Origin of the sequence: Bradyrhizobium sp. BTAi1 (assembly GCF_000015165.1) — a bacterium.
Lineage (GTDB): Bacteria > Pseudomonadota > Alphaproteobacteria > Rhizobiales > Xanthobacteraceae > Bradyrhizobium > Bradyrhizobium denitrificans.
Genome location: NC_009485.1, coordinates 1,139,978 through 1,197,648, shown reverse-complemented (window position 1 = coordinate 1,197,648; position 57,671 = coordinate 1,139,978). Strand labels below are relative to the sequence as shown.

37 protein-coding genes and 1 tRNA gene (2 of these 38 running past the window's edge) are annotated in these 57,671 nt (G+C 66.2%); 19 read left to right on the top strand and 19 right to left on the bottom strand.

Features of this window, described 5'->3' with window-relative positions; translation table 11 throughout:
* Together prfH and BBTA_RS05300 are read left to right on the top strand one after the other, a co-directional pair.
* Window positions 1-208, top strand: partial view of a peptide chain release factor H gene (gene prfH, locus BBTA_RS05305; protein ID WP_012041420.1) — the 3' end only. 416 nt of this gene lie to the left of the window's left edge; 208 of the gene's 624 nt are visible here — the last part of the coding sequence; the start codon falls outside the window, past its left edge; its stop codon occupies window positions 206-208.
* A 171-nt stretch (window positions 209-379) separates the two neighbouring features.
* Complete coding sequence (locus BBTA_RS05300; protein ID WP_012041419.1) at window positions 380-1,639, top strand: Hsp70 family protein; 1,260 nt, start codon at window positions 380-382, stop codon at window positions 1,637-1,639.
* Window positions 1,640-1,646: 7 nt separating this feature from the next.
* On the opposite strand, the gene BBTA_RS05295 is transcribed toward BBTA_RS05300, so the two are convergent.
* Both BBTA_RS05295 and BBTA_RS05290 read right to left on the bottom strand, forming a co-directional pair.
* Window positions 1,647-3,164, bottom strand: a complete 1,518-nt coding sequence (locus BBTA_RS05295) for a hypothetical protein (RefSeq protein WP_049795314.1) — start codon at window positions 3,162-3,164, stop codon at window positions 1,647-1,649.
* A gap of 86 nt (window positions 3,165-3,250) precedes the next feature.
* Window positions 3,251-4,585, bottom strand: a complete 1,335-nt coding sequence (locus tag BBTA_RS05290) for a hypothetical protein (protein WP_244424358.1) — start codon at window positions 4,583-4,585, stop codon at window positions 3,251-3,253.
* 482 nt (window positions 4,586-5,067) lie between these two features.
* Here BBTA_RS05290 and BBTA_RS05285 point away from each other — a divergent pair, with 482 nt between their 5' ends.
* Complete coding sequence (locus BBTA_RS05285; protein WP_041751254.1) at window positions 5,068-5,625, top strand: GNAT family N-acetyltransferase; 558 nt, start codon at window positions 5,068-5,070, stop codon at window positions 5,623-5,625.
* A 27-nt stretch (window positions 5,626-5,652) separates the two neighbouring features.
* On the opposite strand, the gene BBTA_RS05280 is transcribed toward BBTA_RS05285, so the two are convergent.
* Window positions 5,653-6,699 (bottom strand): alpha/beta fold hydrolase, encoded by a 1,047-nt coding sequence (locus tag BBTA_RS05280; protein WP_012041415.1) that lies wholly within the window; start codon window positions 6,697-6,699, stop codon window positions 5,653-5,655.
* A gap of 142 nt (window positions 6,700-6,841) precedes the next feature.
* Between BBTA_RS05280 and BBTA_RS05275 the strand changes: the two genes are divergently transcribed.
* Together BBTA_RS05275 and BBTA_RS05270 are read left to right on the top strand one after the other, a co-directional pair.
* On the top strand, window positions 6,842-8,398 hold the full coding sequence (locus BBTA_RS05275) for a winged helix-turn-helix domain-containing tetratricopeptide repeat protein (RefSeq protein ID WP_012041414.1): 1,557 nt from the start codon (window positions 6,842-6,844) through the stop codon (window positions 8,396-8,398).
* Between the two features lie 160 nt (window positions 8,399-8,558).
* Complete coding sequence (locus BBTA_RS05270) at window positions 8,559-8,729, top strand: Flp family type IVb pilin (protein WP_012041413.1); 171 nt, start codon at window positions 8,559-8,561, stop codon at window positions 8,727-8,729.
* Between the two features lie 244 nt (window positions 8,730-8,973).
* Here BBTA_RS05270 and BBTA_RS05265 read toward each other — a convergent pair whose 3' ends face one another.
* Window positions 8,974-9,216 (bottom strand): hypothetical protein, encoded by a 243-nt coding sequence (locus BBTA_RS05265; RefSeq protein WP_041750351.1) that lies wholly within the window; start codon window positions 9,214-9,216, stop codon window positions 8,974-8,976.
* A 13-nt stretch (window positions 9,217-9,229) separates the two neighbouring features.
* The gene (locus tag BBTA_RS05260; protein ID WP_012041412.1) at window positions 9,230-11,242 is read right to left on the bottom strand and encodes a primary-amine oxidase; all 2,013 of its coding nucleotides are present in this window, start codon (window positions 11,240-11,242) and stop codon (window positions 9,230-9,232) included.
* A 260-nt stretch (window positions 11,243-11,502) separates the two neighbouring features.
* On the opposite strand from BBTA_RS05260, the gene BBTA_RS05255 reads away from it, so the two are divergent.
* The 11 genes from BBTA_RS05255 (at window position 11,503) to BBTA_RS05205 (ending at window position 22,554) form a co-directional block, all read left to right on the top strand.
* Window positions 11,503-12,525, top strand: coding sequence for a helix-turn-helix domain-containing protein (locus BBTA_RS05255; protein WP_049795471.1), 1,023 nt, complete (start codon window positions 11,503-11,505; stop codon window positions 12,523-12,525).
* A 70-nt stretch (window positions 12,526-12,595) separates the two neighbouring features.
* Window positions 12,596-14,110 (top strand): AMP-binding protein, encoded by a 1,515-nt coding sequence (locus tag BBTA_RS05250; RefSeq protein ID WP_012041409.1) that lies wholly within the window; start codon window positions 12,596-12,598, stop codon window positions 14,108-14,110.
* Between the two features lie 68 nt (window positions 14,111-14,178).
* The gene (locus BBTA_RS05245; protein WP_012041408.1) at window positions 14,179-15,624 is read left to right on the top strand and encodes an FAD-binding protein; all 1,446 of its coding nucleotides are present in this window, start codon (window positions 14,179-14,181) and stop codon (window positions 15,622-15,624) included.
* Window positions 15,621-16,061: a DUF4383 domain-containing protein gene (locus BBTA_RS05240; protein ID WP_012041407.1), complete on the top strand. Its 441-nt coding sequence runs from the start codon at window positions 15,621-15,623 to the stop codon at window positions 16,059-16,061. Before BBTA_RS05245 ends, BBTA_RS05240 begins: the two co-directional genes overlap by 4 nt.
* Window positions 16,058-17,161, top strand: a complete 1,104-nt coding sequence (locus BBTA_RS05235) for a hypothetical protein (protein ID WP_012041406.1) — start codon at window positions 16,058-16,060, stop codon at window positions 17,159-17,161. Before BBTA_RS05240 ends, BBTA_RS05235 begins: the two co-directional genes overlap by 4 nt.
* A gap of 46 nt (window positions 17,162-17,207) precedes the next feature.
* Window positions 17,208-17,450: a hypothetical protein gene (locus tag BBTA_RS05230; RefSeq protein WP_244424356.1), complete on the top strand. Its 243-nt coding sequence runs from the start codon at window positions 17,208-17,210 to the stop codon at window positions 17,448-17,450.
* A gap of 158 nt (window positions 17,451-17,608) precedes the next feature.
* Complete coding sequence (locus tag BBTA_RS05225) at window positions 17,609-18,580, top strand: S1C family serine protease (protein ID WP_012041404.1); 972 nt, start codon at window positions 17,609-17,611, stop codon at window positions 18,578-18,580.
* 289 nt (window positions 18,581-18,869) lie between these two features.
* On the top strand, window positions 18,870-19,937 hold the full coding sequence (locus BBTA_RS05220) for a phospholipase (protein ID WP_012041403.1): 1,068 nt from the start codon (window positions 18,870-18,872) through the stop codon (window positions 19,935-19,937).
* Window positions 19,938-20,090: 153 nt separating this feature from the next.
* Window positions 20,091-21,446: a hypothetical protein gene (locus BBTA_RS05215; RefSeq protein ID WP_012041402.1), complete on the top strand. Its 1,356-nt coding sequence runs from the start codon at window positions 20,091-20,093 to the stop codon at window positions 21,444-21,446.
* Window positions 21,447-21,450: 4 nt separating this feature from the next.
* Window positions 21,451-22,257: a hypothetical protein gene (locus BBTA_RS05210; protein ID WP_012041401.1), complete on the top strand. Its 807-nt coding sequence runs from the start codon at window positions 21,451-21,453 to the stop codon at window positions 22,255-22,257.
* Window positions 22,258-22,347: 90 nt separating this feature from the next.
* Complete coding sequence (locus BBTA_RS05205; protein ID WP_012041400.1) at window positions 22,348-22,554, top strand: hypothetical protein; 207 nt, start codon at window positions 22,348-22,350, stop codon at window positions 22,552-22,554.
* A 106-nt stretch (window positions 22,555-22,660) separates the two neighbouring features.
* Here the strand turns inward: BBTA_RS05205 and BBTA_RS05200 are convergent, their stop codons facing one another.
* The 5 genes from BBTA_RS05200 to BBTA_RS05180 form a co-directional block, all read right to left on the bottom strand.
* Window positions 22,661-23,296: a DsbA family protein gene (locus BBTA_RS05200; RefSeq protein ID WP_012041399.1), complete on the bottom strand. Its 636-nt coding sequence runs from the start codon at window positions 23,294-23,296 to the stop codon at window positions 22,661-22,663.
* Window positions 23,297-23,328: 32 nt separating this feature from the next.
* Complete coding sequence (locus tag BBTA_RS05195) at window positions 23,329-24,114, bottom strand: sulfite exporter TauE/SafE family protein (RefSeq protein WP_012041398.1); 786 nt, start codon at window positions 24,112-24,114, stop codon at window positions 23,329-23,331.
* Window positions 24,115-24,159: 45 nt separating this feature from the next.
* Entirely contained in the window at window positions 24,160-24,882 is a 723-nt protein-coding gene (locus BBTA_RS05190; RefSeq protein WP_012041397.1) for an LrgB family protein, read from the bottom strand.
* Window positions 24,879-25,277: a CidA/LrgA family protein gene (locus BBTA_RS05185; RefSeq protein WP_012041396.1), complete on the bottom strand. Its 399-nt coding sequence runs from the start codon at window positions 25,275-25,277 to the stop codon at window positions 24,879-24,881. Before BBTA_RS05185 ends, BBTA_RS05190 begins: the two co-directional genes overlap by 4 nt.
* 114 nt (window positions 25,278-25,391) lie before the next feature.
* Window positions 25,392-25,883: a hypothetical protein gene (locus BBTA_RS05180; protein WP_012041395.1), complete on the bottom strand. Its 492-nt coding sequence runs from the start codon at window positions 25,881-25,883 to the stop codon at window positions 25,392-25,394.
* A gap of 190 nt (window positions 25,884-26,073) precedes the next feature.
* Here BBTA_RS05180 and BBTA_RS05175 point away from each other — a divergent pair, with 190 nt between their 5' ends.
* The gene (locus tag BBTA_RS05175; RefSeq protein ID WP_012041394.1) at window positions 26,074-26,364 is read left to right on the top strand and encodes a hypothetical protein; all 291 of its coding nucleotides are present in this window, start codon (window positions 26,074-26,076) and stop codon (window positions 26,362-26,364) included.
* A 92-nt stretch (window positions 26,365-26,456) separates the two neighbouring features.
* Window positions 26,457-27,542 carry an AbrB family transcriptional regulator gene (locus BBTA_RS05170; RefSeq protein WP_012041393.1) on the top strand — a complete coding sequence of 362 codons (1,086 nt, stop codon included), beginning with the start codon at window positions 26,457-26,459 and terminating at the stop codon, window positions 27,540-27,542.
* A 92-nt stretch (window positions 27,543-27,634) separates the two neighbouring features.
* On the opposite strand, the gene BBTA_RS05165 is transcribed toward BBTA_RS05170, so the two are convergent.
* A complete protein-coding gene (locus tag BBTA_RS05165; RefSeq protein ID WP_049795313.1) occupies window positions 27,635-28,174 on the bottom strand; it encodes a disulfide bond formation protein B in 540 nt (179 codons plus the stop codon).
* Window positions 28,175-28,350: 176 nt separating this feature from the next.
* Between BBTA_RS05165 and BBTA_RS05160 the strand changes: the two genes are divergently transcribed.
* Window positions 28,351-28,435 (top strand) — tRNA-Leu (locus tag BBTA_RS05160).
* Window positions 28,436-28,792: 357 nt separating this feature from the next.
* Here the strand turns inward: BBTA_RS05160 and BBTA_RS05155 are convergent.
* The 8 genes from BBTA_RS05155 to BBTA_RS05120 all read right to left on the bottom strand — a co-directional run.
* Complete coding sequence (locus BBTA_RS05155) at window positions 28,793-29,137, bottom strand: hypothetical protein (protein WP_049795312.1); 345 nt, start codon at window positions 29,135-29,137, stop codon at window positions 28,793-28,795.
* 161 nt (window positions 29,138-29,298) lie between these two features.
* Window positions 29,299-30,630, bottom strand: a complete 1,332-nt coding sequence (locus BBTA_RS05150; protein ID WP_012041390.1) for a lysine N(6)-hydroxylase/L-ornithine N(5)-oxygenase family protein — start codon at window positions 30,628-30,630, stop codon at window positions 29,299-29,301.
* Window positions 30,631-30,643: 13 nt separating this feature from the next.
* Window positions 30,644-31,744, bottom strand: a complete 1,101-nt coding sequence (locus tag BBTA_RS05145; protein WP_012041389.1) for a GNAT family N-acetyltransferase — start codon at window positions 31,742-31,744, stop codon at window positions 30,644-30,646.
* 74 nt (window positions 31,745-31,818) lie between these two features.
* Complete coding sequence (locus BBTA_RS05140; protein WP_041750349.1) at window positions 31,819-33,540, bottom strand: cyclic peptide export ABC transporter; 1,722 nt, start codon at window positions 33,538-33,540, stop codon at window positions 31,819-31,821.
* On the bottom strand, window positions 33,540-34,520 hold the full coding sequence (locus tag BBTA_RS05135) for an alpha/beta hydrolase (protein WP_041751250.1): 981 nt from the start codon (window positions 34,518-34,520) through the stop codon (window positions 33,540-33,542). The genes BBTA_RS05140 and BBTA_RS05135 overlap by 1 nt, the downstream gene beginning before the upstream one ends.
* Before the next feature lie 7 nt (window positions 34,521-34,527).
* A complete protein-coding gene (locus BBTA_RS05130) occupies window positions 34,528-50,931 on the bottom strand; it encodes a non-ribosomal peptide synthase/polyketide synthase (protein ID WP_012041386.1) in 16,404 nt (5,467 codons plus the stop codon).
* Entirely contained in the window at window positions 50,924-57,487 is a 6,564-nt protein-coding gene (locus BBTA_RS05125) for a non-ribosomal peptide synthetase (protein WP_012041385.1), read from the bottom strand. Before BBTA_RS05125 ends, BBTA_RS05130 begins: the two co-directional genes overlap by 8 nt.
* A gap of 2 nt (window positions 57,488-57,489) precedes the next feature.
* On the bottom strand, window positions 57,490-57,671 hold the end of the coding sequence (locus BBTA_RS05120; protein WP_012041384.1) for a non-ribosomal peptide synthetase. The gene runs 9,526 nt beyond the window's last position; only the last 182 of its 9,708 coding nucleotides appear in the window; its start codon lies beyond the right edge, outside the window; its stop codon occupies window positions 57,490-57,492.

The window sequence follows — 57,671 nt, the reverse complement described above, 5'->3', positions numbered from 1 at the left end:
GACCGGGCTCACCGCAATCGCGCGCGACGGCCGCTCCCAGCATCGCAACCGAGCGCTGGCGCTCACGCGCCTTGCCGCGTTGCTGGACGGCCGCGCGCGCCTGGCCGAGGCCGGCGAAGCGCGGCTGGTCCACGCCGCGCATGATCGCGTCCAGCGCGGCGCCGCGGGCCTGCGCTTCGAAGGTCCGGCGTTCAGAGCGGTTGAATGAGGATTGGGCAGCCAGGCGGCGAAACGCTCCTGGCTGCTCCTTCATGGAGCAATCGTGCCCAGTCATCCCACCCCAGCACGCTGCCATGCGCGTCGGTCTGCAGATTCGCGGATGACACGGCGTCGCCGAACGGCTAAGCGGACCGCCCCCCGGACTGGAAACGAGACGAGCATGGCGGCAGCGGCCTATTGCGGCATCGACTTCGGCACTTCGAACACCACGGTCGGCCTCAGCGATCACGCCTCCGCACAACTGATCCCGCTGGAGGGGGAGCATCGCACCCTGCCGAGCGCGATGTTCTTCGATTTCGAGGATCACGGCGTGCAGTTCGGGCGCGGCGCGATCGAGCGCTACCTGACCGGCCATGACGGCCGCTTCATGCGCGCGCTGAAGAGCATTCTCGGCACCGCGCTGATCCACGAGAAGACCTACATCCGCCAGAAAGCGGTGCCGTTCGCCGGCATTCTCGGCTTCTTCTTCGCGCATCTGAAAACGCAGATCGAAACCCGGCTCGGCCAGGAGATCGATCAGGTCGTGCTCGGCCGCCCGGTGCGCTTCGTCGACAAGGACGACGCGGCCGATGCCGAGGCGCAGGCCGCACTGGAGCAGATCGCGCGCGAGCAGGGCTTCAGGCACATCGCGTTCCAATACGAGCCGATTGCAGCGGCGCTCGATTATGAGCAGCAGGTGACGCGCGAGGAGCTGGTGCTGATCGTCGACATCGGTGGCGGCACCTCGGACTTCTCGATCGTGCGCGTGTCGCCGGAGCGGCGCAGCGAGGCTGACCGCGAGGGCGACATCCTCGCCAATGGCGGCATTCATATCGGCGGTACCGATTTCGACCGGTTGCTCAGCCTCAAGAGCGTCATGCCGCATCTCGGCTATGGCAGCCTGACCGCCGACGGCAAGCGCAATCTGCCGACGCTGTACTATCACGAGCTCGCCACCTGGCACCGCATCAACCAGCTCTACAAGAAGGGCGTCATCAACGAGCTGCGCCAGATCCGCTATGAGGCCGACCGGCGGGACCTCGTCGACCGTTTCATCAAGGTCGTGGAGGACCATCGCGGCCATACGCTCGCGATCGGCGTCGAGCAGGCCAAGATCGCGCTGACCGCGGCAAAGTCGACGACCGCGGTACTGTCGGAGAAGGACGACTGGGCGCGCATCAAGTTCACCCGCAAGGATTTCGATCGTGCCATCGCCGATTCCGTCGAGCGGGTCGTGAGAACGGTGACGACGCTGCTCGATGATGCGGACGTCGAAGCGGCTGCCATCAACACCATCTTTCTCACCGGCGGTTCGAGCATGGTCCCGACCTTGCGGGAGGCCATCCTCGCGCTGTTTCCGCATGCCCGCGTCGCCGAGACCGACCTGCTCGGCAGCGTCGGCCTCGGGCTGGCGCTCGATGCCCGGCGCAAGTTCGGCTGAGCCCGCGTCAGCGCGGCATGTCCGCGGCGGACGGTGCCGGCCTCGACGACAGTGACACGGCATTGGCGGGGCGCGGCGCCGGGCTGCGCTTGGCGGCAGCTGGTCGAGGAGCCGCCACGCGTGCCGGCCGCTCCGGCGCTCCGGTCCGAATGATGCTCCAGGGCTCGGAGCCGGCCGGCACGCGCGTGAGAACGGTCGCGGGCGGCCGGGTGCGGCGCGGACGCGGCAACTCGCCGCGCGGCGGCGGAATCACGGGCGCCACAACGTCCGGCTTCGCCTCAACAGGCGGCACCGGATCGGCGGATGCGGTGACCTGCGCCACCAGCGCGGACGTCTCCACGGCCGGCTGCTCTGGCGCAGGAACCGGCGCGGCGGCCGGCGCCGCGACAGCGGTCTCCGCAGACATGATGATCGCTCCGGTGTCTTCGCGAGCCTGCTGAGTCTGAAGCACGTCGCCGGGGAGCAGTACGCCCATGGCCGTGAGCCCGCACGCCAGGGCCCTGGCGCGCAAGACCACAGTCGAATGATCCGGCGAGACGATCAGGCCGCGGAACAACCGGCTGACCATGTCGACGCCGGCCACCGAGAGAAAGGCCGCCAAGCCCAGGCTGCCGCCGACACTCGGCAAGATTGCTGAGGCCTTCACCAGAAGGGCAGTCAAGGTCGCCGCGGCCAGCAGCGGCTGCAGCACGCCGCGCAGCCGGTGCGGCGATGACATGCCCAGGAAGCAGCCGGCATAATAGGCATCCGCGACTGGGAGATCGTCGGGACGCATCAGCTGCAGCGCGAACAGGCCGATGAAGGCTACGGTCGCCGAGACGAAGATCCGCGCTGCGCGCGCTGCCGTGACCATGCCCGGCAGTCTCTGCATGATCATGGTTGCGATCATGCCGGTGACACAGAGCTCGAAGATGACGAAGGTCCCGCCGAGCCCCTGGTCAAACCCGTCCATCCCGATCAGACGGACCGGCTCGCCGCCATTGCCGAGCATCGGTGCCAGACTGAGCAGGACGAACGACGCCACCGCTGCGAGCGCGCCGAAACGGCCGCCATAGCCGCGCAGCAGCACGATCCGCAGCCGGATTTCGATTGTACAGAAGGCGAGGAACATCACCCCGCAAAATGCAGACAACACGAGGAAAGAGGTTTCCGCGGACAGGCCGAAAGGGGCCACGCTGTCGCTGAGCATCGCCACCGGCGTCATGCCGGCAAAGCTGCCGCCATAGGCCGACGAGGCGAAAGTCGCCGGGACAAGCTTCCGGCTGGGCGCAGCGATCAAGACAATGCAGATCAGCAGCGTGGCCGTGGCAGACGCAAGCGCCGCAGGCACGCCGAACTGGCTCAGATACAGCGTCGCCAGGCAGCCGAGGAATGCGCCGGCGAAAGATGCGAGCGGCACGAGATATAAAGGAGGCAGAGGCAGCGCCTGTGCGCTCCGCGAAAACGACCAAAACAGCTCCGCCGACCATGCCCTGAGATCAAGGGCCTTGGGCACTTCCAGACCGCGTACATGGAGGTCGGTCATTCCCGCTCCTGTCCCTCGGACGATGGACCGCACACGCGACTGCAGGTCGCCTGCGCGGGATCAGTTGTGCACGCCGCGCCTCACCATCATGGCCCCGCCGCTGTCGACGGATCCGGCCGCCATGCTTGCAGCAGCGACGCGTCCTGCCGGGCCACGACCCGCGGCCGGGCTGTCGCTGGCGGCACGACGCGTAGCTGGTTGCGCTTCACGACCGCCGGATGGATCGGCTGGACCGCCGCCTGGCCGTGCCGGGTGACGTGCTGCGGCTCAGGCTGACGCTCGCCGGGGAGGACCGGGGCGGGCTCAGCAGCATCCTCGGCCTGAAGGTTCGACGGCTCGCGCCGCTCGGGCTGCAAAATCAGCATCGGGAGATCGTAGCTCGCTTCCGCCGCCGAAGACGCATCACTGAGGGTGCGGCCCGCATCGGGTTGCAGCGGCCGGGGTCCTGGCGGCCGATTCGGCACCGGCGCCGCGGCGGCGTGGCCCGCCGCCACACCGGCTTGCTGCTCGATCAGCAGTTCGCTCGGCAGCATCACCGCGAGAATCGCGAGCGCCGCGATCAAGCCCCGCGTCGCTGCCACCAACGTGTGGCGCGGCGTTTCTCCGGCCTCGACGAACAGCAGGAAAGCCGCATCCACGAAAATGACCGAGACGAAGGCGATATAGCCAAGGCTGCCGCCGACGACAGGCAGAATCGGACAGGTCATCATCAGCATGACCGTCAGCACCGCCGCCACCGCCATCGCCTGAACGATGCCACGCAGACGCCGCGGCGAAGACATGCCGACGAAGCAACCCGCATAATAGGCTTCGAGATCGCAGGTGCCGCTGCCGACGATGTGCTGCAAGGCCAGCAGGCCGACGAACGCGACAGCGGCGGCGACGGCAATGCGTACCGCGCGCGCCGATCCCGCCACGGGAGCCCAGCGCAGGGCCGCCATCGTCGCCATGATGCCTGCAGCGCACTGGACGAAGGTGAGCGCAGCCGCACCGCTCCCCTGCTCCAGCAGGCCCTTGCCCGCCATCGGAAACAGATGGATGTCGGTGCCGAACGATGGCGCCAAGCCGATGAACAGGAAGGAGGCTAATGCCGCCAAGGCGCCCAATCGTCCGCCATAGCCGCGGGCCAGCCCGCCGCGCAGCCACATGTCCAGCGCGCAGGCCAGACAGAACACGGATCCGCAAAACAGCGACAGGAGGATGAAGGTCGAGTCGAGCGACAGGCCTGTGCGGAGGATGCTCGCGTTCAACAACGCCGCCGGCGTCATGCCGACGAAGCTCCCGCCATAGGCGGACGAGAAGAATGTGCTCGGCACCAGACTCGCCGTCCGGGTCACGATCAGCGACGCGCTCAACAGAAGCGCGGCCGCTGCGGATGCAATCGGCGGAGCAAGACCGGTCGCACCCAGATGCAGCGTCATCAGGCAGCCCAGGAAGGCCGCAATGAAGGAGGCCAATGGCGGGCAGCCGAGCTGGAAGAGCTCAGAGCCGTAAAACGGCACAGCTCGTCCGAGCTGACGATCACGCCAAATGCGTGGATCGGAGGTCTGTTCAGTATAATGCGAGTGATGACTGGCCGTAACGCGACGCATACACAACACCCCAAGTCGAAATCCCACCCAAGATCAGCAATTGATCCCGCCGGCCGTCGATCATGGACGTTCGGGCACAACACCGGGCCCGAACGGTCGCAGTTTCCCCGCGGCCGCTGCACACACCCTGCAAACGCAGTCACGTGTGTGTTCGACTAATGCACGGGAATGTTGCAGCACGGAAGTGTAGAGTTCCGTGCATGGAACACAAGTTCCCGGCAACCTTAATACCGATACAATGCATTAACAACGGTAGGATAGGATGATGAGGGGCGGTTTTTGCAACCTCAAGCTGCTTAATGACCCGTCCGATGCTCACACCCGCGTTACAGACCGCTCGGCTGATCCTGCGACCGCTGGGGCTCGTGGATGCGCCGGCCATCCAGCGCCATTTCGACAATTGGCACATCATCCGCAATCTCTCAGTCGCCGTCCCCTGGCCCTATCCGGCCGACGGCGCTGAAAGCTTCGTCAGGCTGCAGCTCGACAGGATCGCCGCCGGCGAGGAGATCTATCAATGGGTCCTGGTGCTGCGTGACGGTGACGGCGAGGCGATCGGCAACATTCATTTCAGGCCACGGATGCAATCATCCAAGGGCCATCGCGGCTTCTGGCTCGCCGAGCCCTATTGGAACCGCGGCCTGATGAGCGAGGCGATCGCCGCCGTGAACGATTTCGCCTTCGGTCCGCTCGGGCTCGATCAGTTCGACGTCTGCAACGTCGCGACGAATGCCGCATCGCGCCGGGTCAAGCAGAAGACCGGCGCCGAGTTCGTCGGCTTTGTCGAGCTCCCGCACCACAATGGCGAAACCCGATCCGAGAAATGGGTCGTGCGCCGGGAGACGTGGCTGCGGCGCAGCCAGCCATGACGTGGCGAGGCGCGATACAGGACCGCGCTATGCCCCCGCCGTGACGTCAATCACCGCCTGCGCAAAGGCCTGTGGCGCCTCCTGGGGCAGGTTGTGGCCGATGCCGCCGCTGACCAGGCGATGCTCATAGCGGCCGGTGAACTTCTTGGCATAGGTCTCCGGCGCAGGATGCGGCGCGCCGTTGGCGTCGCCTTCCATCGTGATGGTCGGCACGGCGATCTCAGGAAATGCCCCCAGCCTCGCTTCGAGCGCATCATACTTCGCCTCTCCCTGCGCGAGGCCGAGCCGCCAGCGATAATTGTGTACCACGATATCGACGTGATCGGGATTGTCGAAGGCCGCGGCGCTGCGGGCGAAGGTCGCCTCGTCGAACGCCCATTTCGGCGAAGCCGTCTGCCAGATCAGCCTGGCAAAGTCGCGACGATTCCTGTCATAGCCCTCGCGGCCGCGTTCGGTCGCGAAGTAGAACTGATACCACCATTGCAGCTCGGCGGCCGGCGGCAGCGGCATGCGGCCGGCCTGCTGGCTGCCGATGAGATAGCCACTGACCGAGACCATGGCCTTGCACCGCTCGGGCCACAGCGCCGCGACGATGTTCGCGGTGCGCGCGCCCCAATCAAAGCCGGCCAGCGTCGCCGTCCTGATATTGAGCGCATCCATCAAAGCGACGATGTCGGCGGCGACCGCCACCGGCTGGCCGCTGCGCAAGGCGGCCGCCCCCAGCAGCCGCGTCGAGCCGTAGCCGCGCAGATAAGGAACAATCACGCGCTGGCCGGCGGCGGCCAGCGCCGGCGCGACGTCGGCGAAGCTGTGGATGTCATACGGCCAGCCGTGCAGCAGGATCACGACGGCGCCATCGGACGGACCAGCTTCCGCATAGCCGATGCTGATCTCGCTTGCAGTGACTTGCTTGATCGGGCCCAGCGTCGTCGCCCCGGGCCTGATCGCCGGCAGCGACGGCGCGTTCTTGACGCGCTCCGCGGCCACCGCGCCGGATCCAAGTTGAGCGGCCGCAACGGCGGTTCCTGCCAAGGTCAGAAAATGGCGTCGGCTCTGGTGAAAGGGTGTTGGCATGACGTCGGCTCCTGGTTCCATCTGGCTGTCTTGTGCGCCATGCGACCGTGATCCGCTTGCAGACGGCTTTGATTTTTCCTTGAGGCGCGCTTGATTTTGTGGAGCCTGTCACCTGAAGGTCGGCCGGTTTCTGCGACATCCGATGGCGGCGCCCGTGCTGTATCGCTTCGACGACTTCCTGCTGGACCTCGATCGCCGTGAGCTGCGCCGCGGCGACGGCCTGATCGCGCTGGAACCACAAGTGTTCGATCTGCTCGCCTACCTGATCAGGACACGCGACCGGGTGGTGAGCCGCGACGACATCCTGGCGGAGGTGTGGAGCGGCCGCATCGTCTCCGAAGCAACGCTCGCAAGCCGTATCAGCGCGGCACGGAGCGCGATCGGCGACAGCGGCGAGACGCAGCGCCTGATCCGCACCATTCCGCGCAAGGGCATCCGCTTCGTCGGTGAGGTCCGCGAGCAGGCCGCAATGGTCAGAACGCCGGTTGCGGCTGCGCCAGCCTTCGACGGACCCGCCATCGCCGTGCTGCCCTTCACCAATATCGGCGACGACCCCGAGCAGGAGTATTTCGCCGACGGCATCGTCGAGGACATCATCACAGCGCTGTCGCGCTGCAGCGGCCTGGCCGTGATCGCCCGCAACTCCTCCTTCATCTATAAGGGCAAGGCGGTCGACATCCGCGAGGTCGGCCGCGAGCTGGGCGCCGGCTACGTTCTCGAGGGCAGCGTGCGACGTGCGGGCTCACGCCTGCGCATCACCGGTCAGCTGATCGATGCGTCGTCCGGCGTGCATCTCTGGGCCGAACGCTTCGATGGACAGATCGACGACGTCTTCGCGCTCCAGGACCGCATCAGCGAAAGCATCGTGGCGGCAATCGAGCCGACGCTCGAGCTCGTGGAGGGCGAACGCCGCCGCGCGATGCGCCCGCTGCATCCCGACGCCTACGACCTGTTGCTGCGCGCGGCAAGCCTGCGCGATGCCTTCACGCCGGACAGCCTGGCGGCAGCGATCACCTGCCTCGATCAGGCGCTGGCGATCGATCCCGCCTGCGCGCCGGCGATGGCCGCCCGGGCCTATTGCCAGGCGCTGCGCCACTTCCAGGGCTGGCGCGCACCGGATGAGGACTACCAAGCCTCCGCGGTCGCATTGGCGTGGCGAGCCAGCGAATGCGCGCCCAACGATGCGCAGGTGCTGTGGATGGCTGCCTTCGCGATCTGGAACATGGCGGACGACACCGCCCCTGCACGCGAGCTGTTCAGGCGCTCGCTCGCGATCAACTCCAACTCGGCGATGGCGCTGACCTTGAGCGGCTGGATCGAGATCATGGCGGGGGAGACGGCCGCTGGCCGTGCCCTGATTGAACGCGCGCAGCGGCTCAATCCGCGCGATCCACGCGGCTGGTTCGCAGCCGCCGCCATGGCGATCCACGCGGTCGCGGAGGACGACTTCGCCGCAGCCATCCAATGGGCCGAGACGGCCCTCGCACAGAACCGCCGCTTTGCGGTCGCGCTTCGCGTCCTGATCGTCGCTTTGGTCAGAAGCGGACATCTCGCACGCGCGACCTCGGTCGCGCGCCAGCTGCTCGAGATCGAGCCCGATCTCACCGTGTCCGAATTCCTGGCACGGATCCCGTTCCCGGTGCGCAAAATGGCCGCAACCTATGCGGAAGCTCTGCAGGCCGCAGGCGTGCCGGCCTAAGGCCGTTCACGTGCAAGGCTGATCTTTTCAACTGTCATTTCTGACATATTCAGCCAAGTTGGGAAACTTGGCGAGACACTGTTCATACTACCTTAGGTTCCTTCCCGTATTTTCGCGGGCACCGTCTGGCGACCGAAGCGGCAGACGGTGGAGGGCTGCGATGAAACAATTATTGCTCAAATTTTACGAAGATGAATCAGGCGCAACGGCGATTGAATACGGGCTGATCGCCGCCGGCATCGCACTCGCGATCATTGCCATACTGAACAAGCTCGGATTGACCCTGGTGGGGATCTTCACAACGCTTACGACCAAGCTGAACGGCGGCTGATCAGTCGAATTGTCCCAATGGCGTTCTCAGGGCTGGAGCAATCCGGTCGCCATGGTCGGACGGGCCGGGCCTTCGTGCCCGGCCTAAGCTTTTCATGGAACGATCCTTCCGCTGCAAGCCGGGGCTCAATGCGCCATGCTGCGGCCGGCTTCGCACGCCACCATGCAGCGTCGGCAGGCGTTGCGAGGCACGACATATCGGTACGCGCCGACGCGTGACCTATTGCCGGCCTGCATCCGTCTGGTCAGCGCGGCAACAGCGCGCTGCAGATCGGCGCGATCAGCGATGACGACACGGTGGACGCGGCCGCGACATCGACCGCGATGGCCGCGCCGAGCGACACCCCCGCCAGCGCCGTCATCGCGAGACGCCGGCGGCCGCCGGATGAGACCTTCTCCCCCCTGCAGCAATGGCCTGCGGAGAGCGCAGGCCGCCGCCCGAGCCGCCAGCACCAGCCGGAGATCAACAGGGCGATCAGGCAGCACATCCGGCTGTGTCCCTCAGCCCTTGTGGCAACACGTGTCGCCGGCCGGTGCTGCCGGCGGCGTGTGGGCACTCCGCACGCTCCTGGCGTTACGATCAACCGGGACATCGAAGCCGGCATTGGCCGAGAAGAAGCCGACCGGCTTCAGCATGAAGCCCGCATACTCCACCGGCATGACCGGAAAATCCTCCGGCTTGCACACATGGGTGTGCCCGAACGAATGCCATACCACGATGTCCGTGTTCTCGATCGGACGGTTCTGCGCCGCATAGCGCGGCAGGCCGTCGCCGCCGGCGTGCACGTTCGGATAGTCTCCGCTGGCATATTTCTCGGCCGGGTCAAAGGCGGTGACCCAGACATGCTTGGTCGCGAACCCGCCACGGCTGCGCACGAAGCTGCCCTCCTGCGCCAGCATCAGTGGACTCGGATTGACCACGAGCTTGTAGCCTGGCGCGCCGCCGACCGAATTTGTCAGGTTCGGATTGGCGATCTTCCAGTAGCGTCCGGTCTCGCCATTGGCGACGCGCGCAGCATCGCGCTCGCGCGACAACACACGGCTGGTGGTGTCGAACACATTGCCGTGCGGATTGTCGCGGCCCCACGGCCGCGGCACGAATTCGTGCTCGGTCACCGTGTTGCCGCCGCCGTCGATATCCATGTGGAGGCGTGCATTGAAGAAATGCTGGTGGGTGGGGCCGCCGAGATTGTCGTCGACCATGCCACCCCAGGGATAGGTCGCGCCCGGCGCGACCGCCGCGGTCTGGATGATTCCGGTCAGCTTGCATTCAAGCTGGATCGTACCGTCCTGGTAAAGGTACCAGTAGAAACCGTAGTCGTAATTGCCGACGGTGGCGAAGAAGCTGACGACCAGACGGCGCGAGCGCCGCACCTCGAACAGGCCGTTGCGGACCTCATAATGCTTCCAGAGGATGCCGTAATCCTCCTCATGCATGCAGATCGCGTTCTTCATCACGAACGGCTCGCCCTTGCTGTTCGCGGCCGGCACGTCGAAATAATGGATGTTGCCGAGACAGTCGCAACCGAGCTCGAGCGCATTGGCGAGCGCGCCCAGGCCATATTCGCCGGCGTCGAACGCCGACTTCCAGAAATGATTGGCGGTCGGATCGGCGTAGGGCACGACCATCTCGGTGACGCTGGCGCGATGAATGATGGAGCGCTTGCGCCCGCCATCCTGATAGCCGAGCTGATGCAGCACGAGCCCTTCGCGCGGCGTGAACCCGACGCGAAAGCTCCATTTCTGCCATTCGACGTTCCAGCCGTTGACCGTGAAGCTCGGCCCCTCCGGCTGTTCGATGTTGAGCGGCTTGATGTCGGTGCGCGGCGATGCCACCTCATGGGCGCCGTAATTGCGCTTCTTGCGCGGGATCGGGATCACCGGATCCTCGTCGGTGAGGTCGATGACCTTGCCTGCGATCAGGTCGACGACAGCGACCACGCCTTCGATCGGATGCGCATAGCCGTTGTCCTGCAGATGCTCGCGGAAGTAACTGACCGCACGCACGATGCGAGCGCCCCGCTCGAACGGCAGGTCGAAGAAGCCGGAGGAGAACGGATCGATCTGCACCAGCTCGATGTCCTTGTCCGTCAGCCCGCGGCGACGCATCGCGTTGCGCCAGCCGGGATCGGCCTTCACCGTGGCATCACAGCGGAAGAAGTCCTCGAGCGTCACCGGCGGCTGGCCGTAGGGCGCCTCGCGGTTCGGCACCACCTTGCGGTCGACAATTTCTGCTCTACCGAGGTCGACGACGAGTTCCACCGACTCACCGCTGGCGATATCGAGCGAGACGACGAACGCCTTGCGCGGCAAGACCTGTCCGCCCGCATGGGCGGTGAGTTCGGCCTTGGTGGGCTCTTCCAGCCGCACGATCGGGAAGCGGCAATGATCCGGCGCAGCCGCCGCAGCCCGGACCAGACCGCACGCGGCCGCGATCTCCTCCGAGGTCAAGGGATCGAGCGGATGGACGGCGATTGCAGCGGCGGCAGTGATGTCCTGCATGGATATCTCCATCGATTGTTTCGGCACCCTCGGACGGTCAGGACGATTGCACCGCGATAGCCCGAAGGCCGCGCGCCGGTCGACATCGTGGGGCGCGCATCCTCCGGCAACAGGCTGTGCTCGGCCAGAACGCAGTCGTGCGCGAGACTGCCAATCAGACGCAGGACAGCGTTATCGAAATCGGGCAAGATCAGCCGCAATCCGCCAGGGGCGCCGGCCAGCAATGGCCCGCATCTTGCAAGTGCTCCGGCATCAGATTCCGCGATCATGTCATGAGCTTGAAGAACACGCCGCAGATTCGGACCGGGTGCCCGGGATTGGTGCAGACGACCAGCGCCGACGTCGACGAGCACTGTGCGCAACTCGGCGGCTGGCGGCTGACCTATGACCAGATCAGCGCCGGCGCGTTCCGGGGCAGCTTCACCCTGATTTCGCTGCCGCGGCTGCAGATCTTCCGCGAGGTCACGAGCCAGCAGGTCCGGCAATATGGCCGCCTCGACGCCGACTGTTTCAGCGTCGGCCTCGCCTGGCACAGCGGGGGACCGCTCAGCCTCAACGGCACGGGGATCACGCAGGATGCGCTGGTCGTGTCCTTCGACGCCGATATCGACTTCTGCACACCGCGCGCGTTCGAGCTGCGCGGAATGACCCTGTCGACGCAGCTGATCGAAGCGATCGCCGGTCAGCTCGCCATCGAGCTACCCGCTGATCTGAAACATCGGATGCGCGCCATTGCGGCGCCGGCTGACGCGCTCCGTCGATTGCGCGCTGCGCTCGCCGCGATGGACGCTGTGCTCGGCGCCCCTGAGGAGTTCCTGCACGACACGACGATCAGCGAGGCGCTGCAGGACAGCCTGCTGCTTGCGATCACCGACCTGCTGCCCGACGCACGCTTGTGCGACACCAGCCGCAGCGCTGCTGCACGCAAGCGTATCGTCGCGCAGGCGACCGAGATGATGTTGGCGTCATCGGATCAACCGCTGTCGCTGCTCGATGTGTGCAAGGCGGTCGGGGCCAGCCGCCGCAAGCTGAGCTATTGCTTCCAGGACGTGCTCGGGACCAGCCCTGTCAGCTATTGGCGCGCCATCCGGCTCAATCGCGTGCGGCGCGACCTCAAGTCGCGACGCGATCCGCGCGACGGAATTTACGACATCGCCGTGCGCCACGGCTTCTGGCACTTCAGCCAATTCTCGCTCGACTACAAGCGCCATTTCGCAGAACTGCCATCCGAAACCCTGCGGCGTGCGCGTATGGACGCATACTCGCAGTTCAGGCAAAACTCCTTCCGTCACTGATGTCCGCGGCGTGAGCCTGCCGGACCAAGAACGGGTGCCCATGCGAGGCGCCCGATGAGCGGAGGACGAGATGCTGATCCCGATGGCCGACGTGCCGCGTTGGTATGCCGAGCGCAAGCCCAAAGACAGCATCGCGGTCCAGCACGGAACGGACGCGCTGACCTGGGATCAGCTCGAGCGTCGCGCCAATGCCCGTGCGCGCGCTTTCGCGGCCAAAGGCGTGAAGCCCGGCGACTTCGTCGCCATCGGCCTGCCCAACGGCAATGCACTGTTCGAAACCAGCTTCGCGGTGTGGAAATGCGGCGCGACGCCGACGTCGCTGTCGTGGCGACTGCCGCGCGGTGAGGCCGCTGCGGTGCTCGAGATTCTCCAGCCATCATTGGTGGTCGGCGGCGAGGCCGATTGGAACGCACCCAACGCGCTGCCGGCCGATTTCACGCCGGAAGGTTTTTCCGATGAGCCGCTCAGCGCGCCGGTGTCGCGCTATTGGAAGGCGATGACATCGGGCGGCTCGACCGGGCGCCCGAAAGTGATCCTCGATCATCAACCTGCGGTGACCGACACCGCCGCCGAGCCGCCGCTGGGAATCCCGAAGGGCGCGTCGCTGCTCAATCCCGGTCCGCTGTATCACAACGCGCCCTTCATCGTATCGCACTACGCCTTGTTTGCCGGCGGCAAACTGACGGGCATGGTGAAGTTCGATGCGGAGGAGACGCTGCGGCTGATCCAGGCGCAGCGCATCCAATGGGTCAATTTCGTGCCGACCATGATGCACCGGATCTGGGCGCTGCCGGAGGCCGTGCGCAACAGCTACGACGTGTCGAGCCTGAAAATGGTGTTCCACATGGCCGCGCCGATGCCGCCATGGCTGAAAGAGCAATGGATCGCGTGGCTCGGACCGGAGCGCGTCTACGAGCTCTATGGCGGCACCGAACGGCAAGGCCGCACCATCATCTCCGGAACCGAGTGGCTGCAGCACAAGGGCTCGGTCGGCAAGATCGACGAGACGTGCAAGCTTCGCATCCTCGGCCCCGATGGCAACGACGTCCCTCCGGGCGAGAGCGGCGAGATCTACTTCCTGCCGGCGGACGGCCCCGGCAGCACCTATCACTATCTCGGCGCCGAGCCGAAGCGGCGCGCCGACGGCTGGGAGTCGCTCGGCGACATCGGCCGGCTCGACGCCGATGGCTATCTCTATCTCGGCGACCGGCTTGCCGACATGATCCTGCGCGGCGGCGCCAACATCTATCCGGCCGAGGTCGAGGCGGCGCTGATGGCGCATCCTGACATCCGCTCCTGCGTCGTGGTCGGCCTGCCCGATCCGGAGCTCGGCCAGCGCGTGCATGCCATCGTCGAGATCGACCGCGCCAAGGACACCGAGGCGATCGTCGCGGGCATGAGCACGTTTCTCGCCGACCGGCTCAGCCGCTACAAGCATCCGGAAAGTTATGAGTTGGTCGACGTGATGCTGCGCGACGATTCCGGCAAGGTACGCCGCACCTTGCTGCGCGACGAGCGGGCGACCTGGCTCAAGGAGGGCCGTCAGTTCCGCATCATGCCGGCGCGGGCTCAGCCCGCGGACTGAGGCCGCGGAATTTTTCGAACGTTTACGATCGTGGCGTAGACTCCGTAAGGGCAAGGAGAGTCCGCGCCATGATCTCGAGACGACGGTTTCTGCACACCGCAGCGACGGCCGCGGCGCTGCCTTTGGCGCGGATGCCGCGGGCCCAGGCCGAGTTACGCACCATCCTCAACGATGCGAGCCGGCTCAATCCGACGCCGGTCGCCAGGCACGTGGTGATCTCCAGGCCCACCACTGACGATCTGATCGCCCGGCTCCGCGCCGAGCTGAAGGAGGCGGCGGCCGCCAAACGTCCGGTCACTGCCGCCGTGGCCAGGCATTCGATGGGCGGTCAGAGCCTGCCGCGGGACGGCACCGCCGTGACCCTCGACGGCGGCCCGATCGAGCTCGACACCACGGCGCAGACCTATCGCACCGCTGCCGGCAACCGCTGGTGGGACGTGATTGCCGCGCTCGACCCGAAGGGCTTCTCCCCGGCGGTGATGCAGTCGAACAGTGATTTCGGCGTCGGCAGCACGTTCAGCGTCAATGCACATGGCTGGCCGGTGCCCTATGGACCGTTCGGCTCCACGGTGAAGTCGATCCGCATGCTGCTCGCCGACGGCACGCTGGTGACATGCTCGCGCACGGAGAACGCCGAACTGTTCGGGCTGGCGATGGGCGGCTATGGCTTGTTCGGCATCATCGTCGATCTCGAGGTCGAGATGGTGCCGAACCTGCTGCTCGAACCGCGCTTCGAGCGCCTGCCGCCGGAGACCTTCGCCGCGCAGTTCACGCGCGCGATCGACGGCGATGGCCCTGTGAAGATGGCCTATGGCCGGATGTCGGTTTCGCGCAAGGCGTTCTTCGACGACGCGCTGCTCGTCACCTTCCGCCCCGCGCCCGATGCGCCCGCGACGCTGCCGCCGGCGGCGAACTCGGGCAAGCTGACGGGCGTCGCCAACACAATCTACCGCGCGCAGACCGGCTGGGAAGTCGCCAAGGGGCTGCGCTGGTTCATGGAGACACGACTCGGCCCCGCCATCTCCGACAGCCACTACACCCGCAACTCACTGATGGCCGAGCCGATCGCCAATCTGGCGCAGAAGGACATGCACCGCACCGACATCCTGCATGAATATTTCGTCGCGCCGGAGCGGTTCGGCGAGTTCCTCACCGCGTGCCGCGAGATCATTCCGAAAGCAAGGGCCGAATTCCTCAACGTCACCTTGCGCTACGTCGCCGAGGACAAGACGCCCGCGCTCACCATCGCGCCGGTGCGCCGCATCGCCGCCGTCATGTCGTTCTCACAGATGACGACACCGGAAGGCGAGGTCGACATGCTGCGCACGACCGAAGCGCTGATCGATCGCGTCACCGCGATCGGCGGCGCGTTCTATCTGCCCTATCGCCTCCATGCCCGCCGCGATCAGGTCGAGCAAGCCTATCCGGCGGCCGCGCGCTTTGTCGCCGCGAAGCGGCACTATGATCCGGGTCTGTTGTTCCGCAACGCGATGTGGGACGCCTATTTCGCATGACACCAACCGCCGCCAGTTTCTCACTCGATCGTTATCGCATCGCCGCGCTTGCCCTGGCCGTAGCGCTGTTGTTTGCTGCGGCGACCGACTACATCCCGTCCTTCATCGATGCACAGGGGCGCGTCTTCGGCCTGTTCCAGCTCGACATCTACAAGGACGCGCTGCATGTCGCCTCGGGACTCTGGGCCCTTGCCGCGATGGCGACGCGACGGAGCGCTGTGTTCTTTCTGCGCGTCTTCGGCACCTTGTACTTCCTCGACGGGGTCATGGGCGTGTTCACGGGCTCCGGCTATCTCGACCTTTCGATCGTCATCGACGGCATCCGCGACAGCTCGCTGCTGGTGAAGATTCTGTCCAGCCTGCCGCATCTTGCCCTGGGCGCGCTCGGTATCGCCGTCGGCTGGTCGCCCTGGGGCGCGAGGCCCGCGCACGCATGAGCCTGCGTCGCAAAATCGCCTATCTGGCCATCGCGGTCGTGGCTGCCGCGGCGCTCGGGGTTGCCGCCACGGTGATCCGTGTCGAGACGGTCTGCACCGCGGACGTGCCGACGCCTGCGGTCACGTCGCAGTTCGGCATCAGCGATCCCGGCTATGCACGGGCACAGGGCGACAGCTTTCTGACGTTTCCCGAATGGTACATCGTCCACGCCTATAACGACCTTGCAGCCGTCACCGAACAAGGATCGGAATCCGACTTCCGCTATGCATCGAGCATCGCCGGCTTCTGGCGCAGCCTGTGCCGCGCCACCCGGCAGGCTGCCGGATCCGGCCCGGCCACGTCGGATCAGAAGCTGACAAACTACATCATCGGCTTCAGCTTCACCGCCGAGATGGCGCTGCAAGGCGCCTATGAGACCAGCATCGGAGCGCTCAGCGCGGCGACGACGGACCATGGCAAGACGGCCGAGGATGCGTTCAACCTGGCTCTGCTGCAGGACTACGCGGCGTTCCTGTATCAGACGCCGTGGTATCGCTACCCCTTTGCCGCCAAGCTCGACCAGTTCTGGCGCGAGACACCGTTCGTCCCTTCGCTGCGGGCGGTGGAGCGGCGGATCTCGCTCAGCCTGCAATATGCCGCCCGGGCCGCCTATGCGGCGGTGATCGGCTATGCGGCAGGCTATGATCCGGCCGTTCTCACCATTCGGAGCGTCGTCACCGGCCTGCCGGCGGCGGAGCTCGCGACCATCCCCGGCGTGACGGTCATCCGCGAGGTGGCCGACGCGAAAGGCGCAACGGGCGTTCTGGTCGAGACCGAACGCTACGCCAAGTTCGACGCGTTCGTGAAGCAGCTCGGGCGCCATGCCGGGGCGACGCTTGGTGAAGTGGCCGGCAACCATCGCATCCTGGTCACCATCGTCGTTCCTCCTGGCGACGGGCGGCTGGCAGCCTTCGATGGACTGCCTATATTCAGTGTCCCGGTTCAGTCCCGTCCCGGTGCCCGGCGCATCGGCGTCGACGTACCGGTCCGATCGCTGGTTCAGGATGTCACTCGTTTCGAAGCGGCCGGCTACATGTTCGAGCATGCCTACGATTACTGATCGGACTCTCCGATACTCCCCCCTGCCCTGGCGGGGGCTGCTGGCCGTGGCTTTTGCCTGGTTCGCCGGCATGGCCGCCATGGCGCTTGTGATCAAGCCGGACAGCGTCGTGGTGTTCGGGCCCGCGGACCGCATGATCGCCACGATCGTCGCCGCCGATGGAGCCTTGCTCGACGCCGGACGCTTCCATGTCGCGGCGAGAATGGGGAATGCACCGGTCGGCAACCTCTATGCGGCCGGAGCATGGTTCGTCTGGCCGATTCCAGCGAAGGGCTGTGGCCGCTTGTGACCGGCGCGGACCGTCGTTTCTCCCGGACGACCGACGGATCCGCGGAACTGGCGCCGACGTTGAAAGATGTTAAGCTCGCTTCAATGCTGCGGCCATGACGCGACACGAAGCAAGAGCTTGGTCGGCGCCTCCAGGCGGCGACAGAGCAGGAGAAAGAGATGCCTTCTTTGACCGAATGGAAAGTGCCGTTCGCCTTCCAGCCTCGCGCCGAAGATTACCAATATGATCTTGATCACGCCTTGTCCTCGATCGTGGGCCTGCACGCGATCATTCCCGCCGACGCGTTCAGCGCGGAGACGCTCGGCACCGAACGCGCCGGCAATGCGGTCGTGATCGACGAAGGCCTGGTGCTCACGATCGGTTATCTCATCACCGAGGCCGAATCCGTCTGGCTGCACCTCAACGATGGCCGGGTGGTCGAAGGCCACGTGCTGGGGTTCGATTTCGCCACCGGCTTCGGTCTGGTGCAGGCGCTCGGGCAGCTTGACCTGCCGGCATTGCCGCTCGGCTCCTCGGAGTCTGCCAAGATTGGCGATCAGGTGGTGCTCGGTGGCGCCGGCGGCCGCACGCGATCCGTCGCCAGCCAGATCATCGCCAAGCAGGAATTCGCCGGCTATTGGGAATATCTGCTGGACGAGGCGATCTTCACCCATCCGGCGCATCCGAATTGGGGCGGCACTGCCCTGCTCTCGGCCAAGGGCGAGCTGATCGGCATCGGGTCGCTGCAGCTCGAACGTGAGCGCGACAACAAATCTGAGCACGTCAACATGATCGTGCCGATCGATCTGCTGAAACCGATTATCGACGATCTCAAGCGGTTCGGCCGCGTCAACAAGCCGGCCCGGCCCTGGCTCGGCCTCTACGCCACCGAGGTCGACGATCGCGTCGTGGTGATCGGCGTCTCGAACAACGGCCCCGCCGCCCGCGCCGAATTGAAGGCCGGCGACGTCATCCTCGGCATCAATGGCGACAAGGTGACGAGCCAGAGCGAATTCTACCGCAAGCTCTGGGCGCTCGGCGACGCCGGCGTGGACGTGCCACTCACGGTGCATCACGAGGGCGTCACCTTCGACGTCACCGTGGCCTCGACCGATCGCGCCAAGCTGCTCAAGGCGCCGCGGCTGCACTGAGCGGCGGATGTCGCTGGGTCTGGCATAGCCGGCCATCGACCTTCGGTCGGAACGCCTCCGCGTCCAAGCGGGGCGAGTTGGGCGCAGTCCCCTGGAGACACCGCGCATCGCCGCCCGCCTCGATCGGCCGCCGACAGCGATCGCTATGAGGCTCCGAGCGGCCTACCGGGACGTGGAACCGCCGCGTTCGGAAAATGATCATTGCCCGCACCTCCGATTTTGCGTTTGCATGCAGGCGCTCGCGGGTAAGCGGGTGATACAGTTCGGCCGCTCGGCCAGGGAGACCCGCATGACAGAAGCCGTGGTGGACGACATCCTCATCGTGTTGCCGCCGCTGCTCCAGACGCTCGAAGCTCTGTCCTATGTTGCGCGTTATCTGAACCCGCCGGATTTCGACCAGGTGATGACCGAGATCGGTGATCCCGATCAGGTCCTGCACACCGCGCGGTCCCACCTCACCGCATGGCCGGCCGATTTTGCCCATATCCGCATCGCCTTCGACACCGCTGCTGAGGCAGCGCTGGCGTCGTTTGCGGGCCTGCGCGCCGTCCAGCGTGGCGAAGGTGATCTGATCGATGTGTACCGCGCGCTGCGCCAGCTGCCGCGCGCGCTCGAGGCGCTGTTTCCGCTGGCGGCGACGTTGCCGCCGCTGAGCGAATTCTTCCTGGAACCGACGTTCGAGCAGGACGACACGTTGCGCCAGCTGCTGGCAGCGTCGTCGGCCGGCAAGGACACCGTCTTTCACGACCACAATGAGATCGGCAACCGGGGCGGCTTCTCGCTCTACGTGCCGGAATACTACACGGCCGATCGTGCCTGGCCGCTGGTCATGGCGTTGCATGGCGGCAGCGGCAATGGACGCGATTTCCTGTGGAGCTGGCTGCGCGCGGCGCGCAGCCTCGGCGCCATCCTGGTGACGCCGACCGCGATGGGTCCGACCTGGGCATTGATGGGGGACGACGCCGACACGCCGAATCTGGTGCGCATCCTCGATCTCGTGCGCAGCCGGGTGGCGATCGATCCCGCGCGGATGCTGCTGACCGGGATGAGCGATGGCGGCACGTTCTGCTATGTCAGCGGCCTGGAGCACAGCTCGCCGTTCACCCACCTCGCTCCCATCGCGGCGACCTTCCATCCGTTGATGGCCCAGATTGCCGACCGCGATCGTCTGCGCGGACTGCCGATCCAGATCGTCCATGGCCAGCTCGACTGGATGTTCCCGGTCGAGGTCGCGCGGCACACGCGGGATGCGCTGGCCAAGTCGGGCGCCGATGTCGTCTATCGCGAGATCGACGATCTCAGCCATTGCTATCCGCGCGAAGTGAACGTCGAGCTGCTGCGCTGGCTGACGAGCTGATTCACGCGCACGCTGCATCCAGCGGGCCATCCGCATGACGGTTCGGTAACCCAGGGGACACAATGTCGTCGGGATTTGGTCGCATGACTTGATCCTTAACCAAACAGCGGGGGCGCTGCTCAGGGCGGTCTTGATGCCGCCGAAGGTCCGCTCATGCCCTCGCTTTCCACGCCCGTGGCGCTGTCGTCCGCCCGGCCCACCGCCGTCCTGCTCGCCAATGGCGTGAACCGTCTCGAGATCACGCTCAAGCTCACCACGGCGATCCTGGCGCTCGCCGCCGGCGTCTACACTTATCTTGGCGTTCGCGAGCTGCTCAATGGCAGCGCAACCACGGTGTTCTTCGCCGCAGTCATCTATTCCGTCGCGGTCTCGGTCGGCATCTACGCCTTCTGGGTGTTCATGATGCAGTTCATGCCGCACGTCACCAGCCTGGTCGGACGGCTGCTGATGGCCGGCTGCATGCTGCTGGGCTCGCTGATGATCGTCGCGATGTCGTCCTGGCTGAATGCCTCGGCGCTGGCCGGCGCCGCCGCAATCCAGCAGCACCTTGCGATCACGGTGCAGAACTACACGCGCGATCTCGACCGGGCCAACAGCCAGGCGATTGCGGCGCAGAGCCTGCTTCCCGACATCCAGCTCGCCTCGTCCCGCTTCGCCAAGCTCGCGGAAGCGGAGCGCGCCGGCTCACTCACCGGCACCTCGGGTTCGGGCACGGTCGTGCAGTTGCTCAGCCAGATGTCGACACAGCTCGACGGGCTCGGACAACAGGTGCAGGAATCCGGCAAGCGCGTCTCCGGGCTTTATGAGCAGGGTAGCAAGAGCCTCGCCAAGATGCGCGAGCTGATCTCCGACCGCGGCCCGATCGCCACGCGCAGCGACGCCTTCGCCACGGAGTCGCTGAACCTGATGGGCGTGATCGCCAATCTGCAGCAGACCTCGGTCGCGCCCGCGGTGAAGCGCGCTGCGACCTCGCTGTCGTCGGGCTTCATCGCTCCAGCCGCCGGCGGACGCAGCGGCGATCTCGCCGAGCGGCAGACCGCCGTGGTCGGCAAGGTCGAAGGCGCGATTGCGACCCAGGCGGCATCGCTTGCGGATGCCGCGGACAAGATCCTGGCGCTGCCGCGCATCGAGCCGACCCGGTTCCAGAGCTTGTCGCCGGCCGAAGCGGTGCTGCGCTATGCCGGCGACTTCATTCCGAGCTGGGCCGGTGCAATCTCCATCGACCTCATGCCAGCGGTGCTGGTCCTGATCCTCTGCGTCGTGCATGCCGCGATCCGCCGTGAAGGTCTGCCGGTCGCGAGCGCGTCCAGCCTGACCGCAAGCGACCTTGTCACGGCCCTGCAGATCGCACGCGAGGTCGAGGACGCACGGCGAGCGGCCGAGGCACGGCCCGTCTCGACCTCCGGCGAACCGGCTGCGGCGATGGCGGTCGAACCGCCCGCACCAGCTACGGCGGCTGCCGGCGATGAGAACGTCACGTCGCTATCGTCGGCCCGGATCGGGAAGTAATCCCGTGGGGTCCGCTCTGCATCGGCACCTCCATGCATGGCTCGCCGGCAATCCCGACGAAAGCATCCTGCGCTGGATCTTTCGCGCTGTCCTCGTCGTCAGCATTGCCGTGCTTGCGGCCGATCTCGTCGAGATCAATCACACCGGGCTCGGCTCCGACGCAGCATCGCCTCAGCTCGACATCCAGCCCGAACAGCCGGAGACGCCCTCGGTGCTGGCGCCGCTGTTGAAGCGGCTGATGGCGCTGCCGACCGGCGATCCCGCGCTGGAGCAGCCGCTCAGCCTCGAGCTGCGCGGCGGCGGACGGCTCTATGCGACGGGCACGATCACGCCCGGCAGCGCACGCGCCTTCACGGAGGAGGTCGAACGGCACGGCGAATATATCAGGACCGTCGTGCTGAACTCGCCGGGCGGCTCGGTCGCGGATGCGCTTGCGATGGGCCGGCTCATCCGCACACGCAAATTCGCGACGGAGATCGAGGCCGGCAAATATTGCGCCTCATCCTGTCCGCTCGTTTTCGCCGGCGGCATCGAGCGACGCGCCGGCGAGCGCGCCGTGATCGGCGTGCACCAGATTGCCGCCGTCCGAACCGCCAGCGCGGCGCGATCCGGCGACGACATGAGCCGGGCGCAGAACATCTCGGCACGCTGCCAGCGCCACCTGGCCGATATGGGCATCGATCTGAAGGTCTGGGTGCATGCGATGGAAACGCCGCATGACCAGCTGTTCACGTTCAAGCCCGACGAGCTCAAATCGCTCAATCTGGTCACATCCGCGCCAGAATCGCGTCCCGAAAAACCACGCACTTAGTCGGTGCAATCGCGCCTGAACCTTCCGCCGTGATGGCGGAACCAAGCTAGGGCGGCGGCGTTGTCGGCCGTCACACTGGAGAACATGATCATGCGGACATTCGTGGGAATGATCCTGGGTGCGCTACTGCTCGGATTCGGAGTCTACATCCATGATTCGATGCAGACCTCGGAGGTCGCCAACGGGCCGACCGCGCAGAGCCGCCGGACCATCGTGAACTGGGACGTCGCCGCGGACAGCTGGAATTCGCTGAAGACCCGCGCGCATGACGATTGGGTGCGCATCTCGTCCAAGTAACAGGCGCTAACTGACGCCGGCAAAGTCACGCACGCAGCGCTGTCATTTCCAGGGCGCCTCGACCTCCGGGTCAAGGCGCCCTTTGCTTGTCAAATCGCAACGCCGCCTATTTGGCGGCCGCGGCTTTGCGCGCATCGGCGATCACCTGCTCGAACTGCGCCATTGTCAGCACGCCCGGCACCCTGAACTTGCCCACGATGAAGGACGGCGTGCCGCGAAAGCGCAGCCCGCGCGCTTGCTTGTCGTTCCGCGCCAGCATGGCGTCGATGGCCTTGGCGTTGGCAGCGAGATCGCGCTTGGCGCGATCGACATCGATGCCTGCCTCGGAAAGAAGCTCGTCGATCCGCGGCTCCGTCAGCTTGGAACTGGTGCCGATCAGGGCCTCATGCGCCCTGGCGTATTTGTCCTGATATTTGCAGGCCAGCGCCATCCGCGCCGCGACGACCGACACCGGCCCGAGGATCGGCCACTCCTTCAGGACCCAGCGTACCTTGCCGTCGTCATGCACGACCTGGTGCAGTTCGGGATCGAGCTTGCGGCAATACGGACAATTGTAGTCGAACCATTCGACGATCGCGATGTCGCCTGCCGCGTTGCCGAGCACCGGCGCATCGGGGTCGCGCAGCACCGAGGCTTCGTCCGGCTCGTCGGCCTCCTGCGCGCGGCTTGCACGCGGCCACAGGGACAGCGCAACGCCAGCGCCTAAGGCACCGAGAACGCCGCGCCGATTGGTGTCGAACATGGTCAAATCCGATGGGCCGCGTGTCATCAAGATCAGCTCCAGATATGCAATAGGCTGCGCGTGAGCATATAAAGCGCCACCGCCGCGATCACGATCGAAAACACCACGTTCAATGCGCCACGCCGCTCGGCAAGATGGCGCGCCAGACGGGTGCCGGCAAGGCCGCCGGCGATCCCACCCGCGATAAAGAGGCCGGCCAGATCCCAGGCGACGAGCCCCGACCAGGCGTAGCTCGCCGCGGTGGTCAGTCCGAAAGTGGTGACGGCCACCAGCGACGAGCTCACCGCATTCATGATCGGCATGCCCGTCGCGGCCATCAAGGCCGGCACGATCAGGAAGCCGCCGCCGATGCCGAAGAAGCCGGACAGCGTCCCGGTGGCGAGCCCGAAGCCGAGAATGGCCGGAAAATTGGCCATGCTCATCTTCACGTCGGGAATGCCGACGCGGGCGCGCGTCTTCAGCATCAGCATGGCGATCACCATCATCACCAGCGCGAACAAAGCCAGGAGCTTCTGGCCGTCGACCATCTTGCCGAGCAGCGAGCCGCCGAACGCGCCGACGATCCCAGCCACAGCAAACAACGCCGCGATCGGCCAGATCACGGTGCCGCCGCGGGCATGATTGACGAGGTTGACCGCGGCATTGGTGGCGACTGCGATCGCGCTGGAGCCGATCGCGATATGCGGCTCCGGCACGCCGACCACATAGACCATCAACGGCACCGCCAGCACCGAGCCGCCGCCGCCGACGAGACCGAGCGAGAACCCGACCATCGCGCCGCACAACAGGCCCAGCACACCTTGAGTCGCAGAGATCATGGCCGCAGCAGGTTCACTTCCGAGCCGCCAAGGCAAGCCCGAAATTCACCGGACCAACAGCGTGATCGCGATTGGAACGAGAAACGACGTCACCAGCGCGTTCAGGCTCATGGCGATACCGGAGAAGGTGCCGGCAAGCGCATCGACCTGGAACGCGCGCGCCGTTCCGATGCCGTGCGCTGCGAGACCCGCTGCAAATCCCCGGGCGCGGAAATCGGTGATGCCGGTGCTATTCATCAGCGGCGTGACGATCACCGCCCCGATAATGCCGGTGAGCACGACGGCCACGGCCGTCAGCGACGGATCTGCGTGCAGCGACTCGCTGATCCCCATGGCGACGCCGGCCGTGACGGATTTCGGCGCCAGCGACAGCACGACATCTTGCGGCAGACCGAAGGCTTCGGCCAGCAGGATCACCGACACGATCGCGGTGATCGAACCGACAATGAGCGCAGCCAGCATCGGCACGATGGCCTGCAGCACGATCCCGCGGTTCTGGTAGAGCGGCACGGCAAGCGCCACGGTGGCCGGCCCGAGCAGGAAATGCACGAATTGCGCACCGGCGAAATAGGTCGTGTAGGGCGTGCCGGTCAGAAGCAGGAAGGCGGCGACGATCCACATCGCGTGCAACACCGGATTCGCGAGCGGATGCCTGCGCGTGCGCAGCGATACCGCATCCGTCACGGCGTAGATCACCAGCGTGACGGTGAGCCACAGCAGCGGCGACTGCGCAAGATAGACCCAGAGCGAGAACGGGTTCGCGCTCATGACCGGTCCCGCTTCGGCGCCAGCAGCCGGCTCGTCGCGACGAAGGCTGCGACCGTCACCAGCAGAGTGATCACCACCGAGAGCAGCAGAACGACCGCGATGGCGAGGCCATGGGCTGCGATGAGATCGAGCTTCTGCACGACCCCCACCCCGGCCGGCACGAACAGCAGCGACAGATTGGCGAGCAGAACGCGGCTGACGCCCTCGATCCGTCCCGCGTCGCTATCGGTGGCGAGCGGGCCGATCGCCAGAAACCGGACTCTGTCTCGCAGCAACAGAAGCACCAGCAGCAGGACCAGGCCGAGCACGGGTCCGGGCAGCGGCAGGGCCAGACTGCGGACGATGACTTCACCGATCAGTTGGCACAGCAGGATGAGGCCGAGGCTTGCGATCATCGCGGATGTTGTTGGTCAGGCCAGCGCGAATTGCAAGCGGCGACCTTCTCCAGAAATCGGCGGCGGCCGGCGCATGATGCATCCGGCCGCCGGCAAGCTCAAATCGGGCTCTGCTCAGGCCGCGCCCTTCAGCTTCTTCGAGCACTCGCTGTAATAGCCGCCGCCCTTCTCGATCCACTTCATGCCGCCATTGGCGTTGGTGGCCTTGTTGGCATTGTACTGGTCGACGCAGGTGTGCATGCGCGCCTTGCCTGGGGTCTCCTTGGCGTATTTCGGATCCACCGCATTCGGAAACACGGCCGGGCCGCTCGGCGCGGCGGCCGGTGCGGCCTCCTTGGCCGCGGCTTTGCTCTCCTTGGCCGGCTTGGCCTCGGCGGCGGGGGCCGCCGGAGCCGCGGGCGCGGCCGGCGCCGCGGCCGTGGAATCGCTGCCGCATTGGGCTTTGCGGAAGTCGTTCCACTTCTGACCGTTGAGCGTGCCGGCGTCCTTGGCCTGCTTATACTTGGCGCTGCATTCCTGCATGGTCAGCGCCTTCGCCGGCGCGGCGGCAAAGGCAGCCAGGCTGAGAGCGGTGACCGCAACCAAAGATTTTGCGTAGAAACTCATCCTCGATCTCCCTATGGAGCATGATGAATGGGGCCACGATCCTAGCCAGACAGCTGCGGGCGACAAAGCAGCCCCGGCCGTGCCGCAACGAAAATATAATTTGCGTCACACGCCGATCCGGCTCATTCCATTCACTGAGGGTTCAGTATCGGCGGACTCCAGCCCGCGCGTTTCGTTCGAGGAATTCAGTATGACATTCACTGCCCGCGCGGCTGCTGCAACCGCCGCGATCGCCGTCCTGTTGGCGGCGGGGCCCGCGTCGTCCCAACCCGGCCTGGCTCTGCCGGGACGGCCTGATGCGGCCACCGACAAATTCGCCACCATGGACAAGCCGGCGCGTCGGGCGATCTCGGTGGCGTGCTCCAAGGAGGCCGACGACCAGGGGCTCAAGGGCCGGGCACGGGGCAAATTCCGGTCCGCCTGCAAGCGCGACAAGGCCGCGGCAGCAGCAGCGGCGACGCCGGCCGACAAACCGAAATGACCGCGAGGGGCCGCATCGCCGGCGCCGGGAATGCATGGCGCCTCCGCGACCGCGGGAATTGTTCCCAAACCGCGCTTTTGGCATAAGGCGGCGTGCGCCAGATCATCTCTTCCCTGACCTTCGACCTGCCGAGTCGCGCCAAGACCCTGAGCGCGCTCGAGACGCTCGCTCTCGGCACCGCCGGCGGGTTGATCTTTCTCGTGGCACATCTGCCGGGAGGGTTGATCTCCGGCGCGATGATCGCGACCGGGATCGCGGCGATCGCCGGACGGCCGCTGTCGATGCCGCCGATCCTGACCCAGACGATCCTGCTGCTGCTCGGCATCTCGATCGGCGCCGTCGTCTCGCGCGAGCTGATCAATCACGTCAGTGCCTATCCGCTGACGATAGGGCTGCTCGCGCTCGCAACCTTCTGCGCCACGTTCGGCTCCAGCCTGTATCTGCAGCGCGTCCATGGCTGGGACCGGACCTCGGCGCTGCTCGCCGGCAGCCCCGGGGCGCTGTCGCAGATCACGATCCTGGCCGTCGAGCGCGGCGCCGACCTGCCCGCGATCGCCGTGGTGCAGACCCTGCGGGTGATCATCCTGACCGCGGCCTTGCCGCTGGTGCTGGCGCTGGCCGGCGTCGCGCCAGCGGCCCCGGTCTCGCTCGGCCAGCCGGTCGCCTCGTCGCTCGGCCTGCTGGCGCTGCTGGTGGCATCGCTGGTCGCCGCCATGCTGATGCAGCTGATCAAGTTTCCGGCCAGCTGGCTGTTCGGCGCCATGGTCGCCAGCGGCATCCTGCACGGCACCGACCTCGTCGAGGGCGGCCTGCCGGAATGGATGCGCGGCATCGCCCTGATCGGCATCGGCGCGCTGATCGGCAGCCGCTTCGCGCGCATGCGTGTCAAGACGCTGCTCAGCCATGTCAAAGCGGCGCTCGGCTCGTTCGCGATCGCGGTTGCGATCTCAGCGGCTTTCGTCACCGTCATCGTGCTGGTGACCCATGTGCGCTTCTCAGACACCATCGTCGCGTTCGCGCCAGGCGCGATGGACGCGATGATGGCCCTGGCGCTGACCCTGCACATCGATCCGATCTTTGTCGGCGCGCATCACCTGTCGCGCTTTGTGTTCGTCACGATCGCCACCCCCGGCATCATCCATCTGTTCGGGCGGCCGCAAGAGGACGTCGATGACTAGCTCATGACGCGATGACGTCGAGCCGCATCAAGATCCTATCCCTTTGTTGAATATCGCGTTTTTCGGAAAGCCCGTTTTACGTTCAGATCAGGCTATGCGGCGGCCGGCTTGCGCCAGATCCCCCAGCCGGCGATCGCCGCGATCAGCAGCGAGATCAGCACGCTGTAGCCGGCCAGCGACAGGCCAAGGAAACGCCACTGCACCTCGTCGCAGCGCACGACGCGAACGCTGTCCAGCCGCTCCAGCAGGCTGCCGGCACTGCCGAGATTGCCGATCGGGCCGGTGCATTCCGTCGGCCCCGGCCAGAACCCCCATTCGACCCCGGAGTGGTACACGCCAAGCCCGGCATTGCCGAGCGCCGCCAGTGCAATTAGGACGAGCCCGGCCAGCACCAGCCCGCGCGATGCGCCGCGGCCGGCGAGACCTGCGACGAGCACCGCCAGGGGCACGATGGCATAATAGGCCCAGCGCTGCTTCAGGCAGAGCTCGCAGGGTTGCAGGCCCCAGACCAGTTGCATGTACCAGGCGCCGGCCAAGGTCGCCGCCGCGATGCCCGCCGCGAGCAGCGCGGCCGTCACCGCCGGGCTCATGGCGCCCGCCGCCGCGCGGTCCATCACAGAGGTATTGGTCATCGGTCGTCCCCCATGGGCTGTACCCGGCCTCGCGCCGTGCCGTCCCCGGCTCCTACTCCCGGGCGCGAAACCTGTCGAGATGAGAGCCCATCACGTCCGTGCGGGTTGACCCCGTCCCGCCGCCCGCTATAGTCCGCCCCGCTTCGCTGGGGGCCTGAATACGGGCTCAGGCGAATGCCCCTGTGGCGGAACTGGTAGACGCGCTCGACTCAAAATCGAGTTCCGCAAGGAGTGCTGGTTCGATTCCGGCCAGGGGCACCATTTTGGATTTGGCATTTGCCCGCCGACGCTGCACGGACACGACATCGAGGCCGCCTTTGTCGGCGTCTCGGCAGCGGTTATGGACGTCGTTCGCGCGCGTCCGGCAGGCGCTACAGTGCCGCGCGCATCCTGGTTGCGTCCCCTTCGCTATCCCGCCGCGCTGGCAGGCGACCTTCGACCAGAGCTGTTGTAAATCCCGGTCAGCCGCGCTCCCTGCGCCCTGCCTATGGCCGTCCCGTTGCGGCAGTCCTGGGCAAGGCGAACCGGCGCTTCGCGGCTTGCGTGCGCCATGGCTGAAGCCAGAACCCGGCCGTCATCCCACTCGCCGAGGGCCCTCGGCAGACCCGAACCGGATCGTCAGCCTCGCTCCTGAGGAGCGACCTTCGGATCCAGCGGGCGCCGCCGGGCCACCGGCCGTGACCGCCGAATGCGCCGCTTGCGAAACTCCAATCCGCACATGACGATGTCGATGCTCTCGGCCGGCCGCCGAAGGCGGCGGCCGTGAAAGCCGAGCCATTTCTCGACCTGCCGCAGCAGGACGCGATTGCCCCCGAAACGCCGCAGCAGCTCATCGCGCGTATGCAATGTCGCGATATCGACGATGTAATCGCGCTGCTCGGTCAGCGTCCGGCCGACCAGCCGCGCATGCTCACTCGATACCAACATATTCACGACCCGCTCAGGCAAATGCGGCTCAGCCATTTGACAGTCCTGCCCTCCGCCGTGCCTGCTTGCCGCTCAGGATGCCAGCCGGCAACATGCGCACTCACAGCGATCACCGATGCTCATCGGCCGTGACGCTCGATTTCCCTCACGGCCATCGCCTGGGCTCCGCGCCGGCCCGGAACCAGGTCACCACCTGCCTAGGAGTAGACACGCTCGGCCAAATGCGGCTCCTGTTCTGCGCCGCGTTGCGTCCCCGTGCTCGACAACAGTGCCGCCGTGATTTCGTGGGCGCGCATCGGCAGCACCGACAACAGCGTGTCGCTCAGACCGTGCGAGATTTCCGAGCAGCCCTGCAGATAGACCTGCGGGCGAAAGCCGGGGCTGGTCTGGAGACGATAGTCGCGCTCCAGCGCGCTGGTCTCGATGTAGCGGCTAATCGGATCGAGAAAGGCCGGGATCGGCGATCGCTCGTAGCCGGTGGCAAGCACGATCGCGTCATAGGTCGCGTGATGACGGATGCCCTCGTCCTTGTTTAGAAGCTCGAGCGCAATTCCGTCGCGGACGGCCTGCGCGCCGACGATCTCGCTACGGGGGTGGAGTGCGAGCCGCCGTGAGCCGCAGACGCGCTGCTGATAGGTCATGCGATAGAGCTGATCGAGCAGGTCCGGGTCGACGACGGCATAGTTCGTATTGCGGAAGCTGCGAATGATCGCGGCGCGCTGGCTCTCGTCGCGCGAATGGAAATGATCGATATAGTCGGGATTGAAGATCTCGTTCACGAACGGGCTGCTGTCGGACGGCTTGAGCGCGTGCCCACGGAACACGAGATCGATCCGTACGTTCGGATTCCGCTCGCTGAGGTCGAGCGTGACCTCGGCCGCGCTCTGGCCGCCGCCGATCACCGCCACGCGCGGCGCCCGGCCGCTCAGCTCGGCGATCGCGGATGAATCGAGGTAGCCGCTGGTATGCACGACCCTTCGGTCACCGGCGACCGACTGAAACACGGCCGGAACGTGCGGCACGCCGCCGACCGCGACCACGAGGTTGCGCGCGATGCGCGATTGCTCGGCCCCGTCCCCGGTCCGCGTGACTACGCGGAGCGCGACGACGGACTGGCCGGCGCTCACCGGCTCGACCGCAACGACCGTCTCGCCATATTCGACCATCGCGTCGAACTGGCCGGCAACCCAGCGCAGATAGTCGTTGAACTCGATCCTGCTGGGATAGAACGTCCTGCAATTGGTGAAGTCGAGCAACCGGCCCGATTTGTGCAAGTAGTTGATGAAGGTGAACGGGCTCGTCGGATCGCGCAGCGACACCAGATCCTTGAGGAAAGAGATCTGCATGTTGCTGCCGGGAAGCAGCATGCCGCCATGCCATTTGAAGCTCGGCTGCCGCTCGACGAACAGCGCGCGGCAATCCAGCCGTCGTTGTCGGGCACAATCCTCGAGCGCGATCGCCAATGACAGGTTGGACGGCCCGAAGCCGACGCCGACGACATCATAGTCCGGGGCGAGTTGATGCGACATGGGTGGTGCTCCGTCAGCGTTGGGTCTCGAGGGACGCGTCCTTCGCTGCCGGCTGCCACAGCCGGTCGGCAAAGAACCGTTCACGTAGCAACATGACCAGGGTTGCTCGCTTGTGCGGGAAGTCGAAGTTCTTGATCCGGGCAAAGCCGGCGCGGTCGAGATTGCGCAGCTGCTGGAGGTGAGCTGCCGCGGGCTCGCCGACAATGCGCATGGTGCGGTGATCGTCGAGGAACATGTAGTGCATCAGCGAGGGCAACCACGCAGTGATGAAGTCGCGGCCGCGAAACTCGTCCTCACCGACGATCACATGCCAGCCGCGATCGTGGTCGTCGGCGTCGTAGAACGGCGCGATGCGGTTCTCCTTGGCCCAGTACAGCTCGAAATAGCCGAAGGGACGCTCGCCGAAGCAGCCGATCAGCGGCAGCATGTGCGGATCCGACAGCAGCTTCGAAAGATACTGGCGATGCTTGTCGAGGTCGCCCGCCTCGTTCCAGAATGCATCCACGCGTGGATCGTTGAGCCAGCGGTGAACCAGTGCCAGATCGCGTTCGATGTCGACCACACGAAAGCTGACGACGTCCGACAGCCACGGAATGAAGCGCGAATAGACCCGGCCGGCCGGCTTCGGTGGCCGCCGCGGATGCCGTTTGCCGCCGGTCATCACGTAGGACAGCGGAAACGCCGGCCGGGCCGCATCCGACAGCCAGGCCTCGCGCCGCTGCATCAGCATCTCCGGCAGAAGCACGGGCGCGCCATCGACGATCACCGCGAGGCCATCGCGCGCCAACGTCGATGCGGCCGCCGGCCGCCCGCGCAGATCGAGGACGAGTCTGTCGAGCGACGGATGCCAGCCAAACAGCGCCTCGGCGGCGGCGGAGAGCCCGCTCACCAAGCGCCGGGGATCTCCCACATCGCCGGACATGGCAACCGTGCCCCGATCTCCGTCGAACCGGAACGACAGCAACAACTCGCCGCCGGCGATCACGCGAACACTTTCATCATCGCGGACGACCGACATCGCGACATCCGTTCCGGCCCGGAAGGCCCCACTCCCTGCATCGAAGCTCGCGCTCATACGCCCCTCACCGCTTTTGACCTGCACGTGCTTCGCCACCAGCCGCTCCCGTTCAAGATGTAAATTTGTCGTCGCGCCGAAGACAAGCAGGCATGGCCCGCTCTCGATCTAGATTAGTTACAAAGCGGCTCGCTCACGCCCTCGACGGCTGGCGTGACGCCACCCCGTCCTGCAATCGCGACGTTGACGAACGCCGCGGCCTCGTCGACCCGTCCATCGCGGAGCCGAACGATGCGGTCCGCGCAGTGGAAGTAGCGGTCGTCATGCGAGATCACGATGATCGTCTTGCCGAGCCGCTTCAGGTCGGCAAGCAGCTCGGTATAGAAGACGTGACGGAACGCCGGATCCTGGTCTGCGGCCCATTCGTCGAACACCAGCACCGGGCGGCCCTCGATCCAGGCATTGATCAGCGCGAGGCGCTTGCGCTGGCCGGTCGAGAGATCCGTCGTCGAGAACGCGCCGTTCTCGACCGAGACCTTGTGGGCGAGCTCCAGCCGATCGAGATAGCGCTGCGCGATTTCCGGCGCCTGGCTGCCGGGTTGCAGCAGCGTATCGAACAGATAGTAGTCGGAGAACACAGTGGTGAAGAGCTGACGATAGTCGTCCCGCGTATCGCTGACGACGGGCACGCCGTCACGCAGCACCATTCCCTCATGGGGGACATAGAGCCCCAGCAGCAGCTTGATCAGCGTCGTCTTGCCGCTGCCGTTCTCGCCGACGATGAAGATGATCTCGCCGCAGGTGATGCGCAGATCGATCGGACCGAGCACGAACGGATTGTCTCCGGCAGCCGCCTGGAATGCGTAGGAGACGCCGCGCAGCTCGATCGAGCCGACCCGTTCGCCGGCGGACTGCGCCGGCTCGTCGAGCAGATCCTGCTCGGCGGTTGCGAAACGCTCGGACAATTCGGCAATACGCCGCATCGCGACCTGCGCGCGCCCGAGCGACGGCAGCATGCCGATGAGCTGATCGATCGGTCCGCGCATGAACAGCAGCACGAGGACGAATCCACTGGATACGGACGGCGGACTGTCCGGCCACAGCAGCGGCCGCAGCACGAGCGCAGCCCCGATCACCAGGAACAGCATCACGGTGCCGAGCGCGCGTGTGGTGACCAGCAGATTGATGGCGCTGATCTGCACGTCGCTGATCCGCTCGATGGTGCGCTGGATCAGATCGACATGCACGTGATGCCGGCGTGGGCGGTGCAGACGCAGCTCCTTGGCGCCCTCGGCGATCGTCCGGTAATGCTTCTGCAGATCGTCCTCGTACTGGCGGGCGAGATTGAACCCGGACAGGCCGCGCTGGCGCGCGCGGAAGTGCGCAAACGATCCGAGCGCGATCAACGCTGCCACGATCAGGAACAATGGCCACGACAGCACAGCGAGATAGACAAGGCAGCCGGCGACGATGACGCCGGAGACCAGGAAGGCCGGGAAATAGAAGGCGAAATCGCTGATCGCATCGACGTCCTTGGTCAGGACGGGAATTAGCCGGTGAGCGCGATAGGACTCCAACTGATCGATTGGCGCCATCAGGATCTTGGCGGCCAGCGACTTGCGCAGCGAGGCGATGATGCGCTGGCCGACAACATTGGCGCTGATGTCCGAGCCGACCGATCCGATCACGATCAGGACGCAGAGGCCGGCAAACGATGCGACCAGGCTGCCGACATCGCCGGAGCCGGCATAGAGCCCGCTGTTCACCACCGCGAGCAGGCTGGCGACGCTGGCGCCGCCGATGAGGCCGAGCACGAGGCCGCAGAGAACCAACTTCCAGTACGGCCGCAGCAGGCTGCCGGCATGCACCATCCCCGGATTGGATGAGGTCGTCATCAGCGGCCAACTCCGGTTTGCCGAGCAAAGACTTCGGCGAGCCTGGCGCCGATTTCGGCGCGCGCCTGTAGCGCGTCCGGCACGACGTTGCCCATGCGCAGGAATTCGTGGATCATGCCGGGATAGATCTTCAGATCGACGGCGACGCCGGCCGCGCGCAGCCGCGCGGCATAATCCCTTCCCTCGGCGATCAGGGGATCGAACTCGGGCAGCAGCAGCATCGCAGGCGCGACGCCGGCGAGGTCGGGCGCGGCCAGTGGCGCGAAGCGCCAATCGTGCCGGTCTGCCTCCTGACGCAGATAGTGATTGAAGAACCAGTCCACGGTCTCGCGCTCGAGCAGAAAGCCCGACCCAAACGCCGCATAGGATTCCGAGCTCTGCTGCGGGCTGAGGCCGGGATAGGCCAGCACCTGGAACAAAGGTTGCGGCAAGGCGCGATCGTCGCGCGCCGCGATGGCCAGCGCCGCCGCCAGCGTGCCGCCGGCGCTGTCGCCGCCGACGGCGACGCGCCGCGGGTCCAGGCCGGCGGCAGGCCCCTCGCGTCCAAGCCAGGCGAGCGCATCGACGCAATCCTCGAACGCGGTCGGAAACCGATGCTCGGGCGCGAGCCGATAGTCGATCGACAACACGGCCACGCCGCTGTCGATCGCAAGTCCGCGGCACAGCGGCTGGTGCGAATCGAGGCTGCCGACGACGAAGCCGCCGCCATGCATGTAGAGCAGCACCGGCAGCGGCTCGGCGCAATCGGGCGTGCGGTCCGCATAGAGCCGGGCGGCGATCGCCGTTCCGTCGCGCGCCGGAAGCATCAGCTGTCTCTCATGCACGAGTGGCGGCGGATCGACGTCCAGCAACGGCGACGACGCGTCGAAATCGGCGCGCGCCTGCGCCGGTGTGAGCTGCGGAAACGGAATGCGCGCGCCGGATTCTGTTCCGAGCTGGATCATGTCGAGCAGCGCTGCAATGTCGGGATGAAGGCTCATGATCACCTCATTCTGCCGGTTCGGACTGCGGCGCCTGCACCGGCTGCGCCGCGCCGACCGGCTCGAGCCATGCCCAGATGGACGAAAGGAAGGCGTCGTTGGCCAGGATCGCGAAGTGGTCGTCACCGAGCACGCCCAGATCCACCGCTGCCGTCAGCCGCGCCTCCAGCACGTCGCGCTGCTCCAGCCGCCCGGATGTCCACCAGCAGGCCGGTTCGGCGAACAGAGCCGCAGGCCAGTCAGCCTCATAGGCGAGTCGCTTCAGATGCCGCCCCACCCTGAACGCAGCGACGATGTCATCCATGCCGAGCAAGCGGTCGCGCGCTTGCCGGTGCGTCGTCGCGATCGCGCTCGCGATCAGGTGCCTGATCGCCTCGTCCGTTTCAGGCGCACCGGCATCACGGAGCGCCGCGGCCTGCGACCTGATCGTTGCGATTTGCGCACCGGGTGCCGCCACGGACAGCAGCCCGAGCAGTTCGTCGGTCCAGTACTTTTCGGCGCGTCGCTCCGCGCGACGTTGCGGATCGGGAACGAAGCTATCGATCAACCCGAGACTCGCGACCTCCTTGCCGCGGCGCTCGAGTTCAGCGGCGACCAGACATGCGATCAGTCCGCCAAGCGACCAGCCGATCAGATGATAAGGACCGCTGTCCTGGGCCTCCATGATCTCGTCGGCGTAGCTGGCGGCCATGGCCGTCAGCGACGGGTCGGCGAAGGATGGATTGATCAAGGTGCGACATTGCACCCCGATCAGTTGGCGACGCCCCTCCATGCGGCGCGCCAACGGCGCATAGTCGAAGACGGTGCCGAAGCCGCCATGGACGCAGAAGACGGGCGCGATGCCCGATACCGGCGCATTCAACGGCAGCAGAGCCGACGGCCGCTCGGGCGGGCTCGCGGGCGCGCCGAGCAAGGCACGGATCGTCGGCTTCTGCAGGAGATCGCGTAGCTTGATATCGCCGCCGAGGATCGGCTCGCGACGAAGCCGTGCGATCACCTTCAGGCTCAGGATCGAATTTCCGCCGAGTTCGAAGAAATTGTCGGTGACGCCGACCTGCGGCACTCCAAGAACATCGGCCCACAGCCGGGCCATGGCGATCTCGGCCGGACTTTCGGGCGCGATGAACGTGCGGGCCGCCGCGGCATCAGGCGCCGGCAACGCCTTGCGATCGACCTTGCCGCTCGACAGCGTCGGCAGATGATCGAGCACGATGATTCGCGCCGGCAACATGTAGGCGGGCAGGCTCCGGCGCAACGATGCCAGGAGGCTGGCCGATAGTCGTTCGGCCGACGCCCCAACGGCTGTGCGCGCATCCCTCGGCGCCACATAGGCGATGAGCTGGTTGCCTGCGATGCCGGGCATGGCGAGCACGGCGGCCTGCGCGACCGCCTGCTCCGACGACAGAGCCGACTGGATCTCGCCCAGCTCGATACGGAAGCCGCTGACCTTGACCTGGTCATCGCCGCGCCCGAGATATTCGATCACCCCGTCGGCGTCCCAGCGCGCCAGATCACCTGTGCGATACAGGCGTGCGCCAGGAGCGGACGAGAATGGATCCGGAAGGAAGCGCTCAGCCGTCAGGCCAGGCTTGGCATGATAGCCGCGCGCGAGGCCGGCGCCGCCGATATAAAGCTCTCCTGCTGCGCCGGCTGGAATCAAGTTGAGCTGGCCGTCGAGAATGTAGGCCGTGCGGCTGCCGACGGGAACGCCGATCGGCGCATAGGCCTTGTCGCAATCGGCGCTGCCATCGACCTTCCACACCAGCGGCGTCACGACCGTTTCCGTGGGTCCGTAGCCGTTGATCAGGATTTGCGGCTTCAGCGTCCGCTTCACCTTGTCGAAGCCCGCCTTCGGCATCGCCTCGCCGCCGAACGAATACAGCCGCACCGGCGGCGGATTGCCGCTCTGCTCGACCCAATCGGCGACCTGCTGCAGATAGGCCGGCGGCAGACCGAGATGCGTGACGCCATGCGCACGCGCCGTCTCGACCGTCTGTTCCGGCGTCCACAGCTCCGCATCGCGCATGACGAGCCGCGCCCCGTGCGACAGCACCGTGAGCCACCGCTCATGCGCGCCGTCGAAGGCGAGCGACAGGAAGTGCAGCTCGCAGGATCGGTCGTCGATCTGGTAGAGCGCAGCGGTCGCGCGGCAATGCATGGCCAGGGGTCCGTGCGCGACCGCGACACCCTTCGGCCGTCCGGTCGAGCCGGACGTGTAGATCACGTAAGCAACGTTCTCCGGATGCAGGCGCGGCTGCGGCGAATGATCCGGTCCCGACTCGAAATCGAAGCCGCCAAGGTCGACGCGCGACACGTCGTTCGGCGCGGCCACGTCGCGCGCTCCGGACAGCAAGAACAAAGCCCCACTGTCGCGCAGCACATAGGCGATCCGCTCGGGCGGCAGCTCCGGATCGAGCGGCACATAGGCGCCGCCCGCCTTCAGCACGGCCAGCAGCGCCAGCATCGTCGCCTCCGTGCGCTCGACCACGACGGCGACGCGCTGGTCCGGCGCGAGGCCGAGCGCGATCAGATGATGCGCCAGGCGATTGGCGCGGCGCTCGAGCGCGCCGTAGGACAGGCTGTCGCCGGCGATCGTCAGCGCCGTACGCTCAGGATCAATCAGCGCGTGTCTGCTGATCGCCTCATGCACGAGCGGAGCCGATGCAGCGGGCACGGCATGGGCGTTGCTGGCGCGCGCGTAAGCCAGATCCTGGCTGGTGGCCTGATCCAGCGCGCCAAGCAGCACCGCGGAGTCGTGCGTCAGCGCGGCGAGCAGATGCTCGAACTGCGCCCGGATCCGTTCCGCCTGCTCAGACGTGAAATGGCTGGGCATGTACGTGAACTCGACCTGGAGCGTGTCGTCGACCATGACGGACAGGTCCATCGGATAGTTGGTCACATCGACATTGCGCAGGCCCGCAAAGCGAAGCGAGCCATCTCCGACCAGGCCACGGTCAACCGGATAGTTCTCGAATACGATGATGCTGTCGAACATCGGCTCGCCGGCGCGGCCTGCCCAGCTCTGGATGTCGTAGAGCGGCGTCTGCTCATGGTTGCGGATCGCGGCGCTGCGGCTCTGCATCGCGCGCAGCCAGTCGCCGATGGCGGAGGCCGGCGGCGGGGTCTCGATCATCGGCAGCGTATTGATGAAGAGGCCGATCATCTGCTCGACGCCGTCGAGATCGGCAGGCCGGCCAGCGACCGTGACGCCGAAGGTGACGGTCTGCTGACCGGTATAGCGCTGCAGCAGCAGCGCCCAGACGCCCTGGATCAGCGTGTTCAGCGTGACGCGCTCGCGGCGGGCAAACGCCTTCAGGGCCGTGGTCGCGCTCTCATCGAGCCGCGTGGAGCAGCGAAGGTGCCCGTGCACTTGGTGCCGGCGGCCACCGAACGCGTCAGCCAGTTGCGTCGGCTCATCAAATTCAGCCAGCTGTCCACGCCAGAAGCGCTCGGCTTTCGTGGCATCCTGGGCCACGAGCCAGGCAATGTAGTCACGATAGTGCGACGGGCCGGGCCCGAGCTGCCGTCCGGCATAAGTGTCCAGGACTTCGCGGAGGAAACGCGCCGAGCTCCAGCCGTCCATCAGGATATGGTGATAGGTCCAGATCAGGCGGTGACACTGATCCTCGACCTGCAGCAGACGCACGCGCTGCAAAGGCGGCCTCGCGAGGTCGAACTCCGCATCCCGCTCACCGGCCAGGGCCGCCGACAGCCTGGCCTCGTCGACCGCCTGCCCGCGCCAGTCTTCAGTTTCGAACGGCACCACCGTGTGCCGGTAGACGGCCTGCAGCGGAGATCCCGACAGTTCGCGCCACAGAAAGCCCGTCCGCAACATCGGATGTCGCGCAGACACCTCCTGCCACGCCGAGCGGAGGCGCTCGACAGAGAGCCCACGGATCTCCACGCTGATCTGGTTGACATAGACGCCACTGCCGGCGTCGCGCAGGCTGTGGAACAGCATACCCTGCTGCATCGGCGACAACGGATAGAAGTCCTCGATGCGGTCCTCGTCGAGCCCGAGCCGCGCGAGCTCGTCATCGGTGAGGCCTGCCAATACACCGCGAGTCACGACCGCCGTCCGCTTGTCCTCCCGCATCGCGCGAGAGACATGCGCCAGCAGCTCGATGGTCTGGTGCCGGAACACGTCTCTCGGCTCGATGACAAGGCCAGCGCGACGCGCACGGCTGACCACCTGCAGCGAGATGATGGAATCGCCGCCGAGCTCGAAGAAATTTTCGGTGACGCCGACCTCGTCCTGATGCAGCAGATCGGCCCAGATCGCGGCGAGCGCCGCCTCGGTCGGATTGCGCGGCGCGACGCGCGCTCGCTCACTCGGCCGTGCATCGGGCTGCGGCAGCGCCTTGCGGTCGATCTTGCCGTTCGGCGTCAGCGGCAGCTGCGGCAGCACCATCACACGCGACGGCACCATGTAGTCCGGCAGCACCGGGACCAGCGCTGCGCGCAAGCTCGCGCCATCGAGTGCATCCTCGCCGCTGACATAGCCGACCAACTGCCGGCTTCCGCCCAGCTCCCGCGCCACCACGACACTGTCGCGCACCCCGGGCTGCTCGCGCAGCCGCGCCTCGATCTCGCCAAGCTCGATGCGATGGCCGCGGATCTTGACCTGATGATCGGCGCGGCCGACATGATCGAGCACGCCATCGGCGCGCCAGCGCGCCAGGTCCCCGGTCCGGTACAGCCGTGCACCATCTGCGCCGAACGGATCGGGGATAAAGCGCTCCGCGCTCAGCGACGCACGCTGCCAATAGCCGCGGGCGAGGCCCGCGCCGCCGATGAACAGTTCGCCGGTCACGCCGACCGGCGCGAGATTGAGATGGCCGTCCAGCACATACAACGTCGTATTGCCGATCGGACCACCGAGCATCGGCTGGGATTCGGCCGCATCGAGCCGGTGGCGCGCCGACCACACCGTGGTCTCGGTCGGCCCATACAGGTTCCAGACCTCGCGGCTCAGCGCCGTCAGCCGCCGCGCCAGGTCCGGCGCCAGCGCCTCGCCGCCGCTCAGCACACGGCCATCTCCGGGCAGCCAGTCCGTTGTCTCATCATGATCGAGCAGCATGCGCCAGCTCGATGGCGTCGCCTGGATCATGGTCACGCCATGCCGCGCCACCATCGCCTTCAGCACCGCGGGATCATGCGCGGCAGTGCGATCGGCCAGCACCACCTGTGCGCCATGCGTCAGCGGCAGCCACAGTTCCAGCACCGCGATGTCGAACGACAGCGAGGTCAATCCGAGCACGCGATCGTCACGCGCAATGCCGGGCTGCTCGGCCATGGTCGCCAGGAAGTTCGTCACCGCGCCATGACGCACCATCACGCCCTTCGGCAGCCCGGTCGAGCCCGACGTATAGATGACGTAGGCCAGGCTTTCTGGATGGATCTCGAGATCAAGATTGGCATCGTCGCCGTCGCCCGACTCCGTATCGAGCAGCCAGGCCTCGGCTCCGCTCGTCCTCAGCGCCGGCGCGAACCGATCCAGCAGCGCCGCCTGCGTCAGCAGCAGCTTGGCTCCGCTGTCGCCGAGCATGTGGGCCAGCCGCTCGGCCGGGTAGTCCGGATCGAGCGGCAGATAGGCTCCGCCGGCCTTGAGCACCGCGAGCAGCGCCACCATCATCGTGATGCTGCGCTCCAGCCCCAGGCCGACCACGACATCCGTCCCGATCCCGTGCGCCCGGAGGCGGGATGCCAGCCGGTTTGCCCGCGCGTTCAGTTCGCCATAGTTGATCGTCTCGTCGCCATGGATCAGCGCGATTGCATCGCCCCTGCGGGCCGCCTGCGCCTCGAATTGAGCAACGAGACTGGCGAACGCGATTGCACGCGCTGTATCATTGGCCCGCGCGAGCATGGCGAGATCGCCAGCGTCATCCGCGACGAGGCCAGCGACGGTCTGCCCAGCATCGCGACTGATCGCAGCGAGCAACTGGACGAATGCCGCCTGAAGGCGCCGGATCTGGTTTTCGTCGAAATGCTGCCGCTGAAAATTGAATACGAGCCGCAGCTGACCGTCGAGACCCACGCTGATGAACAAGGGATAGTTGCTGGTCTCCAGGATCTGCGTCCGGCTCGCACTGAGTTGGCCGTGCTTCGTCCGCAGGACCTGATCGACCGGATAGTTCTCAAACACCAAGATATTGTCGAACAGCGGCCGTCCGGCCCGGCCGGCCAGCCGCTGGATATCGGCGAGCGGCATCCAGCCATGCTCGCGCAAGGCGAGATTGCGCTCTTGCAGCTCCCGCAGCCAGGCACCGATTTTCTGCTGCGGATGGGCGTGATCGACGACCGGCAGAGTGTTGATGAAAAGGCCGATCATCTCCTCGGCCCCGGCGAGGCCGGCAGGCCGGTCGGACACAGTGACGCCGAAGCACACCGTGTCCTGGCCAGTATGCCGTCGCAGCAACTGCGCCCACGCGGCCTGAACGACCGTGTTGAGGGTTACCCGCTCGCGGGTCGCAAACTGTTGCAGGCTCGCGCTGAGATCCGGGTCCACCGCCATCGTGAGCGAGCCGTGGCCAGCGACATCGCCCGTTCCGCCTGAGGTCATGAGACCAGGCTCGTCGAGCTCAGCCAGGGCGTTTCGCCAGAAGGCGGACGCCGCATCATGATCCCTCTGTTGGAGCCAGGCGATGTAGTCGCGATAATGCAGCCTCTGGGCTGGAAGAGCCCCCTGCTCCAGCAGCAGCATCACCTCGGCCATGAAGCGGGCCGAACTCCAGCCGTCCATCAGGATGTGATGGTGGGTCCAGATCAGCCAATGACGGTTGTGGTCGAGCTTGATGAGTCTGAGACGCTGCAACGGCGGGCGCGACAGATCGAACCCCTCGGCACGCTCGCGCCGCGCGAGCGCACTCAGCGCATCGTCCAATGCAGCTGGAGCAGCTCCGGCTGCGCGCGCATGCCAGTCCTCCTCGACGAATCGCATCTCGGCGTGGCGATAGACGACCTGCTGCGGCGATCCCGACAGCTCTCGCCATAGAAATCCGGTACGCAGCACATCATGACGATCGGTGACCGCCTGCCAGGCGGCACGCAGCCTCTCTGGATCCAGGCCGTGGATTTCGGCCGTCAGCTGGTTGACGTAGAGTCCCGTGCCATCGTCATGCAGCGCATGGAACAGCATGCCCTGCTGCATCGGTGACAACGGATAGATATCCTCGACCTTGCGCCAATCCAAGGCGAGCGCATCGAGCTCGGCCTGGCTCAGCTTCGAGAGCGGCACATCGGAGGGCGTCAGGCCATGGACATCGGTCGCGCAGTGGTCGAGCAACTCCTTCAGCGCTGCCTTGAAGCAATCCGCCAGACGTTGGACCGTTGCGGTACGATAGCGCTTCCGGCTGAAGCCGAACGACACTTGCAGGACGCCGCCCTGGACACGGGCATTGACGGCGAGGAGGTGGCGCAATGGGCTCGACGCGGCGCGGGAGGGGCCGGCGCTCTCCGGCGCAATAGTGAACAACGCGTCATCGCCAGCACCGTCCACCTGGCCCAGATAATTGAATGCGATCTGCGGCTGGGGACCGCCGGCCAACGCACGGCGCTGCGCATCAGAACCGAAATAGCGTAGAAGGCCGTAGCCGAGACCCCGATGCGGCACCGCGCGCAGCATCTCCTTCGTCGTCTTGATCAGCGACGCCGGCTCCTCGTGTCCTCCTGCCAACTGCACGGGAAAGACAGTTGTGAACCAGCCGATCGTGCGCGAAAGGTCGAGGCCAGCGCCGATGTCCTCCCGGCCATGACCTTCGAGTTCGATCAGGACGTGATCACGGCGGGACCACTGCCAGACCGCGCCCGCCAGCGCCGCCAGCAGGAGGTCGTTGACTTGGGTGCGGTAGGCCGCATGGGCCGGCCCGAGCAGACGCGTGGTCAGATCGGCCTCAAGGGCCAAGTTGACTTCGTGTGCATCGGCGACCGTATCGCGATCGTCCGGCGAGCTGTCACACGGAACGTCGTCCGTCGACCTTGCTCGCGTCCAATATTCGAGCTCTGCCGCGAGCTCGTCCGAGGCGGCGTGCGCGTGCAGCGCTGCCCCCCATTGCGCATAGGCATGAGTCTTCGGCGGCAACACCACGCCCTGCTCTCCGCGGGCAAGCTGCTCATAGGCCGCCGCCAGATCCTCCAGCAGCACGCGCCACGACACGCCATCGATGACGAGGTGATGGATCGCGATCAGCAGCCGCTGCTCGTCCCCCGGCAGATCCATCCCGACGACGCGGATGAGAGGACCACTTGTGAGCGAGAGGCTCGCCTGCACCTGGGCGGCGAGCGCGGTCACCGCGTCGGCATCGGCGACCTCGCATGTCCGAAACAGTTCGGCACGCGCAGGCGATGCATCATGCTCCGCGCGCCAGATGCCGGCGACACATTCGAAGCGCAGCCTCAGCGCGTCATGGTGGGCGACGACGGAAGCGACGGCGCGGCGCAGCGTATCCCACTCCAGCCGCTGGCGCGGCCGCAACAGCACCGCCTGATTCCAGTGGTCCGGAGCTTCCAGCTTCTGCTCGAAGAACCTGAGCTGAATCGGCAGCAGCGGATGCGGACCGGCAATCAGGCCCTGCTCGGCATGTGTCGCGGGTTGCAGCTCGATACGGGCTTCGCGCGCAAGAGCCTCGAGAGTCTGATGCTTGAACACATCGCGCGGCTCGATCGCAAGGCCGGCGCGGCGCGCGCGGCTGACCATCTGCAGCGAGATGATGGAGTCGCCGCCGAGCTCGAAGAAATTGTCAGTGATCCCGACATTCGGCTGGCGCAAGAGCTCCGCCCAAATCGCGGCGAGCGCGACTTCGTTTGGCGTACGGGGCGGGATTCGCCCCGCCGCATCCCCCACCTCCGGCGCCGGCAGCGCAAGACGATCGACCTTGCCACTCACCATCAGCGGCAGACGATCGAGAACGATGATGCGCGACGGCACCATGTAGTCCGGCAGCTCCGCTGCCAGCGCCTCGCAGAGCGCCGCGCCATTCAACGTGCCGCCACCGCTCACATAGCCGACGAGTTGGCGTCCTGCACCGAATTCGCGCGCGATCACGGCGGCGGCGCTGACCTCGGGCTGCTGCAGCAAGCGGGCCTCGATTTCGCCGAGCTCGATCCGGAAGCCGCGGACCTTCACCTGATGGTCGGCCCGGCCGACATAGTCGACGGTGCCATCGTCGCGCCAGCGTGCCAGGTCGCCGCTGCGGTACAGCCGTGCGCCGGGCGGTCCGAACGGATCAGCGATGAAACGCTCCGCGGTCAGCGCCGGACGACCGAGATAGCCGCGCGCGAGCCCTGTGCCGCCAATATGGAGTTCGCCGGTCGTTCCCTCATCGACCAGGTTGAGGTCGGCATCAAGGATGCGCAACACGGTTCCCGGAATGGGATGCCCGATCGGCACGCTGCGTCCGCTTTGCCTCCCGCAATTCCAGAACGAGGCATTGATGAGAGTCTCGGTCGGTCCATAGCGATTGTCGAAACGGACTGACGGATACACAGCATGAACCTGATCGATGAGCTGGACCGGCAACGCCTCGCCGCCGGAGAACAGCCGCTTCAGGCTCGTGCACCGCACCGCTCCAGGATCGGCGATGAATTGGGCCAACATCTGTGGGACGAAGTGCAGCGTGGTCACGCCGTGGGTCGTGATCGCGTCGATCAATCTCTTCGGCTCACGGTGTGCGCCCGGAGGGGCGATCGCCAATCGCGCGCCGATCGTCAGCGGCCACATTATCTCCCAGACCGAAACGTCGAAGCTGAACGGCGTCTTCTGCAGCAGCGTTTCGCCGGGCGCGAGCGCATATTCGGCCTGCATCCAGGCCAACCTTGCGGCCAGTGCCCCACGCGTACAGGCGACGCCCTTGGGGATGCCGGTCGAGCCCGACGTATAGATCACATAGGCAAGACCTTCGACATGCGTGGGGAGCGAGAGATTCGAGCTGTCGATGTCGGCCGGTGGATTGCGGTCCGCAGCGCCGATCACGACCACCTCGACGTTCCCCGCAACACCCGTCGCGCTGAGGCGGTCTTGCAGACCGGACATGGTCAGGACAATCTTCGCGCCGCTGTCGCGCAGCATGGCTGCGAGGCGCTGATCGGGATAGTCGGGCTCGAGCGGCAGATAGCCTGCGCCGGCCTTCAGCACCGCGAGCACGGCGACAATCATGTCGATGCTGCGCTCGAATGCGAGCCCGACCGCCGCATCCTGAGCGACACCGCGTGCCCGAAGCTGCCGCGCCAGGCGATTTGCGCGGGCGTTCAGCTCGGCATAACTCATCCGTGCGTCGTCGGTGACCAACGCGATGGCAGCCGGATGCGCTGCGACGCGTCGCTCGAATTGCGCCACGACGTCCAGAGGCTCGTCGCCGGCCGTCTGCACGACAGACCCGGTGCTCCAACCGAGGATGCGCCGCACGGCGGTGTCATCCACGCCATGCAATTCGGCCAGCGGACGGTCGCGGGCGTCAGCCATGCGCGCCAGCAGATGGGAAAATGCAGCTTGCATCCGTTCGATCTGCGCGCGATCGAACCGGCTGCGATCATAGCGAAACCCCAGCTTGATGCCGGACGGCGCAACAAACACCGCAATCGTCAGCGGATAGTTCGTGATCGAGATCTGCTCGGCGCCGCTGGCGCGCGGACCGTCTCCTGGCTGGTCGCGCAGGACATCGTCGACCGGATAGTTCTCAACCACGAAGATGGTATCGAACAGCGGACGGCCGGCACGGCCTGCGAGCCGCTGAATCTCGTAGAGCGGCATCCAGCCGTGCTCGCGCAAATCCACGTTCGCGGCCTGCAGGCCACGCAGCCAATCGCCAACCAGCGTCTGGGGGCTCGGGCTGTCGAGCACCGGCACTGTGTTGATGAACAAGCCGACGATCTCCTCCACGCCGGCGATCTCGGGCGGCCGTCCCGAGATCGTCGCACCGAAGCTGATGGCGCTTCGGCCCGTCATCCGCCGCAAGAGCTGGGCCCACGCGCCTTGCAGGACGGTGTTCAAGGTCACCCGTTCGCGACGCGCCACAGCGTGCAGCCGTTCGGTCTGCGTCGCGTCGATGACGAGATCGATGGAGGCATGACCGCCAGCGAGATCTGCGGGTCCGCCCAGCGCATCGGCCAGCAGGCTCGGCTCTTCCAGCGGTGCGAGCCATCGCGACCAGAATGCACCTGACGCGTCCCGGTCCTGTCGCGTCAGCCACGCGATGTAGTCGCGGTATCGGCCCGCGACGGCAGAAAGCGTTCCTCCACGGACATGCTGCATGATCTCGGCGATCAGCCGTGCCGCGCTCCAGCCATCGAGCAGGATGTGGTGATGCGTCCAGATCAGCCGATGTGCCCCGTCGCCGAGCGCAATGAGACGGACCCGCTGCAGCGGCGGCCGCGACAGGTCGAAACCGGCCTGCCGTTCCGCTTGCGCGACGGCCGCCAGTGCGCTGTCGCGCGCGGCCCTATCCATCGCCGCGATACGGTCGCGCCAATCCTCAACGACAAACGGCACCGTCCCCTGTCGATAGACGATCTGCTGCGGAGGGCCGGACAGTTCGCGCCAGGCGAACGCGGTCCGCAGCACCGCGTGGCGGGCGGTCACGGCCTGCCAGGCGGCCTGCAGCCTTGAGGCATCGACACCGCTGATGTCGACCGCGATCTGGCTGACATAGCTGCCGCTGTCGGCGTCACGCAGCGCGTGGAACAGCATGCCCTGCTGCATCGGCGACAGTGGATAGATGTCCTCGATCTCGCGCCGGTCGTGCGCGCCTCCGAGCAGGTCGAGCTCCGGCTGACTGAGACGCGACAAGGGAACGTCCGATGGCGTGATGCCATGTACGCCGCTGGTGCAATGCGCGACGACTTCTCGCAACGCGTCAGCATAATGATTGGCAAGCCGTTCGATCGTGGCGCGGCGATAGCGCCTGCGCCCGAAGCTGAATGTGAGCTGCAGCTCGCGGTCCAGTACCTGGCCGTTGATGCTGATCCAGCGGCCGAGCGGCGCGCTGGCACTGCGCGATGGTCCGGCACTTTCCGGCGCAATGCTGAAGGCACTGTCGGGACCGAGACTCGCGCCGAACTGGCCGAGATAGTTGAAGACGATGCGCGGCTCCGCGCTCTCCGCCAAGGCTGCGCTTTGTGCACGGGTGCCGCAATAGCGCAGAACGCCGTAGCCAAGCCCACGCGACGGAATGGCGCGCAGCTCCTCCTTGATCGACTTGATGAGCGTCGCATCATCGCTCGCGCAACCCGACAGCCGGACGGGAAATGCGGTCGTGAACCAGCCGACCGTCCGCGACAGCTCGACGCCGTCGAAGATGTCCTCGCGACCGTGCCCCTCCAACTCGACGAGCACGTCATCGAGCCCGCTCCAGCGTCCGACCGACCTGGCCAACGCGGCAAGCAGGAGATCATTCACCTGCGTGCGGTAGGCCGCCGGAGCGTCCTTCAACAGCTTGGCAGTGAGGTCCGCGTCGAAGGCGACAACGACCTCCTCGCCATCGGCGACCCGATCGATATCGTCATGATCCTGGTCGCAGAGGAGATCGGACGCAAGACCCCGCGTCCGCCAGTAGGCGAGCTGCCCGGCAAGCTCGACGGACGAGGCATAGTCTTCGAGCCTCCTGCCCCAGGATGCGACCGATTGGCTTTTTGGCGGCAACACCATCGTCGTGGCGCCCCGCGTAGCCTGTTCATAGGCCGATGCGAGATCCTCCAGCAGAATGCGCCAGGACACGCCGTCGACGACGAGATGATGCACGACGATCAGCAGCCGCTGGCTCCCGTCACTCACATCCATTCCGACCACGCGGAGCAGCGGCCCCTGCAAGGACAGGCTCGCCTGCGCGGTTGCGGCGACCGCCGCGATCTCTGCCGCGTCCGCAACGTGACGTATCCAGAGCAAGTCGGCGGCGGACGGCGCCTCGCCATAGGTGGCCTGCCACGCGCCATCGACTTCGGCGAACTGCATCCGCAAGGCATCATGCTGTGCCAGCACGGCTGCCACGGCCCGGGCGATCGCCCGCCAGTCCAATCGCGATGCTGGCATGAGCAGCACGGCTTGGTTCCAATGATGCCGCTCGCCGGCGTCCTCAGCAAAGAAGCGGCGCTGAATTGGCAATATTGGCACCGGCTCGTGGTCGCGCTCCGCCGGGTGCACTCCAACATCAGCCGCGCGGTCGCTCCGTGCGGCACGCGCCAGCTCCTGAAGCGTCTGATGCCGGAACAGGTCGCGCGGCTCGATCAACAGACCACGTTGGCGTGCACGTCCGACCACCTGAAGCGAAACGATGGAGTCGCCGCCAAGCTCGAAATAATTGTCGGTCAATCCGACGCGCGCCTGCCCGAGCAGCTCGGACCAGATCGCCGCCAAGGTCAGCTCCGCCTCGGTCTGCGGAGCGACGTAGTCTGTCGCGGCCGCGGGATGTGCGGGAAGCGGCAAGGCGTCCCGGTCGATCTTGCCGTGGGCCGTGAGCGGCATCTGCGCCACGCAGATGATGCGCGCCGGGACCATATAGTCGGGCAGTTCCTCCAGCAGGGCCGCCCGCAATGTCCTTTCATCAAGAGCCTCGCCAAAGACGTAGCCGACGAGTTGCTGGCGTCCGGCGACCTCGCGCGCGACCACCACGGCCGCTTGGACGCCGCTCTGCTGCGCCAGCCGCGCTTCGATCTCGCCGGGCTCGATGCGAAAGCCACGGATTTTGAGCTGATGGTCGGAGCGCCCGAGATAATCGATCACGCCATCGGCACGCCAGCGGGCCAGATCACCGGTGCGATACAGCCTCGCGCCGGGTTCGCCATAGGGATCGGGGATGAAGCGTTCTGCCGTGAGTCCCGGACGGTTCCAATAGCCGGTCGCCAACCCTTCGCCGCCGATGTGCAACTCGGCGGTAACCCCGACCGGCACGATGTTGAGATCGCCATCGAGCACATAGGCCGAGCGCCGTCCGACCGGGCGACCGATCGGAGCATAGGCGCAGTCGATCTCGGCCGCAGCGTCCGTCTTCCAGACAAGCGGCGTCACCACCGTTTCCGTCGGGCCGTAGCCATTGATCAGCTTGCGCGGTTGCAGCGCGCGCCGGATCTTGTCGAATCCCGACTTCGGCATCGCCTCTCCGCCGAACGAATAGAGCGACACCGGCGGCGGATTGCCGCGCCACGCTGCGAAGTCGGCGAGCTGCTGCAAATAGGCTGGCGGGAAGCCCGCATTGGTGACGTTCTGCGCGCGCATGACCTCCAGGGTCTGCTCGGCCGACCAGAGATCGGCGTCGCGCATCACCAGCGCTGCACCACAGCTCAGCGCAGTCCAAAGCCGCTCATGGGCGCCATCGAAGGTGAAGGAGAGGAAGTGCAACTCGCGCGACTGCCGATCCATCTCATAGAGTTCGGCCGTGACCTCGCAATGGACGGCAAACGGCCCGTGCGCGACCGCGACGCCCTTCGGCACGCCGGTCGAACCCGACGTGTAGATCACGTAGGCCAAACTCTGCGGATGGACACCGATCGCCGGATCGGTCTCGCGGCCCTCGCACCGAATTGCACCGACATCGACGACGCTGACCCCTTCCATCCGCGACCATTCGCGCAGACCAGCCGCCGCGACCAGCACGACGGTCGTTCCGATATCGCGAATCGCTGCGGATTGCCTTGCCAGCGGATGATCCGGGTCGAGCGGCAGATAGGCCGCGCCGGCCTTCAACACGGCAATGAACGCCGCGACCAGTTCGGGTGAGCGCCGCATCGAGAGCCCGACGACGTCGCCAGCCCGAACGCCTTGCGCGATCAGGTGCCGGGCAATCGCGTTGGCGTGATTGTTCAGAGCTCCATAGCTGACCGTCTCCGCCCCGAAGATCAGCGCCGGCGCGCCAGGTCTGTCCTCGGCATTTTTCTCGAACAGGCGATGCACCGGGAGGCACGGCTTCGCGGCAGGAACGCTCTGGTTCCACCGGCTCACTGTCTCGCGTTCGAGCGCCGACCGAAAATCGATGGCCGCGAGCGGGCGCGCGGGCTCATCCGCCATGATCTCCAGGATCGCACGCCAATGCGTCGCAAGCCGCTCGATCGTCGAGCGATCGAACAGCGCCGTCGCAAAGGAAAACAGCGCCGAAATGTCGCCCGATGGCAGTTCCTCGGTGTCGAGAGCGAGATCGAATTTGACGGTCTCGATCTCGGGCGCGATCGTCTCGATTTGCAGTTCGGCCGAAGCATAGGCCTCGGAATGGTCACGGCGGCGCTGATGATTGTAGATCACCTGAAACAGCGGACTCTGGCTCAGGCTGCGCTGGGGCTGCAAGACGTCCAGCACACGCTCGAATGGAACGTCCTGGTTCTCCCGCGCGTCGAGCGTTGCATTGCGTACGGCAATGACGAAGTCCGCGATCGTGCATCGCGTGTCGATCTGCGTGCGCAGCACCTGCGTATCGACGAGCGGGCCGATCAGTTGCCGCGTCTCCGGTCGGTCGCGATTGGCGATCGGAACTCCGACACAGATATCGGACTGTCCGCTGTACCGATAGAGCAGCACTTTGAAGGCCGCCAACAGCACAACGAAGATCGTCGTCTGGTGGCGCTGCGCGAGCGCCCGCACGCGGCCCGCCAGGGGGGCGCCGAGCGCAAGACGCACGGCGTCACCGGACTGATCGGCCTCGGCGGCCCTCGCGCGATCAAACGGCAGCTGCAGCATCGTCGCATCGCGAAGACGGCCGGTCCAATAGCCGAGCTGCCGGTCGCCTTCCACCGCGTTGACCCACAGCCGCTGCCAGGCCGCGAAGTCGGCGTAGTCGATCTCGAGCGCGGGGACCGAGCGAACCTCGCCTCGCGCCGCGCAGCCATAGAGCTGCCAGAACTCGTCGGTCAGCACCTGCAGAGACCAGCCGTCAGCCACAATGTGATGCAGCGTCACCGTGAGGATGTGATCCTGTTCACCGAGCGCCAGCAGGGCCGCACGCAGCAACGGACCCGCCTCGAGATCGAACGGCAGATTGGCCTGTTCACGCCGCACCCGTGCGGCCTGCTGCTCGCGGTCGTCGCCGCCAAAGATGATCCGGCGCAGCTCGACCGGCCGCGGCGGGCAGATGATCTGCTCGGGTTCGCCGCCGTCCTGTCGAAACACAGTGCGGAGCGCGGCGTGGCGGATCACCAATTCATCGAGAGCCCGTTGCAGCGCATCGCCATCGAGTCGACCGCGAAGACGGATCGAAAGGGGCATGTTATAGGCTGCACTGCCCGGGTCCATCCGCCATAGGAACCAAAGGCGAGTTTGCACGAACGACAGCGGTGCCCGCTGCAATTGCTGCCGCGCGATTGGCAGAATCGACAGATCGATACCCTTCGCAGCGAGCTGTGTCAGAAAGGTGCGCTGCTTCGCTGGGTCTAGCGATGCGAGGCGGCGCGCGATTTCGCTGAGCTGCTGCTGCTGAAGTCCGGATTGATCATTCATCGGCGAGCTCGACTTCCTTGAGCAGATCGAACATGGCGGCGATCTCGTCGCCGCGTCTGTTCTCTGGTGGATTCACGGCCAGCACTGACGCCATCCGCTCGATTGTCGTCAGCTCGAACAGCCGCTTCAGCGGCAGATCGCGTGCGAGATCGCGCTTGATGCGGCCGACGAGTTGAACCGCAACCAGCGAGTCGCCGCCGAGCTCGAAGAAATTGTCGGTGACGCCGACCTCGTCCTGATGCAGCAGATCGGCCCAGATCGCGGCGAGCGCCGCCTCGGTCGGATTTCGCGGCGCGATGCGCGCTCGCTCACTCGGCCGTGCATCGGGCTGCGGCAGCGCCTTGCGGTCGATCTTGCCGTTCGGCGTCAGCGGCAGCTGCGGCAGCACCATCACACGCGACGGCACCATGTAGTCCGGCAGCACCGGGACCAGCGCTGCGCGCAAGCCCGCGCCATCGAGTCCATCATCGCCGCTGACATAGCCCACCAGTTGCCGGCTTCCGCCCAGCTCCTGCGCCACCACGACACTGTCGCGCACCCCGGCCTGCTCGCGTAGCCGCGCCTCGATCTCGCCAAGCTCGATGCGATGGCCGCGGATCTTGACCTGATGATCGGCGCGGCCGACATGATCGAGCACGCCATCGGCGCGCCAGCGCGCCAGGTCCCCGGTCCGGTACAGCCGTGCACCATCTGCGCCGAACGGATCGGGGACGAAGCGCTCCGCACTCAGCGACGCACGCTGCCAATAGCCGCGGGCGAGGCCCGCGCCGCCGATGAACAGTTCGCCGGTCACGCCGACCGGCGCGAGATTGAGATGGCCGTCCAGCACATACAACGTCGTATTGCCGATCGGACCACCGAGCATCGGCTGGGATTCGGCCGCATCGAGCCGGTGGCGCGCCGACCACACCGTGGTCTCGGTCGGCCCATACAGGTTCCAGACCTCGCGGCTCAGCGCCGTCAGCCGCCGCGCCAGGTCCGGCGCCAGCGCCTCGCCGCCGCTCAGCACACGGCCATCTCCGGGCAGCCAGTCCGTTGTCTCATCATGATCGAGCAGCATGCGCCAGCTCGATGGCGTCGCCTGGATCATGGTCACGCCATGCCGCGCCACCATCGCCTTCAGCACCGCGGGATCATGCGCGGCAGTGCGATCGGCCAGCACCACCTGTGCGCCATGCGTCAGCGGCAGCCACAGTTCCAGCACCGCGATGTCGAACGACAGCGAGGTCAATCCGAGCACGCGATCGTCACGCGCAATGCCGGGCTGCTCGGCCATGGTCGCCAGGAAGTTCGTCACCGCGCCATGACGCACCATCACGCCCTTCGGCAGCCCGGTCGAGCCCGACGTATAGATGACGTAGGCCAGGCTTTCTGGATGGATCTCGAGATCAAGATTGGCATCGTCGCCGTCGCCCGACTCCGTATCGAGCAGCCAGGCCTCGGCTCCGCTCGTCCTCAGCGCCGGCGCGAACCGATCCAGCAGCGCCGCCTGCGTCAGCAGCAGCTTGGCTCCGCTGTCGCCGAGCATGTGGGCCAGCCGCTCGGCCGGGTAGTCCGGATCGAGCGGCAGATAGGCTCCGCCGGCCTTGAGCACCGCGAGCAGCGCCACCATCGTCGTGATGCTGCGCTCCAGCGCCAGGCCGACCACGACATCCGTCCCGATCCCGTGGGTCCTGAGGCGGGATGCCAGCCGGTTTGCCCGCGCGTTCAGTTCGCCATAGTTGATCGTCTCGTCGCCATGGATCAGCGCGATTGCATCGCCCCTGCGGGCCGCCTGCGCCTCGAATTGGCGGGGCACGCATGGTCGGTCCAGAGCCTTGGCCGTCGCATTCCAGGCCTCGAGCAGTTGCGCACGGTCTCCCGCCGGGATCACGTCCACCCGACAAACCGGCATGTGCGGATCGGTTTCGAGCGCCGATACGAGTTGGTCGAGACATCGCTGCATCATCGCGCAGATCCGGTGCGGCGTGACAGCCGCGGCGGTCTGGGCCGTTAGGCGCAATGCGTCGCCGTCGTCATCGACTGCAAGCATCAAGGGATAGTTCGTACGCTCCTCCGCGCCGAGCCATTCAACCGCATGCAACGGGCTGTCCAATACCGCTTCCGGCTCCCGCTTCCGGCTATGGCGATAATTCAGGATCGCCGAGAACAGCGGTGCCGGCGGCGCGACGCCGCTGCATCGCTGCGCCATGGCCAATGACGCGTGTTCATGCATCGTCAGCTCGGCCAGGCGAGCATGCGCCACGCGCACGCTCGTCTCGACAGAAGTCTCGTCGAGATCGAGCCGTAGCGGTAGCGTGTTGATGAACAGACCCAAACTGCGGTCGAGCCCGGCGCCGGTCTGCATGCGGCCGAACAGGACCGTGCCAAACACGATCTGCTCACGTCCGCTGCTCCGTGCGAGCACCTGCGCCCAGGCGAGGTGACACAGGCTGGCAAGACTCACGCCGAGGCGTCGCGCCTGAGTACGGGCACGCGCATCAAGCGCCGACGGGATTGCCAGCTTCGCTTCGCGAACGCTGTCGCCGTCGCTACGTACATCCAACAGGCCGAACGGCGCTGTCGGCGCGTCGATATCAGCCAGCATGCCGCGGAAGAAGCGCTGCTCGGCGTCCCGCCTCGCAGCATCGCGGCTTCGGGCCACGAGATTGCGGAACGGCGTCGGAGCGGGCAGGAGATGCGCACAACCCGACATCATGGCCTCCACCTCGCGATGAATAGCCTCCAAGGTCGCGTGATCGCCGATCATGTGGTGCAGCAGAACCAGCAGCAGCATGCGCTCGCCTGCCGGATCGCGGGCCACGGCAAACCTCAGCAGCGGCGCCTTGGACAGATCGATCCGGGACGATCTCGGATCGAACCGCTTGGCGAGTTCCAGATGCGCCGGCCCGTGACCATCGAGCGCGACCTCTGTGACCTCAATCTGCGCCCGCCGCCAGACCACCTGAACGGGGACGGATGGGCCGTCCCAAACGACCGATGTACGCAGCACATCGTGCCGGTCGATCACCCGCTGGACGGCAGCCAGATAGCGATCGAGCAGATCGCGGCTCGGAAACGCCATCTGCGCGACGAGCACGTAAGGATCCCCCTCCGTCGCCAGCAGATGATGAAACATGATGCCTTCCTGCAGCGGCGACAGCGCGTAGATGTCCTGGATGTTGGCGACACCTCCGGGCACCTGATCGACCACTCGATCGATTTCGGACTGGTTCAGCGCGATCAGCGGCAGCATCTCCGGCGTGATGGTCGTCGTCCGTTCCGTGATCAGATTCTCCGGAATGGCCACCTCGTCGAGGCGATGCAGGCTCGCCGCAAGCTCGTGCAACACCGGCTTGACGAACACGGTCCGCGCGTTCGTCGTGAAGCCACGGCGCTGCAGACGGTCCAGCAAGCGGACGATCAGCAGCGATTGACCGCCAAGCTCGAAGAAGTGATCGTTCCGCCCGATGCGATCGATGCCGAGAAGCTCGCTCCATATGGCGGCAAGCTCGAACTCGCGCTCTCCTTGCGGCGCTGCATAAGCGCGGCGCGAGAAAGCGCCGTCATCCGGGGCGGGCAACGCGTTGCGGTCGACCTTGCCGTTCGGCGTCAGCGGAAGCGCAGGCAGACACAGGATGGCGGAGGGCACCATGTAGTCTGGCAGGCAGGCCTGTAGATGCGCCCGCAATTGCGCGCTCCAGGGGCCGACGGCGCCGACGCCCTCGGCCGGCACCACATAGGCGGTGAGCGTGGTGTCGCCATGCGTCGTGCGTCGCGCCAGCACAGCGGAATCCCTTACGCCGTCGAGCGCCGCCAAGCGCGCCTCGATCTCACCGAGCTCGATGCGGAAGCCGCGGATCTTGACCTGATGATCGTTGCGACCGAGGAACTCGATGTCGCCATCGGGGCGGTAGCGCCCGAGATCGCCGGTGCGGTAAATCCGCGCACCGTCGCTCGACGCGAATGGGTCCGTGGCGAAGCGTTCCGCCGTGAGATCAACCCGGTTGAGATAGCCCCGCGCAACCCCTGCTCCACCGATCCAGATCTCGCCGACCGCGCCACGGGGCACCGGCCCCCCCAGATCGTCGAGCAGATAGATGCGCGCATTGGCGATCGGTCTTCCGATCGGAACGGCCCCATCGGCAAAACCAGCGGGACGACGCCATGCGGTGGCGCAGACGGTGGCTTCGGTCGGCCCGTAGGCATTGAACACGGCGACGCTGAGCGGCAACGCCGCGATGAGTTCCGCCTTTGGCAATTCGCCGGCAAGCACCAAGGTCTCCAGAACGGCCAGACGTTCCAGGTCCGGCCGGCCCTGCAGCATCGCAGGCGGCAGTGTGGCATGCGTGATGCGATGATCCGCGAAATAGTCGAACAGCACCGAGGCATCGCGGTGTGCGTCGCCGCCGATCAGATGCAACTCGGCACCCGAACACAACGCCATGACGATGTCCCAGACGCTCGCATCGAAGCTGAAGGACGCGAATTGTACGACACGGCTGTCGCGCTTGATTTCGAAGAGCGCGATCTGGGCCAGCGCAAGATTCACCAGGCCGCGGTGTTCGATCATCACACCCTTCGGCTTGCCCGTGGAGCCGGAGGTATAGATGACGTAGGCGAGATGGCGCGGCGTCAGGCCGGCAATCACGGGCGCGACGTCGGGCATGTCATGCCATTTCGGCGCATGTCTCTTCACGTCAATGACAGGGCACGCGACATCGCCGAGCTTCTCGGCGCTGTCGTTGTCGCACAACAGCAGCACAGGTTCGGCGTCGGTCAGGATCTCACGCAGCCGCTGTGCCGGGTACACCGGGTCGAGCGGCAGATAGGCAGCTCCTGCCTTGAGAACCGCGAGCAGGCTGACGATCGCGTCGATACCGCGCTGCTGACAGATTGCCACCAGGCGATCGGGAGCCGCACCGTGCTCGAGCAGATGATGAGCTAAGCGATTGGCTCTCGTATCGAGCTCGCGATAGGTCAATCGGACGCCGTCATGCACCAGCGCCACAGCGGCCGGCCATCGATGGACCTGGTCAGCAATTAGGTCCTGGATGCAGCGTTCGGGCGGCGTGAACAAATCCGTCCGGTTCCAATGGTCGAGGAGCATTGACCGCTCCTCGCCGGACAGCAGCTCAATCGCCTGCACCGACTGACCGACATCGGTGACCATGGCCCGCAGCGCCGCCATCAGGTAGTTGCGCTGCCGCAGCACGGTCGCTTCATCGAACAGGGCCGTCGCGTAGTTCAGCCGTCCGGAGATACCGCCGGCGGTCTCGCTGAGATCGAGCTCGAGATCGAACTTGATCTGCCGCGGCTCCGCGGCCAGGCGCACGACATCGATGCCGGGAAGCGCCAGCTCGCCAACGTCGTTGCTCTGCCACGCAAACACGACCTGGAAGATGGGCGTATGATCCGGATTTCGCGGCGGCTGCAGCGCTTCGACAAGATGTTCGAGGGGCAGGTCCTGATGGTCTTGCGCCGCAAGCACAGCCTTCTTCACACGCTCGACCAGCTCCGCCACGCTCGGCGCCTCCGTCAGATAGAGGCGCACGGCCAGCATGTTGGCGAAGAAGCCGACCAGCCCCTCCAGCTGAGCCACCGTCCGGTTTGCCGTGGGCGTGCCGATCACGAGATCAAGCTGGCCGGCGAGCCGAGACAGCACGATGGCCCATGCCGAGAGCACGATCACGAACGGTGTGGCGCCGAGCATGCGGCCGAGCTGCCGAATCGTACCTGACAGCTCACCGCCGATCTCCACGGGCACCGCAGCGCCGGCGATTGATCTCGGCGCCGTTCGCGGACGATCCGTCGGCAACCTCAGCATCGGCGGCGCCCCGGCCAGGGCGCCCGTCCAATGATCCAGCTGGCGCTTCAGCTTCTGCTGCGTCAGCGCCTTGCGCTGCCATGCGGCGAAGTCCGGATATTGGAGCGCGAGCGGCGGCAGGGGATCGCCTTCGCCCGCGGCGAAGGCCGTATACAACGCCGAAAGCTCACGCACGATCACGCCCATCGACCAGCCGTCCGATACGATGTGGTGCAGGCTGAGCAGCGCGGCATGCACGTCATCATCAAGGCGGATCAGATGACTGCGGATCAGCGGTCCGCAGGCAAGATCGAACGGCTCGCCCCGGCATTCTTCGAGCAGCTCGCGGAAGCGCTGTTCGCGATCCGGCCGGCCACGGAGATCATGCCATGAGAGCGGCACCACCGTGTCCGGCGGCAGCAATTGGACCTGCGGCTCGCCATGCTCGGCAATGAAGATCGTGCGCAGCGCCTCATGACGTCCGAGCAGGCGATCGAGACTGCGACGCCAGGCGGCGAGATCGAGTTCTCCCTGCAGCCGCAACACGACATCCAGGTGATAGTTCGTACTCACGCCATCAAGCTGCGAGACGAGCCACAATTGCTGCTGCGCAAAGGACAGCGGCAGCTTGCCCGCGCGATCGATGATCGGGATCGCACCGGGATGCCGCCTGCCCGCCTTGCGGCTTCGCTCCCTGGCAGCAAGCGCCAGACGCTGCAGCGCCTCCGAGTCGAGATCCGTCAGGTTGGGCTCGGCTGATTGTCGTTTCATCGCTACTCTGCCTCGATCAGCTCTTGGAGCTCGCGCGCCTCGAATTCCTCCTCAATCAGCCTGATCGAGACGGCGCGGGCGAATTCCGCCAGCTCCGGGCGGGCGAACAGCTCGGACAATGGCGGCGCGACGCCGAACTCCTGCGAGACGCGGCTGATCAGCCGCACGGCCAGCAGCGAATGCC

Coding starts and splice junctions, on each gene's coding strand:
- BBTA_RS05300 (WP_012041419.1), top strand. CDS start 380: ATGGCGGCAGCGGCCTATTGCGGCATCGACTTCGGCACTTCGAACACC.
- BBTA_RS05295 (WP_049795314.1), bottom strand. CDS start 3,164: ATGACCGACCTCCATGTACGCGGTCTGGAAGTGCCCAAGGCCCTTGAT.
- BBTA_RS05290 (WP_244424358.1), bottom strand. CDS start 4,585: ATGACGCTGCATCTGGGTGCGACCGGTCTTGCTCCGCCGATTGCATCC.
- BBTA_RS05285 (WP_041751254.1), top strand. CDS start 5,068: ATGCTCACACCCGCGTTACAGACCGCTCGGCTGATCCTGCGACCGCTG.
- BBTA_RS05280 (WP_012041415.1), bottom strand. CDS start 6,699: ATGCCAACACCCTTTCACCAGAGCCGACGCCATTTTCTGACCTTGGCA.
- BBTA_RS05275 (WP_012041414.1), top strand. CDS start 6,842: ATGGCGGCGCCCGTGCTGTATCGCTTCGACGACTTCCTGCTGGACCTC.
- BBTA_RS05270 (WP_012041413.1), top strand. CDS start 8,559: ATGAAACAATTATTGCTCAAATTTTACGAAGATGAATCAGGCGCAACG.
- BBTA_RS05265 (WP_041750351.1), bottom strand. CDS start 9,216: ATGTGCTGCCTGATCGCCCTGTTGATCTCCGGCTGGTGCTGGCGGCTC.
- BBTA_RS05260 (WP_012041412.1), bottom strand. CDS start 11,242: ATGGAGATATCCATGCAGGACATCACTGCCGCCGCTGCAATCGCCGTC.
- BBTA_RS05255 (WP_049795471.1), top strand. CDS start 11,503: ATGAGCTTGAAGAACACGCCGCAGATTCGGACCGGGTGCCCGGGATTG.
- BBTA_RS05250 (WP_012041409.1), top strand. CDS start 12,596: ATGCTGATCCCGATGGCCGACGTGCCGCGTTGGTATGCCGAGCGCAAG.
- BBTA_RS05245 (WP_012041408.1), top strand. CDS start 14,179: ATGATCTCGAGACGACGGTTTCTGCACACCGCAGCGACGGCCGCGGCG.
- BBTA_RS05240 (WP_012041407.1), top strand. CDS start 15,621: ATGACACCAACCGCCGCCAGTTTCTCACTCGATCGTTATCGCATCGCC.
- BBTA_RS05235 (WP_012041406.1), top strand. CDS start 16,058: ATGAGCCTGCGTCGCAAAATCGCCTATCTGGCCATCGCGGTCGTGGCT.
- BBTA_RS05225 (WP_012041404.1), top strand. CDS start 17,609: ATGCCTTCTTTGACCGAATGGAAAGTGCCGTTCGCCTTCCAGCCTCGC.
- BBTA_RS05220 (WP_012041403.1), top strand. CDS start 18,870: ATGACAGAAGCCGTGGTGGACGACATCCTCATCGTGTTGCCGCCGCTG.
- BBTA_RS05215 (WP_012041402.1), top strand. CDS start 20,091: ATGCCCTCGCTTTCCACGCCCGTGGCGCTGTCGTCCGCCCGGCCCACC.
- BBTA_RS05205 (WP_012041400.1), top strand. CDS start 22,348: ATGCGGACATTCGTGGGAATGATCCTGGGTGCGCTACTGCTCGGATTC.
- BBTA_RS05200 (WP_012041399.1), bottom strand. CDS start 23,296: ATGTTCGACACCAATCGGCGCGGCGTTCTCGGTGCCTTAGGCGCTGGC.
- BBTA_RS05195 (WP_012041398.1), bottom strand. CDS start 24,114: ATGATCTCTGCGACTCAAGGTGTGCTGGGCCTGTTGTGCGGCGCGATG.
- BBTA_RS05190 (WP_012041397.1), bottom strand. CDS start 24,882: ATGAGCGCGAACCCGTTCTCGCTCTGGGTCTATCTTGCGCAGTCGCCG.
- BBTA_RS05185 (WP_012041396.1), bottom strand. CDS start 25,277: ATGATCGCAAGCCTCGGCCTCATCCTGCTGTGCCAACTGATCGGTGAA.
- BBTA_RS05180 (WP_012041395.1), bottom strand. CDS start 25,883: ATGAGTTTCTACGCAAAATCTTTGGTTGCGGTCACCGCTCTCAGCCTG.
- BBTA_RS05175 (WP_012041394.1), top strand. CDS start 26,074: ATGACATTCACTGCCCGCGCGGCTGCTGCAACCGCCGCGATCGCCGTC.
- BBTA_RS05165 (WP_049795313.1), bottom strand. CDS start 28,174: ATGACCAATACCTCTGTGATGGACCGCGCGGCGGCGGGCGCCATGAGC.
- BBTA_RS05155 (WP_049795312.1), bottom strand. CDS start 29,137: ATGGCTGAGCCGCATTTGCCTGAGCGGGTCGTGAATATGTTGGTATCG.
- BBTA_RS05150 (WP_012041390.1), bottom strand. CDS start 30,630: ATGTCGCATCAACTCGCCCCGGACTATGATGTCGTCGGCGTCGGCTTC.
- BBTA_RS05140 (WP_041750349.1), bottom strand. CDS start 33,540: ATGACGACCTCATCCAATCCGGGGATGGTGCATGCCGGCAGCCTGCTG.
- BBTA_RS05135 (WP_041751250.1), bottom strand. CDS start 34,520: ATGAGCCTTCATCCCGACATTGCAGCGCTGCTCGACATGATCCAGCTC.
- BBTA_RS05130 (WP_012041386.1), bottom strand. CDS start 50,931: ATGAATGATCAATCCGGACTTCAGCAGCAGCAGCTCAGCGAAATCGCG.
- BBTA_RS05125 (WP_012041385.1), bottom strand. CDS start 57,487: ATGAAACGACAATCAGCCGAGCCCAACCTGACGGATCTCGACTCGGAG.